Genomic DNA, 57671 nt, shown 5'->3' with positions numbered 1-57671 from the left:
AGGCAAGATCATGACTAATAAATAGATAGCTAAGATGGTGTTTTTCTTGCAATGATTTAAGCAAATTAATTATTTGCTTTTGAATAGTATGATCTAATGAAGAAGTTGGCTCATCTAAAATCAATAATTCTGGTTGTAAGATTAAAGCTCTAGCAATGGCAATTCGTTGTCGTTGTCCGCCAGAAAATTCATTAGGGTAACGAAAACGCATTTCAGGCTCTAATCCAACTTCTTGCATAATATCAATCACGGCTTGTTCACGCTCTGTTTTACTCAATTTCTTATGAGTAATTAAGCCTTCACTAATAATTTGTTCAACGTTTAAGCGAGGATTAAGTGAAGAGTATGGGTCTTGAAATACCACTTGGATTCGGCTGCGAAATGGTAATAATTTTTTAGCGGATAAATTCTGTATAGGATGGCTATCGAATAAAATATCACCTTGTGATTGAATTAAACGCAAAATAGCTAGTGCAGTAGTACTTTTACCTGATCCTGACTCGCCAACTATACCCACAGTTTCACCTTGGTGCACCGTGAAGCCAATATTATCAACAATTTTCTTCTTTTTACTACTAAATAATCGTTTTTGCGCGATAACTTCAACATTCAGATGATTAACACTGAGCAATATACCCGGTGTATCAGGTAAAGGAACGGGTTCACCACTAGGTTGTGAATTTAATAATGTTTGGGTATATTCTTGTTGAGGGCGCAAAAAGATGCGTTGTTTATTATTGAATTCAACAATTTGCCCATTTTGCATTACTGCCACTTTATCTGCCAGTTTTTTTACAATCCCCAAATTATGTGAAATAAATAGCATACTCATATTAAGTTCTTTTTTAAGTTCTTTGAGTAAATCAATAATTTGTGCTTGAACTGAAACATCTAAGGCTGTAGTTGGTTCATCGGCTATTAATAATTTAGGATGCGTTAAAATTGCCATTGCAATCATGACCCGTTGTCTTTCGCCGCCAGACAATTGATGAGGATAAGCAGAAAGTTTAGTTTTAGGCTCTTTGATTCCAACACGATCTAAATATTGTAAAATCTCCCCCCGAGCAACATTACGTCGCATACCACGATGTAATGATAGTACTTCGTAAAGTTGTTTTTCCACTGTATGTAATGGATTAAGTGATACCATTGGTTCTTGGAATATCATACTTATTTCATTACCACGAATTTTGCGTAACTCTTTTTCAGGCGCATGTAATAACGATTTATCCTCAAAAATAATATCGCCAGATGGATAGATCACCTGCTCTTTGGGTAACAATTTTAAGATCGATAGTGCAGTCACACTTTTACCAGAACCAGATTCACCAACTAATGCAACCGTTTCTTGTTCGCCGATATCAAAGCTAATATTTTCGACAATTTGACTTTGCAAGTCTTGACCAGTTTTAAAAGCAATACTTAAATCAACAATCGATAATAAAGGAGAACTCATTTATATACTCCTTTGTTTGGATCAAATGCATCTCTAATTCCTTCACCAATAAAAATTAAAAGTGACAATAATATAGAAATAACTAAAAACGAACTAATACCGAGCCAAGGTGCTTGTAAATTGTTTTTACCTTGTAGAAGTAATCGACCTAAGGATGGTGAATCAATGGGCAAACCAAAACCTAAAAAATCCAATGCAGTTAACGTTGAAATTGAACCACAAAGAATAAATGGTAAATATGTTAATGTGGCAACCATCGCGTTGGGCAACATATGTCGAAACATGATTTTACTATCACTCACTCCCATTGCTTTGGCAGCTCGAATATAATCAAAGTTACGAGTACGTAAAAACTCGGCTCGCACAATACCAACTAAAGCCATCCATCCAAATAATACTGTAATAGCTAATAACCACCAAAAATTGAGTGGTAAGATACTTGCAAGTAGAATAATTACAAATAATTCTGGTAATCCGCTCCAAATTTCAATGAATCGTTGTCCCAATAGGTCGACTTTTCCGCCATAATAACCTTGGATTGCACCGATAAGTACACCAATAATGGAAGTGAAGAAAGTTAAAAATACTGCAAAAAACATCGATATTCTAAATCCGTATAAAATATTGGCTAATACATCAAATCCAGCATCAGTTGTGCCAAGCAAATGCGTTTTAGATGGTGGTGTTGGAAATGTGCTAGCTGTATCATGAATTACAGTATTATAGGTATATCGGAATGGAGGCCAAAATATCCAACCATCTGATTCAATCTTATTTTGTACTGCGGGATCTAAATAATTAGTTTGCGTTTGAAACTGCCCACCAAACTCTGTTTCCGGATAAAAATGAAATATTGGCGAGTAATAGTTATTTTGATACTTTATGAAAATGGGGCGATCATTAAATATAAAATCAGAAAATAGACTTATTATAAATAATATTGAAAATAGCCATAACGAATAATACCCACGTCGATTGCGTTTAAATCGTTGCCAACGTAGCTGATTAATTGAATAGTGCATAGTCATCAGTTGCGAGCCTCAAAGTCAATACGTGGATCAATTAACATATAAGTTAAATCTGATAAAAGTTTAGTGAGTAGGCCAATTAATGTAAATATATATAATGAGCCAAAAATAACAGGATAATCTCGTTGAATAATTGCCTCATACCCTAATAAACCTAATCCTTTAAGTGAAAATATCGCTTCAATAAGTACAGAGCTAGTAAATAAAATTCCGACAAATGAGGTTGGAAAACCCGATACAATAAGTAAGGTTGCATTGCGGAAAACATGTTTATACATAATTTGCCTTTCACTCAAACCTTTAGCTCTAGCAGTCACAACATATTGTTTGCGAATTTCATCTAAGAATGAGTTCTTAGTTAGCATAGTTAATGTTGCAAAACCACTAACCACCATAGCAATAGTTGGTAAGCAAATATGCCAACAATAGTCTTTGACTTTGCCCCAAAAATCTAATTGTTCAAAATTATTTGAGATTAATCCTCGAAGCGGGAAAATATCCCAATAACTCCCCCCAGCGAAAAGGACTATTAGCAACACGGCTAATAAAAAAGCGGGTATTGCATAACCAATAATGATTAAAGTACTTGTCCAAAAATCAAATATTGAACCATCTTTAACTGCTTTACGAATCCCTAATGGAATTGAGATTAAATAAATGATTAATGTACTCCATAACCCCAATGAAATAGAAACAGGTAAACTTTTTGCAATTAAACTTAGCACTGATTCACTTTTGAAAAAGCTGTTACCAAAATCAAACTGAATAAATTGTTTCAATGTATTAATGTAGCGTTCCCAGATCGGTTTATCAAAACCATATTGCTTTTCAATCATTGCCACAATTTCAGGATCAAGACCTCGCCCGCCCTGATAATTTGATTGTTTTTTTTCTTCTTTTAATATTGTTGGGCTAGTTTCACTGCCTGGTAACAAGGTATGCCCTGCTTCTGGTCCATTTTCAATCATAGACAATGCTTGATCAACAGGACCGCCGGGTGCAATTTGTACAATAAAAAAGTTGATCGTCAAAATGATTAGCAATGTTGGAATAATTAGCAATAATCGACGGATAAAATAATTCAGCATATTAGTGTTCTCTATTCTTTGATAAGCTAGCTGCTTTATCTTCATCATACCACCAGCTATCAATTCCTATTGCATAAGTTGGTTGTTGGGTTGGCTGGCCAAATTTATTCCAATATGCATAAAAAGTTTTACTGTTATACCACATTGGAATCATCGGATATTCTTGAGTCAAAATTCGATCTAACGCTCGCCCAAGAGGAATTAATTCCTCTTGGTTTCCAACATTTTTAATTATTTCATTAATAATTGAATCAATTGCCTGATTATGTAAGCCTGAGCCATTATATGTAGAGTTTAAATATTCGGTTCCCCAAAAAATCATTAAACTTGAGGATGGATAATCTATCGAACTATAATTACGTGGCATCATATCATAATCACGTTCACGCATTCTGCGATTGATCTGCGCGTAATCAAGTGAGATTATATTCATTTTAATGCCTAAACGAGCTAAATTTTGCTGGAAAGGAATGGCATATTTGATGTCGTCACCAAGGTAAGTTAACAATTCAAATTCAAAAGGTTGTTGGGTTTTAGGATTAATTAATTTACCGTCTTTAATGATCCAACCTGCTTCTTCCAATAATTTAGCAGCTGTTAATAAGTTATTGCGATTAAAACCTTGCCCATCACTTTTAGGGATAGTAAAAGCTTCATCAAACGCTTGTTCAGGAATAATATTTTTATAAGGAGTTAACCATTTAAGCTCAAGTTCACTCGGTTTACCTTTGGCAGCATAAATAGTATTTTCAAAAAAGCTAGATGGTCTTTTATAACTATCATAATAAAATGCATGATTTAACCATTCAAAATCAAAAGCTAAGGTAATCGCTTTTCGAACTTTTATATCTTTAAAAAAATCTTTCTGCAAATTAAACGCTAACCATTTAGTATCTACAGCTGTTTCAACGATTTTTTCTTTTTTAATGATATCTTTTGAATCAAAGTATTTTCCTTGATATTGAGTAAACCAATTTTTCGGTTGTCCTTCACCTCGAAAATCATACTCCCCAGCTTTAAAAGCCTCTAAAGCTATACTGGTATCCATATAATAATCGATACGTTTTTCATCAAAATTATTTAGACCTCTATTAACTGGTAAATCTTTTGCCCAATAATCAGGATTTCGCTTATAAACGACATACTGTCCCATTTTATAATCACTAATATAATAAGGTCCGCTACCAATCGGAGGCGTACTTACTGGCTCGGAAAAATTACGATCTTTCCAATAATGTTCAGGAATAACATGCATATTACCAACAAAGGATAGTAATTTTTCACGGTCGGCTTCAGGTAAGTCGACACGAACGCGATAATCGTCTATGGCTTTAACATTTATCCCTTTGTTGTAAACCCGATATTGTGAAACACCTTCAGTCATAAATTTTTGAAAAGTAAATTCCACATCATGTGCGGTTATTGGCTTACCATCTTGAAAACGCGCATTAGCATTAATTTCTACCTCTGCCCAACGATAACTATCTGAATAAGTGATTGAGGTGGCAATTAGTGGATAAAAACTCGAAATATCATCAGCTGTTGTTGTAAATAGAGAATCATATAAGGAGCCGGAATAATGTTCAGGTGCGCCACGACTTGCGAAACGATTAAAATTATCAAAAGTCCCTATTTCATACAATTTAATAATTCCACCTTTAGGAGCATTGGGATTGACATAGTTAAGATGTTCAAAATTTTCAGGGTATTTAGGTTCACCTAACAATGAAAATATAGTTTTGTGATAAATATGTTCATTAGGTTGAGAAGGCTCAACATTATCAATTGATTCTATAGTCTCAGTTGAGGAATTAACCTCTTCTACCGTCTCGGTTTGCAACGTGAGATTTGAGTCTTCGGCATAAGCAGTCATTGAACAAAGGAATAATCCACTCAAACAGCTTGAGATGAATAACCTCTTAATAATTTTTTTTCTTTGACTAATCATCCTAATTTAGTTCCTGTTTTATCTTCAACCTATCAATATGAGATTTTACTTTAATTGAAAATTTTAAATTATCTAAAGTACTTAAAATAATACATAGTAAGTTAGCTATTTTGCCAAACTTCAATCAAATGAGCAAAACCTAATTAATAAACTTAATAGCTAATATTAATTATCCCATTAATATTTATCGATATTTGTTTAAGATATATCCTGCTATCGTTAACCGAATATTTTTTAGTACACAAATGTGATAGCCAATTAAAAAAAGTTGAGGAACGGGGTTTTTGAGTATAAAAATTTAGCAATTTAGCCAATATTCTTTTATTATTCTAATATTAATGGTGATACTCAGCTTCACATTTCAAACAATTGGCTGATAAATATAGGGATATCCTTTTTAATGTGCGAATCATTTTATCAATATTGGGGAAAGTGCCAACCAGTCGATCAATCAAGTGATTATCATCTTTTACCTTACCACAATTTAGATGTCGCCGCGTGTGGTTATCAAATAGTTAAACAAAATTTATTTAATTCATCACAATTATTTGAACAAATTGGCTTTTCTGCAAAGGATGTCGATCAAGCAGCGCTTTGGTTTGCTTATTTTTTAGCTTGGCATGATATTGGTAAATTTGCGAATGGATTCCAAGCATTATTTAAGCACAATCATCCACAGCTTGTCAGCGTCGATCCATCTAAAAGCTATTATTCCAGACATGATTCACTTGGTTTTTGGTTATGGAATGAATCACTTAAACACCAACCAAATATTAAGCTTGAACAACATAGTGAAGATATTGATGATTTATTTGACACATGGCTGCTTATTATGACTGGACATCATGGCAAGCCACCAGAACGAGGGGCAGATGGCAATTTATCATTTAATGAACAAGATAAACAAGCGGCTTTAGATTATATTATCGCACTGAATCAATTGTTTATTGTCGATAACAATCTAGCACACTATCCTTTTCATTTTTTTGATATGAATTATCATAAGAAATTAAAACAAATCAGTTGGTTAATTGCGGGTTTAACCGTAATCAGTGATTGGCTGGGCTCAAATGAACAATTTTTTCCGTTTTGTTCACAGCCCATGCCACTTGACGAATATTGGCACAATCATGCGATGTTGAAAGCCGAAAAAGCCATTGCCACTTTACCAACAGCCTCGCCAATCACTTCTTTTAGTGATATTAAAAATTTGTTTCCTTTCATTGAAAAACCAACACCACTACAGCACCAAGCGTTAACCTGTCAACTTTCTGATAATGGCGCAGAGCTTTTTATTATGGAGGATGTGACGGGGGCAGGAAAAACGGAAGCGTCAATGATTTTAGCACATCGGCTTATGACAGCTAAAAAAGCACAGGGTATCTATATCGGCTTACCAACGCAAGCAACAGCTAATGCTATTTATCAGCGTACCGCTCAAGTATACGAACAATTATATCAAGCTGATAGCCATCCTTCGCTGGTACTGGCTCATGGCTCTAGCTATATGAATCCGCATTTTACTCAAACAATTTTAAATCAGGATGATATTAGCCAGCAAAAATATCCCAAGGGTGAACAATCAGTGAGTGGAGAATGTAATGAATGGTTTGTTGATACTCGAAAAAAATCGTTATTAGCTGAAGTTGGGGTTGGCACGTTAGATCAAGCGTTAATGGCAATTATGCCTTTCAAACATCAATCGTTACGTTTATTAGGATTACGACATAAATTACTGATATTAGACGAAGTTCATGCTTATGACAGTTACATGGTAAAATTACTCGAAAACTTATTACATTACCATGCGTTACAAGGTGGCAGTGCTATTATTTTGACAGCAACATTACCTTTTTTTCTGCGTCAAAAACTGCTCAATGCCTTTTATAAAGGCTTAAGTGGCAATAAACAAGCTTTAGAATTAGAACAGTCATTACCTTTTCCACTCATGACACAGCTTAATCATAACGGCTTAGTTGAACAAGCGATTGAAACCCGACAAGAAGTTAAACGCCAAGTAAATATCGAATGGATTAACCATATTGAAGCAGGTATAGACAAAATCAGCAAAGCTATGCAACAAGGTAAAATTATTTGTTGGATCAAAAACAGTGTACAAGATGCGATTAGTCTATATCAACAAGTTCAACTCAATTTACAACTGGATCATACGCAAATCCTACTTTTTCATAGCCGTTTTGCGTATTGTGACCGTTTGGAAATTGAAGAAAAAACATTACAATGGGCAGGAAAAACATCGAATCATGAAATCCGTGCGGGAAAGGTCATTATAGCAACACAAGTGATTGAACAATCCTTGGATCTTGATTTTGATGAAATGATCAGCGATATTGCCCCGATAGATTTATTGATACAACGAGCTGGACGTTTACAGCGACATGTTCGCGATAAACAGGGTAATATCAAGCCATATGATGAAAAAAATCAATCGTTAGATGAACGCCATCCCCCTACCCTAACCGTGCTTGCCCCAGACTGGCAAGCTGAACCTAACGAGAATTGGCTTGACGAACCAGCCTTTCGAAATACCAGTTATGTTTACGCTAATCCGGCTCATTTATGGTATACCCAAAAAATACTATCCGAGCAAGGTTGCATTAAAATGCCGGATGATGCAAGGCAATTAATTGAATCCGTTTATGAACAAGATCTTGAACCACCAGCAGGATTACAAAAAGGTTATTATGGTGCTCAAGGAGCTAATTTAAGTAAATCATCAATCGCCAATCAAAGCGTATTAAATTTGAATGCAGGTTATAAGCGTGATTCAACAAATGGATGGGATAACGAAGTCGAAGTAGCAACTCGTTTATCAGAAGATAGCGTTGATATCTATTTAGCTTATCAACAAAATGGAAAAATTATTCCTTACTGTGGTAATGCCGAATATGCCTGGGAGCAAAGTCGAATTTCGCTAAGACGTGCAAAATGGGAAAAAATCAAAAATCAGATCCCTCAACTTGATCAAACAAGTTTAGAAAAACTCCGACAACAAATACATAGACCGAACGCTATTATTGTTTTAATTGATACAGAAAAAGAATCTTCTTTTTATTCTAAAGAATTGGGTTTTTATTTGAATTGAATTAGTTTGATTTAATTTAAAAGTAAACACTTTTAAATTGGAATGTATTGAATAAAATTTATCAAAAATTAAAAATTTAAATCAATTTGTTATAAAATTAACTTATTTCTTTATACTAGAGATGAACCGCAATGGGGCTGGAAATTAAAGACTGTCTTTAGTGTTCTCTATATACATAGGGATAAACCGTTTTGTTAGAATTGTATAGTATGTTTGACTCAGTGTTCCCTATATACATAGGGATAAACCGCGACTAATATCGCGTTCTTTCCATACAATACGGTGTTCCCTATATACATAGGGATAAACCGTTAACTAACTTTTAATGTTTTACTTCTAGTTTGTGTTCCCTATATACATAGGGATAAACCGTGTAAACCGCAAGTCGCAGTCTGATCGAAGGGGGGGGCTATATACATAGGGATAAATATAATAGCCACATATTAGTGACCGCAAATTAATCACATTGATTGACCAAAGCCAAAATATTTTGGATTGCGGTTTTTGCCTGATGGCTGTTTTTCCAACATGATGATCCGGTTAATAAGGCACCTTTATTCAGTATTTCAACTAAAGTAGTATTACGCAACTTTTCAAATGAATCGAATTCCATCTGTTGTAATCTTTCTATGATTTTATCGCCAACGTATTTTAGTTCTAAAAGGTGTTTCTTTTCTTGTTCTGAAAAAGCCATACAATTCCTTATCTTTTTGGGAATAAATGTTATGATTTTACTGATTTGAATTTAATTTTTTCCATTTTCTAATTTTAGCTCTAAAGGATTTAAATGGTGCAACAGAATTAATATGGATAAATCGTGCAACAGTCCATGCTGGAGGAAAAGGTTTAGTCCAATTACGCGTGTCTTTTATGAAAAGTGTACTATCATCTAATGAGTTAATCCAATTATTCCAGATAACAATTTTCTCATTAAATAATTTAATCAGTTCTTGTAATGAATAATCCTGATAAATCTTATAAAAGTGTTGATATAATGTGCCTAACTGATTCCATTTGTAGCCTTCTGCTGGTAATGTTGGGGTTTGTCCAGCAAGTTCAAGATCATCCCAAGACTTAACAAGATCCAACCATCCTAACTGATAAGCAATCATTTGACTTGGAGTTCGATCTACTCCATCTATTAACTTATCTTTATCTAGTTCGGATAATTCGCTGAATTCATCAATAAATAGCTTAGCAGTTTTATTTATCTCATCCAATAGATGCTGTTTGTTTTCATAATTCATCTTATTTATCTGCCTTATTAAAATGTTTCATTTCTTCATTAATAAAATATTTAACTAAGTTAGCATACAATTGTTTAATCACTTCACCATCAAGTCCCAACTCATTAGCCCAAAGCATACGTTGCTCTAACATACTGTTAAAACGAGCTTGAGCCTGCACATCAGTGACATTTTTTTTGAATTGGCTTGCAGCTTTAACATACTCGAACCGAGCGGCTAATAATTGAATTACCAAATGATCTATTCTGTCGATTTCAGCTCGAATATCATTCATATCACGACATTCATTAGCTAATATTTTTGAATGGTATTGAATCATATAGAGTACTCAATAGTGAATAGTTTTGCTATCTTAGCACTAGATATATGTATTTGAAAGAATTTGATTTAAGAAATGGGGAATTGGTGGAGCCAAGGGGGATCGAACCCCTGACCTCAACGCTGCCAGCGTTGCGCTCTCCCAGCTGAGCTATGGCCCCAAATAGGTAAAACTTTGGCTAATAATATGCAACTAGTTAGAGGGTGTCAAATAGTTTGGTATTATTCGCTTAAAAAACAGTCTAATAAAGCTCTGCCAAACCATGACAGAGCTTAAGTAGTTAATGAATAATTGCGTTTTGATCTGCACCTTCAACTTCAACTTTTGGTGGCATAAAGTGCTCACGTTTAACACCCAACTTAAGTGACATATATGCAGCCACATAGATTGATGATATCGTGCCTAACACAATCCCTACGCCTAATGTTTCAGAAAAACCTTTTAACATTGAACCGCCAAATATATACAAAATAATAACAACAGCTAAGGTTGTACCTGATGTCATTAAGGTTCGATGTAATGTTTGAGTTAATGAGATGTTGATCACATCGTATGGCGACGCACGTCGAATTTTTCTAAAATTCTCACGAATTCGGTCAAATACAACGATGGTATCATTTAGCGAATAACCAATGATAGATAACATCGCTGCGATAATAGTCAAATCTAACTCTCGATTAAATAACGATAAATATCCTGCGGTTATTACAACGTCATGCGCTAATGCGACAACAGCACCTGTACCAAATCGCCATTCAAATCGAAACGCAATGTAGATTAAAATACAGATTAAAGCAGCACAAATCGCTAATATTCCATCTTGAGCTAATTCAGTACCAACTGTTGGGCCAACGAATTCAATTCGTTTAATTTCCGCATTACTATCAATATTTTTATGCACTAAATTTGAAATTTTCATACCTAATGCATTATCAATCGTTGATGATACACTACCTTCACTTTGGTTGGCCGTTGGTAGTCGAATAATGATATCTTTACTGCTACCATAATATTGAACGATTGGTTCATGATAGCCCTCATCACGTAAACTGTTACGTAGGTCATCAAGGTTTATAGCTTTAGTAACGGTTAACTCAACAGTTGTCCCACCAGTAAAATCTTGTCCAAGATTAAATCCTTTAACAAAAATTATTACAAATGACGCCACAACTAATATCATTGAGATGGCAAAAGCAATAAAACCAAATTTTAAAAAGTCGAGGACTCTGCGGCCATGATTTAGCTCTCTAACATCATGATTTTCTTTTTTATCAACAATCACAATAAACCTCTAAATTGATAACTTATCAACACGACGACCACCATAAATAAGATTGGCCAATGCTCGAGTCCCTACGATCGAGGTAAACATCGATGTTACAATACCGATACCTAATGTAATAGCGAAGCCTTTAATTGAGCCAGTACCAACCGCATAAAGAATAACCGCAGTAATCAGTGTGGTGATATTGGCATCAAAAATACTACTCCAAGCACCTGCATAACCTTCGCTAATTGCGTGTTGAACACCTCGTCCGTTACTGAGTTCTTCTTTTATTCGCTCGTTAATCAATACATTAGCATCGACTGCCATACCTACGGTTAAAACTATACCGGCAATACCTGGCATACTCAATGTCGCACCTGGTAATAATGACATGGTACCAACAATCAAAATTAAGTTCGCTACCAGTGCAAGACTTGCAAATACTCCAAATAGGCGATAAACCACCAGCATAAATATGACAGAAATTAATAATCCCCAAACACAAGATTCTAAGCCTTGTGTGATATTTTCTTGCCCCATTGAAGGACCTACTGTTCGTTCTTCAATTATTTGAATCGGAGCAATCAACGCACCGGCTCTAAGTAATAATGATAAATTCTTAGCTTCATCAATACTACTTATGCCTGTTACTTGGAATCGGTCACTAAAAATACCTTGGATAGTTGCGACATTGATAACTCTCTCTTGTTTTTCAAGAATAGGTTTATCATTTTCATCACGTTTTCCAGTATCTTTATACTCGACAAAAAGTGTTGCCATTGCTTTTTTCAGATTTTTTTGCGTGAAACCAAGCATGGTTTTACCACCAGCACTATCAAGAGTGATAGAAACCTCTGGTTGGCTATATTCGTTTACTCTAAATGAAGAATCGGTAATATGATCACCTGTTAATACTACACGTTTATAAAGTAAAACTGGTCGGCCGTTTTCCATATATTTAATTTCAGAACCATATGGAACACGCATATTGCCGTTTAAAATTGCAGCTAAGTCAATTGAGCTATCATCATTCACTTGCCTAAATTCAAGGGTAGCTGTCGCACCTAAAATGCGTTTAGCCAATGCAGTATCTTGGATACCGGGTAATTCAACCACAATACGATCTGAGCCTTGGCGTTGAACAATTGGTTCAGCCACACCTAACTGATTAACTCGATTACGTAAAATGGTAGTATTTTGTTGAACTGCATCATTTTTCGCTTGTTGCAGTCTCTGTTGACTAACACTAATGACAATGCTGTTTTCATCTTGTGAAGTTAACTCATAATCTTGTAATCCATTGATCTTAGTAATAGCTTTATTTCGATCTTCAACATTATCAAATTGCATTGTTATTTGTTGATTAGGATTTTTGCTGATTGTTTTATATACAAGATTGTTTTTATTAAACTCTGCTTTTAAATTTTCAATCGACTGGTCTGTCAATTTACTTAATGCAGTAGTCATATCTACTTCCATTAAGAAATGAACACCGCCGCGCAAATCGAGGCCTAATTTCATTGGCTCGGCGCCAATCACAGCTAACCACGATGGTGTTGCTGGTGCTAGATTTAGCGCAACAGTATAATCTTCACCTAATTCTTGTGATATTAATTCTTTAGCTTTAAGCTGAGTATCATTATCACTTAATCGAATTAAAATAGATTTATTTTCATATACGAGTGATTTAGGTTCAATTTTGTTTTTCACCAAAAGTTGCTTAACTTTATCTTGCATAGCAACATTAATTTCGGTACCGTTTGAACCTGAAATTTGTATAGCAGGATCTTCACCATAAATATTTGGAAGCGCATAAAGCAGGCCGACGCAAATTACGACGACCAACATAATGTACTTCCACAAAGGATAGCGATTTAGCACGACATTTTCTCTTGTGGAATTAGATAATTAATACAATGAAATTTATTATAATGATTTCATTGTTCCTTTTGGTAAAACAGATGTGATAAAGTCACGTTTGATAACAACTTCTGTTGTATCATTTAACTCTAACGCAATATAACCATTGTCGTTAACTTTTGAAACTCGACCAATAAGTCCACCATTAGTTAATACTTCATCACCTTTAGAAATTGATGCCATTAACTCACGATGCGCTTTAGCGCGTTTTTGTTGTGGGCGCATAATCATAAAATAGAAAAATAACCCGAATACCACTAACATAATTGGCATTAAATAATCAGCACCAGGCTGAGCGCCATCGGCTGCATATGCATTAGAAATAAAAAAGTCCATATCGGTCCTCTTAATTATTACAAAAATATTAAAGTTCAGAATTATAACACAATAAATATGTCGATAATTAACTATTTCTTGTCAATGTCTTTTTAATCAATCTCAAGAAAGTAACAAAAATAATTAAGTCGTTAAATATTGAGCCATACTAACTAAGTTAACTAACCATTTTGGATAGACACCACATACAATCGTTAAAACTGCTGCAAGAACAATTAGCAATTCGCTCATTTTTATATCCTGCCATTTTAATCTGATGTTCGAATTCAGCTGCTCATCATTGGATGGTTTGATATAAAGGTTGAGAATAAGTCTTGCATAAAAATAAAGTCCTAGTGTGCTACCAATAACCACTGCCGCAATTAACCACCATAATTCAGCCGTTACACCCAACAATATTAGAAGGAAACGCCCAACAAAACCAGCTGTCAGTGGAGCACCGGCTAAAGAGAGTAAACCTATACCCATTGCTAATGCTAAAACAGGACGACGCCAGAATAATCCTGAAAGATCGACTTCGTTTTCATGATCCTGTAACTCGTTGGAATGTGATTCTAAACTGATCACGCCCAAAATACAGATATTGGCAAGAATGTAACCAATCAAATATACACCAATGGTTTCTAAGGCCAATACTTGATATTGCACCGCAATTAAAGCAAGTAATAAATAACCAAAGTGAGCTACGGATGAATAAGCTAATAAACGCTTTAAGCTACTTTGCATTAAAGCAGATAAATTACCCCATAGTATTGAACAAAAAGCCATAATCACCAAAATAATACGAATTGTTTCATTATTAACAATTGGCGCAAGTAAAAATAATCTGGCAATAGCACAAAATACTGCCACTTTTCCTACTGTTGATAATAATAATGCTACTACAGTCGGCGCACCTTGATAAACGTCAGGCAACCAAAGTTGAAAAGGTACCAGTGAAAGCTTAAAACCAATTCCCACTAATATTAAACAAATGCCAATTAATAATAATGTACTTTGATAATTCATGGTTGAAAGCTGGTAACTTAAACCACTAAATGTAAGCTCTCCAGTTGTTGCATAGTAGAAGGCTATTCCCATTAACAAAAATGAACTAGCTATTGCAGATAGAATCATATATTTGATCGCAGCTTCTAACGCATGTGTTTGTATATATTGATAACCGATCAATCCAATAAATGGTATCGAAAGTAATTCTAAGCCTAGGAAGAATGACATTAAATGACTTGCATAAACTAAAGTTACGCCGCCTAATGCCATAAGTAATAAAATTACATAGAATAAACCATGTACGACCAGTTCTTGTACAAACCATTGATAAGCGAGTGAAGCAACTACAATAGAAATAATCAAAATCAAACTGGTATAAAGTAATCCATAGCCATCACAGGTAAATAACGCTGTAACTTGATGAGCACGCCATTTATTATCAGTATTATCATCAGCTTGTGTAGTATCAATAACATTCTGAGGTGGGCCTACAAAATCTTGTTGAACCATAGGTTCAGAGTTCTGGTCATTTTGAGGGGATGATGTTTCCGTTGGAACTTCATCAACGGCTATAGTTTGCTCACTTGATAAATCAGTATCAGTTGAACCTTGTGAAGTAGGTACAGATATTTGCATATTGTCACTACTAATATCAGTTATTGCGGGTGTGTTATGAGAAATTTTAAAGCCTAGAATTGATGAACAAATTAAAGCGCATATCAACCCTGATATAGCTAAAATAGCGCATTTTTTAGTTCCTACTTTAAAAACAAAAAGCGCTATGAGCAAAACAATTATGGCAAAGCTCAATATGAATATTGGCAATAAAGCTATCATAAATTTTTACTCTCCCACTCGTTCTGCTGTTATATACTGCTGTGTTTGGTTGACAGTAGAATAAGATATATCTAACACTATCTTAGGGTACAACCCGATAAAAATTAGAACAATCAACACACTAGATAATAATAAAATATCTTTTTTACTTAAAAAGTGTTTGGTTACATCTACTTTATCAACTACTCCATAAAAAATAGGTTGCATACGAATAATTAAGGAAATTGACAGTAACAGCAACCCAATTACCAACAAAATTGTATAATATGAATAAGAGGTATAACTACCTAATAACATCATATAATTACCAACAAAATTAGCTGTGCCTGGTATGCCTAATACAGCTAACATAAAAAATAAAGTAAAAGAGGACAGATATCTCACTTGCTCTTTTAATCCAATAAATTGGTTTATATTCCGAGTTAAATAGCATTCAGCCAATAATCCGCTAATCATAAACATGCCAACGATAGCTAGGTTTATGGCTATCATTTGAATAACAACGCCTTGAAATGCTATTACAGATCCACTATAAATAATTGTAGTAACAAACCCCATTAACGCGATATGGATATAAGCAATTAATTTTTTTATATCTGTTTGGTTAAATGCTAGTAAAGCAGCATAAAAAACAGTAAACATAGCTAGTATTGAAATAACAGGCATAATGGCCAAAGACGCGTTTGGAAAAAGGGGAATTACAAAACGTAATAAACCAAATGTTGCCGTATTAAGTAATAAACCACTTATCATCATTGAACCACTTGTTGAAGATTCAATATGTGCTTCAATAAACCAATTGTGAAAAGGAACTAAAGGAATACGAATAAGGAAGGCTGCTAGAAATCCTAACATTAATAAAAATTCAGTATTACTTGAAATTGGTGTTTTAGTTAAAATTTGATAGTCAAAAGTCCATTGACCGGTTAAATTCCAATTAATTAGTGCTAATGAAACAATAGATATTAACATTAATAAACTACTTATTTGTGTGTAGATTAAAAATTTATTAGCACCATTGAAGCGTTGTGAATTTAAATCTCTCCTTCCCCACAATGAAATTAAGAAATAAATCGGAATAGCTACCGCTTCCCAGAAGAAAAACATCAAAAACAGATCAGTAATGACAAATAACATCATAATGGCTGATGTCATAAATAATACACATAAGTAAAACAACCCAAGGTTATTTAGGTTTTCTTTGCTAGAATAAATAATAACTAGTAGTACAATGAAAAGTGTCGAAGTAATTACTACCAACGATAAACCATCCAATAGAAGATGAAAATGGATACCAAGTAATGGGATCCAGTCATAATTAACCTCTTTACTCCAACTTGTATCTGGTTCTACATTTATTGCATTCGCCCATAAAATTATGGCTAATATTAATGTGATTAATATAGTCGTGAAAGCAACCATAATTGGTAAACGTTGCCAACGCAATTGTACATCAGTTGATACTACGATTCTTTGTAAGAATACTTGACATAACCAACCAATGAATCCGCCAATTACAGGTAAGAAGACAAGCCATAACAACATGAAAGTTCACACCTTTATTAAATAAAAATCAATAACATTAATATAATAATGCTACCTATGACCATTGAAACCATATACCATCGTATCTGTCCATTTTCTAGGCTAACAATATATGAGTTTATTTTTTTAATTCCCCACATTATCCAGTTGTCCCATATCGCTAACGGATCTTTTTTCAGGAAATCCGCTAAATAGATATAAGGTTTTACGAAGATATTGTTCAAGACAAAATCAAATCGCCAATTGCTTTTACATAATCTTCCTAAAAATTTGACCATCGGAGTATTAAGTATTTCATGAACCTCACTATTAAGATGCCCATAAAGAATATAAGCAATAACTAAACTCAATATAGTCACTGCACTTAATAATATCCGAAATGGTAACTGTTCCTGAGTATCAAGATGGGCTATTGGAATTATTCCTTGTATCGGCAATGGGAAATAAATAAATAATGCAGTAGTAAATATTAACAATATAAAAATTGGAAAATAATTTATCGTTTTAATTTTTATAATATGATCCATTTTATGGGTATGATGGAAAACTAAAAAGATTATGCGCCAAATGCCCAAACTTGATAATAAAACACCTAATAAACCTATGGTGCCAGCCATCAAGCTATCTTGTGCCATTAATCTCCAAATAATATCGCCTTTAATATAAAAAGATGCAGAAATATAAGGGAATGCACTAAGTGAAAGCATTATAATTAGAAAAATAGCATATAATATTGGGTTAGATTTTAATAAACCACCAATTTTGCTAATGTCTCTTTCACCTTGGCATTGTTTTAATAAAATTGCTGAAGCTAGTATTAATAATGTACTGGTTACAGAATAATTTATCAAACAATTTAATGATAAATTCCAACTTTGAGTTGAAAAGGCAAAAAATAGGTAACTAATTTGAGCTAAATTAATATAGGTTATAATTCGTTTTATATCATTTTGAACCAAAGCAATACTACTAGCAAATATAATAGTTAAAGATGCAAATAAAAGCATTATATAAAGTGTATCACTAGACATCATAAACAGATTGCTTAATCTTAAAACAAGATAAACTCCGGCCAATATGACAGTTGAAGACTGTAATAGAGCAACAGCTGGCATTGGTGCTAATGTGGTTTCTGTGAACCATGTATGCATTGGAAAAAGAGCCGATTTACTCATAGCGCCAAGGAACAACATAATGGTGATCCAAAAGATAATATCTGAATCGATAGCTAAATCGTTATGTGCTTTAAATAAAATCTCGCTGATTTTTAATGTTTCTACTGTTTGATAAAGTAAAAATATACCAATAATTAGAAATATGTCGGTTAAATGCATCATAACAAAAGCTTTAACTGCAGCATAACCATTACGAGCCTGTTTGTAATAAATACCAATAAGTAAGTAAGTGCTTATACTCACACCTTCCCAACCGAGTAGCATCACAAACAAATTATCAACAAGCACAACTGTTAACATGCTAGTTATGAGTAAATTACTATATGCATAGAAAGTATAAATATCTTCCCGTGATTTTAGATAACAGGCAGCAAAGATAGAGATCAATAAACCAAAGAAAGAAATTAGCACTAAAAAAGTTAGCGATAACCCATCCAAAGTTAAGGAAATCGGAACTTCAAAATCACCGACAGAAAACCAAGTCCATAGATTTCTTGTATAAACGAGTGTCATATCTGGGACGGTATTGGTAGAAAAATCAATACATGAAAATATTGTTATTAAACCAACAATAAATATAGTACTAATTCCGATTAACTTAACATTAATGGATTGTATTTGTCGCCCAAAACAAACCTGTATTAGAAAAGATAGTAATGGAACAATGATAGTTAAATAAAGTAAATTCATCCTTTCATTTCGCTCAATGAATCAATATTAAAGTTTTTACGTCGATAAATTAATTTAACAAGTAAAGCAAGCCCGACACATATTTGAGTTAAGACAGTAATTACAGCTAAGATAGCTAAAACGCCACCATCTGATTGCTGCCAATAACTACTCGCGACAAACAAAGCTGCTATTGCTCCATTATTCATGATAATAAGGCTTAATAATAAAAAATAGAGATTTCGTCTAATCATTACACCTAACAGCCCGATTACAAACAAGATAGAAGCAAAAATTAGCCCATGCATAAGTGGTATCACGTTATTTCTCCGAAAACATTCGATGCATAAAATGATAAGATATAACTACTGCACCTAATAACAAAAATGCAGCTAATTCCGTCATCAAAATATAAGCATAGATAGACATTTGATGCATTAATTCATGTGTTTCTTTAAGTTGTGAATAGTCAGTGCTTACTACACCATATATAAGAATAACTAACAATATGAATGCCAAAACTAATGGCCCCAACCAAATCTTAGGACTTATGCCATGTTTATTATTTTCAACATTATCATTACGAATTTTAAGCTTTAAAGAAACACCCCAAAAAAGGATTATGCCACCGCAAATAAAAAAGAGGATATATAAAGCAGCTGAAATATATGTTTGTAACAGAATAAATATTAATGCTGATGCAAAAAGTGAAATAGCGAGATATAAAATTGCCTTCTCTACCCTTCTACAAAAAATCACTTTTAAACTAGCAATAATAGCTATTATCGATGCAATATAAAAAACAACGATCATTAGATAATCCAATACTTATTCATAATGATATTAGTATATACCCAATCGACGACAATATACAGTTTACTAACGTTTCGTTAATACAAAAAATTCTTTCTAAATAATTTATTATCTTTATATAGTCAACAGAATGTTATTTTTACCAAATATAATAAAAACGATGGAAATAATAAAAACTATAAGATTTTATTATTTAAATTCAATACAACATTGTTATAAAGTATATATCCTGAGCAATTAACTTATATTTATACCTTTTTCTTTAATTTTTGGTCATACAGCTTAAAGGCTCTTAGGCAAAATATAAACAAAGTAGAGAATAGAATGAATAGCCAATACTCATCAATGCGAAGCAACGTCAATATGCTAGGTACATTATTGGGCGATGCAATTAAACGAGCAACAGGGAATGAAACTTTCGATTTGGTCGAAAAAATAAGGCAGTTATCAAAATCAGCTCAGCAAGGTAACAAACAAGCACATAATGAATTACTAAAATTGATTGAAAATCTTAATGATCAAGATTTACTCCATGTTGCACGTGCGTTTAATCAATTTTTAAACTTAGTTAATACTGCTGCTGAGTATTATGGAATTTCACCACATGGGGAAGCATCGAGCAGCCCTAAAAAAATGACCGAATTATTTAAAACACTTAAAAATTTAAATTTTGCGCCTAAAACAATTGAACAAGCTATTGATAATTTATCTATTGAGTTAGTGCTTACTGCACATCCAACTGAAATCAATCGCCGAACAATGATTAATACTTATACCGCTATTAATAATTGTTTGTCACAACTTGATCATAACGATTTAGCGGATTATGAAAGAGAACGTATCATGCGTCGCCTTAAACAACTTGTTTGCCAAGCATGGTACACCGACGAAATTCGTAAAAAACGCCCTACTCCTCTTGATGAAGCTAAATGGGGATTCTCTGTAATTGAAGATAGTTTATGGGAAGGTGTCCCGTTATTCTTACGTGAGTTTAATGACCAATTAGTTGATGCATTCAATGCTGAACTATCTGTTGAACATGTTCCAGTGAAATTTACCTCTTGGATGGGGGGAGATCGAGACGGCAACCCAAATGTAACAGCTAAAGTTACAGGAAGGGTGATGTTGCAAGCTAGATTAAAAGCAATTGAACTATTTTTAGCTGATATTCAAATTTTAGTTCGTGAATTATCAATGACTGAATGTAGCCAATCAGTCATTGAATTATTAGATGAACAAAATAAAACAGCATCAGAGCCTTATCGGGCTGTAATGAAACAGTTACGTTCACGTTTAACTAAAACCCATAGCTACATAGTTGCATTATTAAATAATGAACAAGTTTTAGCACCTAATGATCTTTTAATAAAGAATGAACAATTATGGACACCACTTTATACATGTTATGAATCATTAATTGAAAACGGAATGTCAACTATTGCTCATGGCCCACTATTAGATACATTAAGACGTATTAAAAGTTTTGGATTGCAATTAGTTAGATTAGATATACGTCAAGATAGTTCAGTGCATACTGAAGCGTTAGACGCCTTAACTAAAGAGTTAAACTTAGGCAGCTATGCTTCATGGTCAGAAGAAGAAAAACAAGAATTTTTATTAACCGAATTACAATCTAATCGACCATTACTACCCTATAATTGGCAACCAGATGAAATGGTTAAAGAAGTATTAGACACTTGCCGTGTTATCAAAAAAGCAGGTGAAGAATCGATTGCGTCTTATGTCATTTCGATGGCAAAAGCACCTTCTGATGTCCTAGCTGTTTACTTACTTTTAAAAATTGTTGATTGCCAAAAAAATATTCCTGTTGCGCCTTTGTTTGAAACCTTAGAAGATTTAAATAATGCAAAATCTGTTATGCAAAAGCTTTTAGATATTCCTTGGTATCGTGAAAAAATCAATGGCAAGCAGATGGTTATGATTGGCTATTCTGATTCAGCAAAAGATGCAGGAACTCTCGCAGCATCATGGGCACAGTATCGTTCACAAGAAGAATTAGTTAATTTATTTGAACAATATAATGTTAACTTGGTGTTATTTCATGGTCGTGGAGGTTCAATCGGACGGGGAGGCGCTCCTGCTCATGCAGCTTTACTGTCACAACCACCAGGATCATTAAAAGGTGGCTTACGTGTTACAGAACAAGGAGAGATGATTCGGTTCAAACTTGGTTTACCTGAAGTTGCACTTAGTAGCTTAATGCTTTATGCATCAGCTATTTTACAAGCTAATTTATTACCACCTCCTGAACCGAAGCAAGTCTGGCGTGATATTATGGACGAAATGTCTGATTATTCATGCCAATGTTATCGTAGCTACATAAGAGAAAAAGCTGAATTTGTTGATTATTTTAGATCAGTTACACCAGAAACCGAACTTGGAAGATTACCTCTAGGCTCTCGACCACAAAAACGTCGTACCGGTGGAGGAATAGAAAGTTTACGAGCAATTCCGTGGATTTTTGCTTGGACTCAAAATCGCCTAATGGTTCCATCATGGCTAGGTGCAGGAAGCGCACTTAGGCAAGTTATCAATGAGGGCAAAAAAGAACAACTTAAAGATATGTATCATAATTGGCCATTTTTTAATGCCCGATTAGGTATGTTGGAAATGGTTTACGCTAAAGCGGCGCCGAATATTCATGAGTACTATGAACAAAGGCTAGTTTCTCCTACATTATGGCCATTAGGAGAGGAGTTAAGAAATTTATTAACCGAAGATATTAATACCGTATTAACGATTACTGATGATATTAGCTTGATGGCAGACTTACCTTGGATTGCGGAGTCTGTTGCATTACGTAATACATATATTGAACCACTTAATTTATTACAAGCAGAATTATTAAGTCGTTCTCGTAAAAATGATAACGAAAATACTATAGTTGAACAGGGATTAATGATTACCATTTCTGGTATTGCGGCAGGAATGCGAAATTCAGGATAAGAAAAAAGGGCTTATTCGCCCTTTTTATTTTTTTTAGCTATCTCTTCTAAATAAGCTTTAGCGTCGGTATCCCCTTGCTCACTAGCTTTAGTAAACCAATAAACTGCTAGGTTATCATTTTTTTTAACGCCTTCACCTTCTAAATATTTAATACCTAAATTATATTGCGCATCAACACTTCCTTGCTTGGCTGCTTTGGTATACCAATCGATTGCTTTTTGTTCATCTTTAGGAACACCCCCGCCAACATCATACATAACCGCTATATTATATTGCGCATCAGCGTTACCACCTTCAGCGGCTTGAGTAAACCAATATGCGGCTTGAGTGTTATCTGGTCTTGTTCCTGTTCCGGTTGCATACATAATGCCTAAATTGTACATTGCTAGTACATAACCGCGTTCGGCCGCTTGAGTATAAAAATAAAGGGCAGCAACATTATCCTGGGTTAAACCGTCACCAGTTTGGGACATTAATCCTAAATAGTATTGTGCTTCTGGATTGTTATCTTTTGCGGCTTTACTAAACCAATCGGCCGCTACCAGGCGATCTTTATCAACGCCATCACCCGCAAAGTACATAATGCCTAAATTTAAATAAGCATCATAAATACCTTGATCGCCAGCTTGGGTAAAATAATCAATTGCGGTAGACGTTTTTTTTTCTACGCCTTCACCATTTTTATACATCAAAGCTAAATTATATTTAGCTAAAGCATAATTTTGATCGGCAGCCAATTTAAACAATTTGAATGCCTCAGATAAATTAGCTTTAGTCCCTAAACCATTTTGGTACATATAAGCTAAATTATTTTGAGCTTTAGCTAAACCTTGATCAGCGGCTTTCTTAAACCAGAAAAAAGCCTTTAGATCATTAACCTCAACCCCTAACCCCTGCTTATAAATTGTTCCTAGCATATATTGTGATTGCATATCACCCTTTTCAGCAGCAATTAACAACGAAGGAATTAATGAACTAGGGTCACTTACTTTTAACTCAGTATCCGATTGTGTTTTAGCTTCGCTTGCAACTGCTCCACAAGAGATAGATAACACCAAAGCCAATATAATTTGAAGTTTTTTCATAATTTTTTAAATGTCATAATATTAGCAATAATTATACATAATTGATTAAAAGGGGAATAGTTTTGTTTTTTTAAATATACTTTTTTTTATTATTTAATTGAAAGTTAAAGTTATTCTAATATTGTAAATATTATTAAATCGCTTAATCGGACTCATTATAAAAAAATATAATTAATTATTTAACAAAAGCTATCACAATCCAAGTTCGTCCCAAATTTCATCAATATGAGCGACTACTTTAGCATCTTTAGTAATAATTTTACCCCACTCACGATTAGTTTCACCCGGCCACTTGTTAGTTGCATCAAGTCCCATTTTAGAGCCTAAACCGGAAATAGGTGAAGCAAAATCCAGGTAATCAATTGGCGTATTATCAACAAATGTTGTATCTCGATGTGGATCCATTCTTGTCGAAATAGCCCACATAACATCTTTCCAATCTCTAGCATTAATATCGTCATCACAAACAATAATAAATTTAGTATACATAAATTGTCTTAAATAAGACCATACACCCATCATCACTCTTTTAGCATGTCCCGGGTATTGTTTTTTGATTGTCACAATGGCAATACGATAAGAGCAACCTTCAGGAGGTAGATAAAAATCAACAATTTCAGGAAATTGTTTCTGTAATATCGGGATAAATACTTCATTTAATGCTAATCCCATTACAGCCGGCTCATCTGGAGGTCTACCTGTATATGTAGAATGATAAATTGCATCTTTACGTCTGGTTAAATGTGTAACTGTGAAGACAGCAAATTTTTCTACTTCATTGTAATAACCAGTATGGTCACCATAAGGCCCTTCAACAGCTTGCTCATGGGGATCAATATAACCTTCTAAAATAATTTCGGCGGTTGCAGGAACTTCTAACTCATTTGATAATGATTTGACCACTTCTGTTCGGCTATTACGCAATAATCCAGCAAAAGCATATTCAGATAAGGTATCAGGTACTGGTGTTACTGCACTTAATATTGTTGCAGGATCAGCCCCAATAGCTACACTAATAGGAAATTTTTCATTTGGATAAGATTGTTGCCATTCAGCAAAATCAAGTGCCCCACCTCGATGGGACAACCAACGCATGATTAATTTATTTTTACCTAGTAGCTGTAATCGGTAAACACCTACATTTTGACGATCTTTATGTGGTCCTTTAGTTATAGTTAGTCCCCAAGTTACAAGTGGAGCTACATCATCTGGCCAACAATGCATAATAGGCAATTGAGTTAAATCGACCTCATCATTTTTAAATATTAATTCCTGACAAGGCGCTGAGGAACGCCGTTTTACCGGCATATTTAGAACTTGTTTATATTTAGGTAATATATTAAAAAATTGTCGAATACCTTTGGGTGGCTCTGGTTCTCGCAAAAAAGCTAGTAATTCACCAATTTCTCTTAATTCTGTAGTCTTTTCTCGCCCCATCCCCATAGCAACTCGTTTAGCTGTACCAAAAAGATTGCAAAGTACAGGAATGTCATAGCCAATTGGGTTTTCAAATAATAGAGCTGGTCCCTGAGAGCGTAAAACTCTATCAGCAATCTCGGTCATTTCAAGATGAGGGTTAATTGGATAAGTAATGCGTTTTAATTCACCTTGCTGCTCAAGGTAATCTAAAAAATCACGAAAATTAGACAACGACATTATTACTCCTTTTAACTCTCGCTATTGAAATACTAATTGATGAAGATTAACTAATCTTCATCAAAGTTCTCACTATATATGGGAAGTTGTTTTGTTTGATTACATTCAACGATTTTAGGTAATAATGCTTCAAATTGTTTTTGGTCAACTTCAATAATTTCGTTTTTATCAACTTGATAAAATAGATAAAATTCTGATTTGTCATCAGTTTGTATCGATGCTAACCAATAATTACGATCTTCACTATTTTCATTTGTAAAAATTTTAATAATGCTATTTTCTCTTTTTTCAGGTTGATTATGTAACTTGTAATCAATAATTTTTTCAGCGATTTGTGAATCATATTCATCAAAAATTAAAGCTTCTTCTTTAGTTACTTTGCATTTTTTTATATTCATTTCTGCATGACTGATAGATATTACAAAAAACAAGCTGAATAACGAAATAACATAATGGCTAAGTTTCATTTTGGATCTCTTGTATTAATTTTTATCAATTGAGCCAATTTTACTAATAGCCTCACAATTATTTGGCGATATAGTAAGATTGGCTGCACTATTTATAGTTAACCATTGATAAGATAAATGTTCAGTAAGCAATGGCGTTATTTCATCATTAAGAGCTAAATAAAACCAATGTTCTTTATTTATCTTTACTTCTGGTGCGTACCGATATCTAAACTGTGGAAAAATTTCAAACTCAACCGTATGTTTTGCATCAATTAATTTAAGATTTTCTTCGCTAATATCTATACCGGTTTCTTCAAAAACTTCACGAATTGCCGTATCTCTAGGTAATTCATTATCTTCCATACTACCTGTAACTGATTGCCAAAAATTAGGATCATCCTTACGTTGCAACATAAGAACACGCAAAGTCCGTTTACAATAAATAACAACTAATACTGACTCAGGGTTCTTATATTTTTGCATATAAATATCGCTATTTTTTGCTCACTTCTATACCTAATTCCATTAAAGCTGTAGGATTTGCAGGACTAGGCGCATCAGTTAATAAACATGTTGCTGCAGTCGTTTTCGGGAAGGCAATAACATCTCGAATATTATCTGTTCCAGTTAACAGCATAGTTAATCTATCTAGGCCAAATGCTAAACCCGCATGAGGTGGCGTACCATATTTTAATGCATCAAGTAAAAAGCCGAACTTTTCACGCTGATCATGTTCATCAATTCCTAAAATAGAAAAGACAGCCTGCTGCATTTCACTGCGATGAATACGTACAGAACCACCGCCAACTTCATAACCATTGATTACCATATCATATGCATTAGCTACTGCATTTTCAGGATTGCTAATTAATTGCTCTGGGGTAAAATCTTTTGGTGATGTAAATGGATGATGCATTGCACTTAAGCCTTCGTCAGTTTCCTCAAACATAGGGAAATCAACAACCCAAAGTACCGCCCACTTACTCTCATCGGTAATACCTAAATCTTTACCAACTTTCAAACGCAATGCACCTAATGCATCACTCACTACTTTATAACTATCCGCACCAAATAATAAAATATCACCATCTTTAGCATTGGCACGATTAAGTAATGCTTCCATTTGAGGTTCATTAAAAAATTTAGCTACTGGGCTTTGCACACCTTCAAGGCCTTTACTACGATCATTAACTTTGATCCAAGCCATACCTTTAGCACCATAAACTGAGATAAATTGCGTATAATCATCTAATTGTTTACGTGTTAGTTCGGCTCCATTTGGAACGCATAATAAAGCCACTCTTCCTTTAGGATCATTTGCTGGTGTTGAAAATACTTTAAAATCGATATCTTTAACCAAATCCGCCACATCAATAATTTCAAGCGGATTACGTAAATCAGGTTTATCACTCCCATAACGACGCATTGCCTCAGCAAAAGTCATAATTGGGAATTTGCCTAAATCAACATTTTTAACATGCAACCAAAGTTCACGTATCATTTTTTCCATGATTTCGCGCACTTGTTCAGCTGTCATAAACGAGGTTTCAACATCTATTTGTGTAAATTCTGGTTGGCGATCGGCTCGTAAATCTTCATCACGAAAACATTTAACAATTTGATAATAACGATCAAATCCAGACATCATCAGTAACTGTTTAAACAGTTGTGGAGATTGAGGAAGCGCATAAAACTCACCATTATGAACTCGACTTGGAACAAGATAATCTCGAGCACCTTCTGGTGTTGCTTTGGTTAACATTGGTGTTTCGATATCTAAAAAACCATGCTCATTCATAAATGAACGGACAAATGCCGTAATTTTTGCGCGAGTTTTAAATATAGTCGCCATTTCTGGACGGCGTAAATCTATATAGCGGTATTTTAAACGCTGTTCTTCACTATTATTTTGGTTGAAATCAAGCGGTAAAACATCACTACGATTAAAAATCACAAGCTCAGTCGCCAGTATTTCAACCTCACCAGTTACCATATCTTTATTAATTTGGCCCTCTGGTCGTGCTCTTACTTTTCCTTTAATTTGAATACAAAATTCATTACGTAATTCGCCAGCTAATTGATATGCTTGTTGATAATCAGGATCAAAAAAAACTTGCACAATTCCTTCACGATCACGCATATCAATAAAAATCATCCCACCTAAATCTCGGCGTTTATTGACCCATCCACATAGTGTGACTTCTTGATTAATATAGCTTGCGTTTAGCTGTCCGCAATAAATTGTTCTCATTAAAAATATCCTGTGTACAGTTATCAAAAATAATAATTATTATAGAGCAATTTATCAGGGTATAAAGACTATGTTTGAAAATAATCACTATTTAATTTATTTATACTCGATTTATTATAATAATTTTACTTTATACATTTTTTTACAAACTATTTTAAATTCAATTAGATAATAAATATAAAATCGTTTTATCTTGATAAGCTTTTAAAATGATTTATTTAATAGCTTGTCTTATCAGATATTTATTACTAAGCTTTAGTATTATTTGGATATTACTCATATGATATGAAAGCTTTAATTTCAATTGACTATACTAATGATTTCATCGCTGACGATGGCGCTTTGACTACAGGTTCTGCTGGGCAACAAATTGAGTCAGAAATATTAAATTTAACTAAATCATTCATCCAAAATAATCAATTTATCGTTTTTGCGATTGATTCTCATGACCCTTCAGATAAATATCATCCAGAAAATAAACTCTTTCCCCCTCACAATATTATTGGAACTTTTGGGCAACAGTTATTTGGTAATTTACATCCTCTTTATCAAAAACATCAGAATTCAGATAATATTTATTGGATGAATAAACGACACTACTCGGCATTTTGTGGTACGGATCTCGATCTACGCTTACGCGAAAGACATATTACTGAAATCCATTTAGTTGGTGTCTGCACAGATATTTGCATATTACACACAGCGATTGATGCCTATAATTTAGGCTACAAATTGATTATTCATCAAAATGCAGTTGCTAGCTTTGATCCAATCGGTCATCAATGGGCTTTAAAACACTTTCAAAACACTTTAGGGGCAACAGTAATATAAAATATAGATAAAAATTAAAATAAGGAGCAGGAATGGAAGTTTTACGAGACTATAAATTGCATATAATTGCACTGTTAGTAGTAATTATTTGCGAACTAATCGGTAAACAATCAATATGGATTATCGCCGTTTATCCAATGTTATATGCAATGATCTTCGGCGGTGTAATCAGCCTACCAAAGCTAAAAATATTAACTAATAAAAATATGCAGCATGCCAGTTTAGTGATGATGGTTACATTAATATTACTTATTGCAAAGCTTGGTGTGGCTGTAGGTCCTAAAATTGACATGATTTTAAACGATGCCAAGTTAGCCCTAATTTTTCAAGAATTAGGCCATTTCGCAGGAACAATTTTACTAGGATTACCATTAGCTATGTTATTAGGTATGAAAAGAGAGGCAGTTGGTGCAACCTACTCTGTTGCTCGCGAACCTAATATAGCTATTGTTGCAGATAAATATGGGCTAGATTCACCTGAAGGACGAGGTGTTATGGCTATGTATGTATGTGGGACTCTTTATGGTGCAATTTGGATGAGTATCCTTGCAAGCATAATAGCACAATTGAATATTCTTCACCCTTATGCTTTAGCAATGGGAGCTGGAGTAGGTAGTGGGAGCATGATGGCTGCTTCATTGGCACCGATAAGTGATTTATATCCTGACTTATCAGAAAATATCAATGCTTATGCAACAACAGCGAACTTAATGTCTGGTATTGTAGGCATATATATTTATACACTATTTTCTTTGCCTTTCGCTTCTTTCATGTATAACACTTTAGCTCGCCTTCGTCGCAATAAATAAGGAATCGAATATGAAAATTTTAGAAACAATTTTTGTACTTATTTTAGTAGCCGTTATCATGGCAGCAGGTAACACTGTAGGATATAAAATTGATTTTATGCTATCGCTTCAAGCATTAGCTGTGTTAGTTGTCATATCTATTGCAGGATTATTAATAAGTAAATTACCTGTATTAAATAAACTTCCTGTAATTCTATGGGTATCCGTTGTTGCTGCTATTGTATCAGCACCGATATTCCCATATCATCAAGAAGTGGTTGCAATTACAGATCAAGTCTCATTACTTGCTGTTTGTACACCAGTACTTGCTTATGCGGGACTAGCGATTGGTAAAGATCTTGCGCTATTTAAAAATATATCTTGGCGTATCATTCCCGTATCTTTAGCTGTTTTTTCTGGTACGTTTATTTTTGCTGCCCTAATTGCTCAAATTACTTTACATTGGGAAGGCGTTATCTAATTTGGATAAGGATTTTATTTATGACTAAAGAAGAACTAAAGAAAAAAGTCTGCGATGCAATTGCAAATCGAAAAGCAGATATCAAGTCGATTGCTGAAGCAATTTGGTCAGAGCCAGAACTTGGTTACAAAGAACATAAAACAGCTAAAAAAGTAGAAGACGCTTTAGAGAAATTAGGTGTTCCATTTAAAAATAAATTAGCCTTAACTGGTGTTAAAGGTCGATTAAAAGGTGGGAAAGGAAGTAAATATAGCATTGCCATTATTGGCGAGCTCGATGCAATTATTTGTGCCGACCACCCTGCCGCAGACGAAACTTCAGGAGCGGCTCACTGTTGTGGCCATAATGCGCAAATCGCTAATATGATGGCTGTCACTATGGGGCTAATTGACTCAGGTGCAATGCAATTTTTAGCCGGGGATGTGGTACCATTTGCTGTCCCTGCAGAAGAATATGTTGAAATTACCTATCGAAACCGATTAATTGAAGAAGGCAAAATCAAATACATTGGCGGAAAACCAGAATTGATTTCACGAGGTGATTTTGATGATGTTGATATGGCATTACAAATACATTTAACAAGCGTCCCAAATGAACGTCAGGATGGTTTTATTGAAATCTCAACCACAAGTAATGGTTTTATCGGAAAATTAATTAAGTATAAGGGAGAGGCAGCTCATGCGGCAGCAGCCCCTCATGCTGGCGTAAATGCTTTAAATGCAGCTATGATGGGGATGATGGGTGTTCATGCTATTCGCGAAACCTTTCAAGAAAAAGATTATATTCGCTTCCATCCAATTATTACCCAAGGTGGTGACTTAGTAAATGTTGTACCAAGCGATGTAAGAATGGAAAGCTATGTACGAGCAGGTAATGTTCCTGCAATGATTGATGCGAATGAAAGAATCAATCAAGCATTAAAAGCTGGTGCAATGGCTGTTGGTGCAACTTGTGAAATTAAAGATTTACCAGGCTACCTACCATTACATAATAACCCAACACTTAATGACCTTTTAAAGCAAAATGCTGAAAATTTAATTGGTGAAGAAAACGTTTCAATCGCACCACATATGACTGGAAGTACAGATACTGGCGACCTATCTCATATTATGCCAGTAAGTCACCCTTGGATTGGTTCGGTTAGAGGGATTTTACATGGAAAAGACTATACCGTATTTGATGAAGATATGGCCTATATTCGCCCTGCTCAAATGATGGCTTGTACCATTATTGATTTGCTCTATGATGATGCGAAACCAGCCGAAACATTAATGGCGAATTACAAACCGTTAATGTCTAAGGAAGAATATTTAAAATTCCTATCGGGTTTTGACAAATAAAGTTAAAAACTTGGCACAATCTTGTGCCAAGTTTTTGTTATACTATCCACTTCATCATCAACCTTTATAACTTCATATGTTAATGCTTACCGACCAAGAATTGTTTCGTTATGACAGGCAAATAGCTTTGCATGGTTTTGATATTGATAAGCAGCAAGTTTTAAAAAACAGTACAGTTTTAATTATTGGATTAGGCGGATTAGGTTGTGCTGCATCCCTCTATTTAGCTGCATCTGGCATAGGCAAAGTGACTTTAATTGATTTTGATACCATATCCGAATCAAATTTGAATCGACAAATTTTATACACGCCAAAATCCATAAATCAATATAAGGTTGATATAGCTAAGCAAAAATTAAGCCAAATCAATCCAAATATGATTATTGACACCATTAATCAGAAGCTGGTTGATAGTGAATTAATGACAGTAATCAAACAGCATGATATCGTCATTGATTGCACTGATAATTTAACGAGTCGTGAACAAATTAATCGTTGCTGTTTTCAAGAAAAAAAACCTTTAGTTTCAGGCGCTGCAATTCGAATGGAAGGTTTACTGACTGTATTTAATTATGAAGATGATCAACCATGTTATCATTGCTTAAGTCAATTATTTGGTCAAAACCAGCTTACTTGTATTGAAGCAGGCATAATGGCGCCATTAGTCGGTATGTTTGGTTCAATTCAAGCACTAGAGTCCATCAAAGTACTTACCAAGTATGGGAAACCTCTAGTTGGGAGAGTATTGATGGTTGATGGTATGACGATGGAGTTTAACCAAGTTACATTTGCTAAACAAAGTAATTGTATTATTTGTGGAAATCAACATACTACACAGGCCATAAAATGCAAATAAATCGAATTATTTTAGCACCAATGGAGGGAGTGCTTGATTATCATGTTCGAGAAATCTTAACTGAAATTAATAAGTTTGATTATTGTGTAACTGAATTTGTAAGAGTGACCAACCATAAATTATCTAATCGAACTTTCTTCCGACTATGCCCAGAACTTCATAATGATGGCAAAACAATATCAGGAACGCCTGTACGTATTCAGCTACTGGGACAATCACCAGAATGGATAGCAGAAAATGCCGTTAAAGCTATCGAGTTAGGCTCTTATGGTGTAGATATTAATTTTGGCTGTCCGGCTAAAACAGTAGTAGGCAACCATGGCGGTGCTTATTTATTACAATATCCGAATCAGATATATAACATTGTGAATCAAGTTAGAACAGCAATAGGTTCTAATCCCGTATTATCAGTTAAAATTCGATTAGGATGGGAAGATAAATCCCGCTGTTACGAAATTGCAAAAGCAATTGAAAATGCAGGAGCAAATGAAATTGTCATTCATGGTAGAACAAAAATAGATGGATATAAAGCTGATAAAATTGATTGGTCAACAATTGGAAAGATAAAACAAAAACTAACCATTCCAGTTATTGCTAATGGCGAAATTTTTTCTATTGAAGATGCCTACAACTGCATAAAACATAGCCAAACAAATGACATCATGCTTGGCCGTGGGATACTAAATATTCCTAATTTAGCTAATATAATTCGTTATAAACATTCATCATTAATCTGGCAAGAAGTCATAAAAATACTACTTAGTTATGCGATGACGGCTATTGACGATGTAAAGCCACTTTATCATTCTGCTCGAATTAAACAATGGTTAGCTTATTTAAAACAGCATTATCCAGAAGCATCGGTATTACTGCCTGAAATAAGACAATTAAAATCACAAATTGAAATCTGTGATTTTTTGAAAACTAAATTAAATAATTAATCTAACTGGTTTTGGCACTCTTAAAATTTGTCTTACCAAAATAATATTTAGTTATTTTATTAAGTACTAGGCAAATCCATAAAATAAGAAATATCAATAAAAATAATATACGAATATACTTAAATAATATATCAAACAAATCAATATAGTATTTGGTTGGATTGTCATAAATAATGGTAAAGATAATATAAACAACGGCTAAAATTAAAATATTTGATATTGATACACTTTTAAAAAGTTTTATATAGATAACTTTATTAGAAAAAATATGAAACCATCGTTTGCTCAATACAAGACCCAATAATAAAGCACCCAGATAAATAGCAGTAAAAAAATTAGAAATATCAAATTTTTTTGAAAGAGGCTCATAAAGAAGGTTAAAACCTTTAATCAATATAAAGCCACTAAAAATAGAAAAAAGAATAAAGTGAATTTCAGAGGAATTTTTTTTAGTCAAAATAAATTCATTTTGATCTTTAACAAAATAAATTTTAGAAAAGTCAATTAAATAATACAAAAGCAAGACTTCGAGTGAATAACGAATAATAGCAAATGCTAAACTAAATAATATTGAATAAAGGTGATAATTTTGGGGTTTAACGTTTGTATTAATTGCAATGAAAGATGCAATAATTGAATAAATCAACATTAAAATGATTAGTGAAACTATATTAGCTTTATTAACAATATGAATATGGAAAGAATAAAAGAAGACCGCTAAAAGACCAAAAACCCATAATGCTTCTATAAAACTTTTTTCAAATAAAAACCGAAATAAAAAATCTGATTCAAAAAAGAAATACCAAAACATATTATCTGGAATTGAAGCATTGTGTTGCAAATATAAAAAAGATGTATTCAAAATTGTGCTAAATAAAAAATAAACTAAACATCCTGTTAACGGCAATTTAAAAAAAGATACTTTTTGCATTTAACTTCCTTGTTATCAATACCACAACTTATTCAATTCTTTTAATAAAATGTTTTATTTTAAAGCCCATCAAGGCCAACGAGCCAAAATAGATACAAATACCAACAATAACTAGCAAGAATAAATATCCAATTCTAGTTAGCATTGAGCCTGTAGACCAATCGGGTAATAACTGAGCTCCAAACCACAACGCTACTGACATCAATAAAACAGCAATAATAACCTTGAGTAAAAATCGATACCAACCTGGTTGTGGTTGGTAGAGTTTCTTCTTACGAAGTTGCCAAAACAATAAACCAGCATTAAAACATGCTGCAAGTCCAATTGATAATGAAAGGCCTGCATGTTGTAAAGGTCCAATAAAAGCCAGATTCATCAATTGCGTTAAAATAAGGGTTATTATTGCAATTTTCACCGGTGTTTTAATATCTTGTCTGGAATAAAATGCGGGGGCTAATACTTTAATCAAAATTAATCCAAGCAAACCAATTGAATAAGCGACTAATGCACGTTGAGTCATCAAAGTATCATTTAAAGTAAATTGACCATACTCGAAAAGGGTTGATATTAATGGTTTAGAAATAACACCTAATGCCACAGTACTTGGCAAAGCTAATAAAAAACAGAGGCGAAGTCCCCAATCTAACAACTCTGAATATTGTTTGTGGTCACCTTTGGCAAAACTTTTGGCTAAAGATGGTAACAAAATAGTTCCTAATGCAACACCTAGTACACCTGCAGGAAATTCCATTAATCTATCAGCATAATACATCCATGAAACAGAACCTGAAATCAAAAATGATGCAAATATTGTATTAATAATTAACGATATTTGACCGACTGATACACCTAAGATAGCGGGACCCATCTGCTTTAACACTCGCCAAACACCACTATCTTTAAAACTAATACGAGGCAAAACCAACATACCAATCTTTTTCAAATAAGGTAGCTGATATAGCAATTGTAAAATTCCCCCCACCACAACAGAAACAGCTAACGCAAGCACTGGTGGATTAAAATAAGGGGTTAAGAATAAGGTAAAAGCAATCATGCTAATATTTAACAACGTTGGCACAAATGCAGGTACAGAAAAACGATTCCAAGTATTAAGTATAGCGCCCACTAATGATGCAAGTGAGATAAAAAAGATATAAGGAAAAGTAATTCGTAGCATAATTGTTGCAAGTTCAAATTTATCTGATGATTCTTGCATAAAACCTGGTGCAGTTATCATTATAATAAATGGTGCAGTTACAACACCAATTAAAGTAACGATAGCTAATACCAGTGTTAATAAACCTGCGATATAAGCCACAAAAGTACGTGAAGCCTCAATGCCTTGCTGATTTTTATATTCAGCTAAAATCGGTACGAAAGCTTGGGAAAAAGCCCCTTCAGCAAAAATTCGTCGAAGTAAATTGGGCAGTTTAAAAGCAACAAAAAATGCATCCGTAGCCATTCCCGCTCCAAAAAAACGGGCAATAATAGCATCACGAACAAACCCCAAAACGCGTGAAACCATTGTCATTGAGCTAACTGTAGCTAAAGATTTTAAAAGATTCATATACGATTTATGTACCAAGTACATAGTCAAAAACGATTAATGAAGCATAGTCTACAAACTATTGTTCTAAATCACCATGATTTTTTAATAAACAGCCATTTTAATATCACCGTCAGAATGATACTGACGGTATATGTATCAACGATCTTTCAAAGGAATAAAAGGCATAAGTTCGCCAATGTTTTTATAGGCAGGACGTATAATTCGACGATCATCAAAATTAAGTTCTTCAATGCGATGAGCACACCATCCAACGATTCGCGACATAGCAAATAATGGCGTGTAAACTTCTTTTGGTAACCCAATCATGTCATAAACAAAACCTGAATAAAAATCGACATTAGCACAGACTTGTTTTTTAGTTCTGGCATTTTTACGATTAACTATTGCATGAATCGCACGTTCCTCAAGTAAGTTTAGAAAGTTAAATTCTTTTTCTCGGCCTTTTTCTTGAGCAAGTTTATGGGCCATCTCTTTTAGCAACATGGCTCTTGGGTCTGATACGGTATAAACAGCATGACCAATACCATAAATTAACCCTTTTCGATCAAACACTTCTTTATCTAAAATACGTTGTAGATATGCATCAATTTCATCTGCATCAGTCCAATTTTTAATCTCTTCGGCAAGATGTTTAAGCATTTTTCCTACTTGCAAATTAGCCCCACCATGCAATGGACCTTTCAATGATCCTATACCTGCAGCAATAGATGAGTAAGTATCGGTACCCGTAGAACTCGTTACGCGAACGGTAAAAGTTGAATTATTCCCGCCACCATGTTCAGCATGAATAATCATGGCTAAATCAAGTACTCTTACATCAAGTTCTGTGTATCGACCGGATCCTTTCATCATATAGAGAAAATTTTCTGCAATTGAAAAATCTTCGTGTGGATGGCGGATATGCAGTGATTTACCTTTAGCACTATGACTTAACATATTGTAAGCATAAGCAATAATTGCTGGGAATTTAGCAATTAAATCGATGGATTGACGCATTAAATTATCACGTGAGGTATCATCAGGTTCAGGATCATAAGTATACATTTCAAGAACAGTTCTAGCCAAAATGTTCATCACATCATGGCCTTCAAGTTCCATTATGGCAATCTTAGTTTGTTTTTCTAACGCCATCGACTCACAGAGTAAACGTGAAAAATCTCGTAATTCTTCTTTATCGGGTAAGTAACCAGATAATAATAAATAGATAGTTTCTTCAAACCCTGTTCGTCGCTCTTGTTGAGCATTATGAACCAGCTCTTCAATATCAATTCCTCGGTATAATAATTTACCGGCAATTGGTTTTAGAGAACCATTTTCTAAGCGTTCATAGCCTAATACATCACCAATTTTGGTTAATCCAACTAATACACCAGTATGATCTGCATTACGTAATCCACGTTTTACATTAAATTGTTCGAATAACTGCGATTCAATTTTACTAGTATTTTTAATGGTTTCCGATAATTTATAAACCAAGAACTTTTCTTTCATTAACCATCCCCTTTGAATTATAAATTATCGATAACTGCTTGAGTAAATTCAGTTGTTGATAATGATTGTCCATTTTGCATAAAGCGTGCTAAATCAGTTGTTGCTTTACCTAATTGAAACAAATTTTCCATCGCATTAGTGATTAATTGTCCTACTTCATGCCAACCTAAGTATTCAAACATCATCACTCCTGACAATATAAGTGATGATGGATTGGCTTGATTTTGACCTGCTATATCAGGTGCGGTACCATGTGTTGCTTCAAATATAGCATGTCCGGTTAAATAATTAATATTAGCACCTGGCGCAATACCAATACCACCAACCATGGCAGCCAGCTGATCCGATACATAATCACCATTGAGATTTAATGTTGCAACAACAGAATAGTCCTCAGGTTTTAATAATGTATTTTGTAAAAATGCATCACAAATAACATCTTTAATAATTAATTTAGAGTTTGCTTTAGCGGTTTGTAATGCTTGTTCTGCTGCTGCTTTACTTTGGGCCTTCTGAATTTTTGCATATTGATTCATGGTGAAAACTACGTCAGCAAATTCTCTTTCCGCAAGTTCATAACCCCATTGCTTAAATCCACCTTCGGTAAATTTCATAATATTACCTTTATGAACAAGGGTCACAGACGGTAATTTATGTTGTAATGCATACTTGATTGCTGAGCGTATTAGGCGTTCAGATCCCTCAATTGAGACAGGTTTCACTCCAAAAGCTGAGGTTTTAGGGAACCTAACTTTAGTTACTTTCATTTGTTCAGATAAAAAATGATAAAACTTTTCAGCATCATCAGAACCTTGTTGCCATTCAATACCGGCGTATATATCTTCGGTATTTTCACGAAAAATGGTCATGTTTACTTTTTCAGGATGCTTTATTGGTGATTCAACACCTTTGAACCAACGGACAGGGCGCAAACAAACATAAAGATCTAATTCTTGTCGCAATGCAACATTTAGTGAGCGAATCCCTCCGCCAACAGGTGTCATTAATGGTCCTTTGATACCGATAAGATAATTTTTGAAGGCACTCATGGTCTCTTCAGGTAGCCATGATCCATTTAAATTAAACGACTTCTCACCAGCAAGTACTTCTTTCCATTGAATACTACGCTTACCTTGATAAGCTTTTTCAACTGCTTTATCAAAAATAGCTCGAGCAGCGTGCCAAATCTCTTTACCCACACCATCACCTTCAATAAAAGGAATCGTTGGATGATTTGGTACAACTAATTGTCCATTTTCAATTGAAACTTGCTGATTCATATTGTCTATTCCTCTTATTTTACTTAACTTCTTCTTTTAACTTATTCAATGCACTACCTGCCTTGAACCATTCAATTTGTGCTTGATTGTAAGTATGCGAAACGGCGAAAGACTCTTTACTACCATCACGATGATGAAGGGTTAATGTTAGATTTTTTCCCGGAGCAAAATTACTGAGTCCTGTAATGCTAATTTGATCATCTTCACGAATTTTGTCATAGTCATCTTTATTGACAAAGGTTAAAGCAAGCATACCTTGTTTTTTTAGATTGGTTTCATGAATACGAGCAAACGATTTAACCACAATGGCTTTAACGTTTAAAAAACGTGGTTCCATTGCAGCATGTTCTCTTGATGAACCTTCACCATAATTCTCTTCAGCAACAACTATTGACCCGATTCCTTGTGATTTTAATTTACGTGCTAATGCAGGTACCTCAACATAATCTCCCGTTTGAGCATCCAACACACAGTTCGTTTTTTGATTAAAGGCATTAACCGCACCTATTAGCATATTATTTGAAATATTATCTAGATGACCACGAAATTTTAGCCACTTACCAGCCATTGAAATATGGTCTGTGGTACATTTACCAGTTGCTTTAATCAATAGTGGTTGCGAAATAATATCTTTACCATCCCAAGGAGTGAAAGGTAAAAGCTGTTGTAGTCGATCTGAATGAGGATCGATACGAACTTCAACTGCACTACCATCAGCTATTGGCCCAATATACCCAGCATCATCAACCGCAAATCCTTGTTTTGGCAACTCATCACCGAGTGGCTCAGGAAGTTTCACTTTTTCACCTTTAACATTAATGAGATGGTCAGTAAGTGGGTTAAAGCTTAATTTACCTGCAATTGATAATGCCACTACAATTTCTGGGGAACAAACAAACGCATAAGTGTTTGGGCTACCATCATTACGTTTAGCAAAATTACGATTGAACGAGGTGACAATCGAATTTTTGTGTTCATCGGCAACTTCATCACGACGCCATTGCCCAATGCAAGGGCCACATGCGTTAGCCATAATAGCAGCACCTGCTTGTTCAAAACGACTTAAAATGCCATCACGTTTAGAAGTATATTTAACTTGCTCTGAGCCAGGATTGATAATTAATTTTGCATTTACTTTTAAGCCTAATTTATTAGCACTATCAATAACTGAAGCTGCGCGCATCATATCTTCATAAGAAGAATTAGTACATGATCCAATAAGTCCAACTTCCATATTGTCTGGATAATCGTGTTCTTTAACGGCAGAAGCAAGCTCTGAAATAGGATAAGCTAAGTCAGGTGTGAATGGACCATTCACATAAGGTTCTAAGGTCGATAAATTAATTTCAATAACTTGGTCATAATAATTTTCAGGTTGCTTTAAAATTTCTTTATCAGGATTGAAACAATCTGCCAATGTATTAGCTAAATCCACTACTTCTTGACGACCAGTCATGGCAAGATAATCAGCAGATTTTTTACTGTAAGGGAAGATTGAGGTTGTTGCGCCAACTTCAGCTCCCATATTACAAATTGTTGCTTTACCAGTGGCTGATAACGACTCAGTACCTTCTCCAAAATATTCAATAATTGAATTAGTACCACCTTTAACGGTTAAAATACCAGCTAGTTTTAAAATGACATCTTTTGGTGATGACCAGCCAGATAATTTTCCAATTAGCTTTACACCAATAATTTTTGGCATTTTTAGTTCCCATGGCATACCCGCCATCACGTCAACAGCATCAGCGCCACCAACACCAATGGCAATCATGGATAGGCCACCTGCATTAGGGGTGTGCGAATCGGTACCGATCATCATACCACCAGGAAAGGCATAATTTTCAAGCACTACTTGGTGAATGATTCCTGCATCAGGTTTCCAAAATCCGATGCCATATTTGTTCGAAACATCACGTAAAAATTGATAAACTTCATGGTTATTACTTTCAGCAATGATGAGATCATCATGGGCATTTTTATAAGCTTGAATAAGGTGATCACAATGGACTGTTGAAGGTACCGCAACTCGTTTACGACCAGAATTCATTAATTGTAATAGTGCCATTTGTGCCGTTGCATCTTGCATAGCGACACGATCTGGGGAAAAATTTACATAATCTTCCCCTCTTTTATAAGCTTTAAGCTCTTCACCTTCAGCAAGATGGGCATAAAGGATTTTTTCCGTCAAGGTTAATGGTTTTCCAATTTTCTGGCGAATAAGATCAATTTTTTGCGGGTAATGTTGATAAATATCTTTTATTAAATCAATATCGAAAACCATAATTAAGCTCCCATTGCTTATATTATAATATCCTTTAGAGCCTTACTCACAATCAGGATGATTGAATATTTATTCTTTTTTTATGATTAAATATTCAGACAATATAGCATTATTTTTGTTTTATGCAATCTTGCAGCAATACTTATTGTTAACTTTGATTAAAAACAATAAATTTAGATGTCATCGTTAACAGGAATTCTATACTAGCGAAATATTAAATATTATGCACATTAAAGAAAATTCAAAATTAGTAAATCCCATAAGTAAAAATAATGTAAAAAAAGTTGAGGAACGGGGTTTTTTAAGTCATTAAAATCGCGCCAACGCATTGTTTACTTACATTATTAAACTATGTTACATTGTTTTCCCGAATAATATTTACACTTTTTTTCATGAATCAAATAAAAAATACGTCACCATTAAAAACTGGTGGATTTTTAAATACAATAGAACGAATTGGAAACAAAATTCCTGATGTTACAACTCTTTTCTTTTATGCATTAATAATTTGTCTGGTTGCTTCATTATTACTTTCTTTTGTCAGCTTTAATTATATTAATCCAGTAACGCAAGAAAAACTGGCAGTAGTGAATATGTTAGCACCCAACCAATTAGTTACCTTTTTTACAAAACTTGTATCAAATTTTGTCTCATTTCCACCTCTTGGAATTACCATTGTAGCTACATTGGGTATTGGTATTGCTGAAAGCAGTGGCTATATTCATGTTCTGCTCAAAAAGTTATTAGCTATCACACCTAAAAAACTGGTTACTCCTTCAGTCATTTTTGTCAGTATGGTTTGTCATATCGCGTCAGACTCTGCTTATGTAATTTTAATGCCTGTGTCAGCAATGATGTTTTATGCAACAGGGCGTCACCCATTAGCGGGGATTGCTGCTGCATTTGCAGGATTAGCTGGAGGTTTTAGTTCAAGCTATACCCCGTCAATTATTGATCCAATAATGCAAGGCTTTACACAAAGCGCCGCTCAAATTATTGACCCAACATATCAAGTCAATGTTCTTTGTAATTACTTTTTAAGTTTTGGTGGTACTTTCTTTGTATTGATAGCCTGCTGGTTTGTTACAGATAAGATTGTTGAGCCTCGCTTAAATGCCACGATGCCTTTAAACAATGATATTCAATTAGATAACATTGCTGATTCTCCTGAGATTTCACCAATTGAAAATAAAGCATTTAAAATTGCATCAGCTGTTTTTTTAATTATTGCTGTCGGCTTAGTATTGGTTTTATTACCAGAAGATTCTTTATTACGCGCACCCGACGGTAGTATGACGAGTAACAAAGCACCAATCATGCAAATTATTGTGCCGTTGTTATTTGTATTTTTTGCAATACCAGGCTTAATTCATGGCTTTATCACTGGCGCATTTAAATCATCGCGAGATATCGTCAAATCAATGGAAAATATTACTAAGTCACTTATTCCATTTATTGTTTTTGCTTTCTTTTGTGCGCAATTTTTATATGTATTTTCAAACTCACAAATTGGTACCTTAATTGCTATTGGTGGAGCTGAGTTTTTAAAAGCATTACATTTGCCATCAGTTGTTACTATTTTTGGCGTAATAATTCTAACTAGTCTGCTTAATGTGTTAATCACTTCAGCCTCTTCCAAATGGGCTATTTTAGCGCCGATTTTTGTTCCGATGCTTATGTCTGTGGGGATCTCGCCAGAATTAACCCAAGCAGCTTATCGTATCAGTTCAGCAGTTAATGTTAGCACGCCTATGTTTGCTTTTTATCCTTTGATCATTGCTTATTGTCAGCAGTATTGTAAAAACACTGGTGTGGGTACTTTGAGTTCGATGATGATCCCATATACGGCTGCTCTCTTAATTGCTTTGACAATAAATTTATTACTGTTTTGGTTTTTAGGTCTTCCTATCGGTTTTGATAGTGGTTATGTCTATCCTCCAATAACTAGTTAATCGCAGATAAGGATTTTAATCATGAATATTACCGAACAATTAGTTAAACGATTTTTACGTTATGTAAGTATTCCAAGCCAAAGCAAAGCTGGCTCGGCAGTTGTGCCCTCTACTCCAGGACAAACTAATTTAGCAAAACAACTTGAACAAGAGTTAATTGATTTGAAGTTACAAGATGTTCACCTTGATGAACATAGTATTGTGACAGCCAAATTAACCGGTAACCAACCTAATGCGCCAAAAATTGGCTTTGTTGCGCATCTTGATACTGTAGATGTCGCACTGTCAGAGAAGATTAATCCACAAAGGGTGACTTTTACTGGTGAAGATATCTTATTAAATAAAGACAAAGATATTTGGTTTAAGGTGGCAGAACATCCAGAGTTGAAGAAGTATCTCAATGAAGAGCTGCTCGTTACAGATGGTACCAGTGTTTTAGGCGCTGATAATAAAGCAGCAATTGCAATTGTCATGACCATGTTAGATCAGTTGCAACAGCAAAATTGCCTACATGGTGATATTTATGTTGCTTTCGTGCCAGATGAAGAAGTTGGGTTAAATGGCGCCAAAAAACTGGATCTGCAACGTTTTAAACCTGATTTTGCTTATACCATTGACTGCTGTGAATTGGGTGAAGTCGTTTATGAAACATTCAATGCTGGCTCGGTTACGTTTGAAATTGAGGGTGTATCTGCTCATCCTATGTCAGCAAAAAATGTCTTAATCAATCCAATTCGCATAGCGAATGATATTATTAACTGTTTTGATAGCTTTGAAACACCTGAACATACCGAAGGTAAAGAAGGATATTTTTGGTTTAATGATATTATTGGTAACCAAAGCACAACTACATTAAAAATGAGCATTCGTGATTTTGATTTAACTCGATATGAAGCTCGTAAAACTTACATTCAAGATGTGGTTAGTTTTATCAGTCGTAAATATCCTAAAGCAAAAATTGAATGTCAAATTACTGATATCTATAGCAATATTGCTAATTATTTAGGTGATGATCGTCGTTGTATTGATTTGATTTACCAATCATTTGAATTATTGGGTATTAAACCAAATACTATTGCCATGCGTGGAGGAACAGATGGTTCAGCACTATCAGCAAGAGGACTCACCACGCCAAACTATTTTACTGGCGCACATAACTTCCATTCTTGTTTTGAGTTTTTACCATTATCATCATTCTTGAAATCATTCGAAGTCACGATGAAAATTATTGAATTAGCGGCGAAAGTTTAGATTAATAAAAGAGGGAATACTATTCCCTCTTAAAAGTATTCATTGAGGAGTATAATTTATAACTTGCAGTTAATAAAAGGCCCTCAAGTACCATACATACTACTTGAGCGCCAATACTCTTTATCAAATAAATTAGTGTTCGACTTAGATTGAATAGCGCTAATTTGTTTAAGAATCTATCTTATTTTAACTACGGTCTATTAAAATTGGCTAAGCTGATTAATCGATAAATTTATTAGCTTTCTAAGTTTGATTAAGTGAATTTAAAATTTGAGAGGAAATGGTGGGTCGTGAGCGATTCGAACGCTCGACAAACGGATTAAAAGTCCGCTGCTCTACCGACTGAGCTAACAACCCATTTTGATAGAATTACTTTCTGCTTTATTACTTATCGCTTCAAGCAATTTCGGGTTGCTATAATACTTATAATTATAAGGCGGTGCAACCCTTTTATTGCTATTTTTATTCAATAGCTGGTTATTTATACACTTTATTATAACGATGCTATTTTTTTATTTGCTAGATCAACTGTCTTTTTATCTTTAGGGTATTTATTTACGACTTGTTGAAATACAGTTTTGGCATTCTTTTTATCACCTTTATCAAGTAAAATTAAACCCACTTTGTAAAGGCTATCTGCTGCTTTTGGAGAAGATGGAAAATCTTTTACTACTGTTGCATAATAAAATGATGCATTATCTTTTTTTCCTTTTTTATAACAAAGTTGACCAAGCCAATAATTGACATTTGCACGGTAACTTGTCTTTGGGTAGGCTTTTAGATAATTTTGAAAGGCTATAATTACGTCATCACTCTGTTTGTCATCATTAATATATTGCATGACGTAATTATAATCCGCTTTATCATCACCTGAAGTAGACCATCCAGATAAACCTGAAGATGATGATGGCGATGCCCCAGCATCAGTGCTTGATGTTGAATCAGAACTGTCACCTTGGGTTTCATCATTTGGATTTGATGAAAATCCTGTCCCATTAGTCATTTGCTGTAATATCATTTTTTGGCGTTCAATTGTTTGGTTAAGTTGATGCTTAGTTTCTTCCAATTGACCACGAAGTGTATCTACATCAGATTGTAGATCATTAATTTTTTGTTGATTCTGGATTATCAACTGTCCTTGTGCTTGTATTGTTCTATCCACATCAGAACTACCAGCAGCACAACCATATCCAGCAAATAATAAAAATAAGGACAATGTGAGTATTTTTTTATACATATTATATAAACTCGACGTGAACTTAAACATAAAAAACGGCTGATAAATCAGCCGTCATAAGATGGGATTAATATCCAGCGTAAGTAATTACTGCACGACGGTTTTTAGCATAAGCTGCTTCGTTGTGACCTAATACTGCTGGTTTTTCTTTACCATAAGAAACGATTGAAAGTTGTTCACCAGAAACACCGTTACTTTGTAAGTAAGATTTAACTGCTGCTGCACGACGTTCACCTAACGCGATATTGTATTCTGGAGTACCACGTTCATCGGCATGACCTTCAATAACAACATTTAAGAATGAATTTGCACGCATAAAGATTGAATGTGCATTTAATAATGTTGAATATTCTGATTTAACATTGTATTTATCATAATCAAAATAAACTGTATTGATTTGTTGTAATTTTTGTAATTGAGCTAGAGCTTCTTTAGATAAAGAACCGTTACCTGCTTTGCTGCTGCTGTTTGAAGAACATGCTGTCACAGCAATTAATGGTAAAGCAACTGCAGCTACCTTAAGAAATTTAGAAAATTGCATTGAATTAACTCCTTTGTGTTTAAATAAATTATTATTTATATTTTGTATACTTCTAACCAACTTCAAAGTAACACCTGTTACCAACTAGAAAGATTAGAAGTATATATTATAACGACCTTCACATTTACACAATTTTAATAATTATATTATTGCTTAAAATTTAGTCGTTCCTCATAAATAAGGTGACCACGATGGGAATTTTACTTGTCCATCAGTCGCTGGTAACCTTGCTTTAAAATTACCATCAGTTGAAACAAGATTTAAAATTGTACCTAAACCTTGCGATGAACTGTAGATAATCATAGTGCCATTTGGAGCAATACTCGGTGTTTCATCTAAAAACGTATCAGTTAATCGTTGATAAGTATTCGTTTCTAGATCATATCGAGTAATATGTTGCTCACCATTATTAGTAGAAATCACAGCAATAAACTTACCATCAGGAGATACGCGAGCATTTTGATTCTGCGTATTATCCCAAGTTATACGTTGTGATGCTCCACTATTAATGTTAATTGAATATAGTTGAGGACGTCCCGCCTGATCAGATGTATAAACTATAGTTTCATTATCAGGCATCCATGAAGGTTCAGTGTCATTACTGCGGCTAGAGGTAATTTGTGTAATTTTCTTAGTTCTTAAATTCATCATATATAAATTTAAGCTACCCCCTTTTGATAAGGCAAAAGCTAATTTGCTACCATCTGGTGAAAATGCTGGTGCACCATTATGCTGTGGAAAAGATGCAATAGTTTCAACTGCACCACTTTCTAATGTTTTTAACACTAATGCAGAACGACCACTTTCAAAAGTTACATAGGCTATTTTTTTGCCATCAGGTGACCATGTTGGTGACATTAATGGTTCTTTTGAACGGTGTACGGTGACTTGATCAAATCCGTCATAGTCAGATACACGTAATTCATGTGTGTAAGGACCCTTACTATTTTTAACGACGTAGGCAATACGTGTTCTAAAAGCACCCTTGATACCAGTTAACGCTTCAAAGATTTCATCACTTGCAGTATGGGCTGCATAACGCAACCAACGTTGTTCAATAGGAAACTGATTTTCAACTAAGACAGCGCCAGGACGTTCAACTGTATCAACTAATTGATAGGTGATAAGATATTTTCCTGATGCATCAGGTTGGATTGTTCCGACGACAACGGCAGAAATACCAATATTGCTCCAAACACTAGGATTGACTTCAGAAGCGGTAGTTGGTTTTTGCGGCATTGCTGCCACATCAATCGGATTAAATTTACCACTATTGCGTAAATCAGAAGCAATAATATTATCCACAACTTGTGGAGGTTCACCACTACCTGTCCATTTAAATGGTATGACCGCAATTGGTTTAGCAGAACTTACGCCATCAGTGATTATAATTCTAACTTCAGCAGTAGCTATCATTGTATATAAAAAAACAAAACAAGCTATCAAAAAGCGAGAAGCAAATTTGATCATCTTAAATTCCTTAATCAAAAAGAAATATATTTAAGTTAAAATAAGTATAACAACCGTATTTAAATACAAAAAGATAAAACCTTTTAACAATTAATAAAATGTTATTAAATGGTATCACTCTTTACAAAATATAAATATCAGCGTGAAAGATAGCCGAAATTGCGTAACAAGTCCATAGCTATTTGAGTAAAAAAGATTTTTCTATATAAATTATTTATTATTCTTATATTCGCAATTACTGTCGCTTATTTACTATACTATTCTGATTTGGGTGGAGTTAAAAGTAGTCACCAAAGATTTTTATTTAAATCAAATATAATCAGGCTAAAGATATTAAAGAATGATCAATAAGAATAAATTTTCAAATTTGCTATTTTTGGCATTTTTCACAATAGAATGTATTGCGTTGGCCTATTCGATGAGACTTTATGTCAGATTTACAAATTAAACACTTTTCGCCTTCTCTACCATATACTTGGAGCTTTTGTACAAAATAACCAGGTTTACCATCAGATTGAACAAAGTCTTTAAGTGTAGTACCACCTTGTTCTATAGATTTGGTGAGCACTTGTTTAATTGCTGTGACTAATCGTTCAAATTCTTCTAAAGTTAAACTATTTACTTTCCGGTGCGGATTAATTTTTGCCATAAACAATGATTCTGAAGCATAAATATTACCAACACCAACCACAATATGGTTGTCCATGATCCAGCTTTTTATAGGAATATTTCGATTAGTCGCTTTTTCGAAAAGATAGTTTGCTGAAAACTCCTCGCTTAGAGGTTCTAATCCTAAATGCTTCAATTGTTTAAGATCATCAATAGAATTAGTCCAAAGCCACGACCCAAAACGCCTTGGGTCGGTATAACGTAATGTCACACCATTTTCTAATACCAAATCAACATGATCATGTTTATCTGGTTTTTGGTTTGATTTTACTATGCGTAAGCTACCAGACATACCTAAATGAATTACAATCCAATTTTGCGTCAACTGTAATAATAAATATTTAGCACGTCTTTTGATATCTATGATTATTTGACCTTGAGCATCGGAAATAGCCACATCAATAGGCCAACGAAGCTTGGGTTGTCGAACAACAACTTGTTTGATAATTTGGCCTTTTAAATAAGGTAAAATACCACGCCGACTAGTTTCTACTTCTGGTAATTCAGGCATTTAATAATCTCATTTAATTATTGAACATGTCAGTAACCCAGCTAGGAGCCGATTGATTTGTCTCAGTTTGAGAACTAACAGCACATAAACTTTGCGGATTGACCGTCCATGCAGGTAAAGTCCTTACTCCTCCTCCATCGCACTGCCATTGGCCACTACTATCAATAGGTACCATAAAGATATTTTGTGGTACTGAAAGTTGTAATTTTTTCGGTGGATTATTTTGTAAGTATTCACTATATATTTTTAATGCACCTGTAGCGCCTGTTAATTTCATAGGTGAATGATCATCAAGCCCTATCCAAATGACTGCAACATTTTTTCCATCAATACCAGTAAACCAACTATCACGCGAATCATTACTTGTTCCAGTCTTGGCAGCTAAATTGAATGATCCATATTTAGCTTTCAATGAACGTGATGTTCCTGATTCAACGACTTGTTGCATAGCGTAAGTGGTTAAATAAGCCGATTGCTGAGAAACCGCTTGAATTTGTTGCGGGTAATTTTGATAAACTAGTTCACCTTTATCAGTTAATACATACCGTAGTATTGTGAGCGGTGCACGTTGGCCATTATTGGAAATAGTTTGGAACATTTGTGCTGTTTCTAATGGTGTTAACTCTAGAGCACCTAATAAGCGAGAAGGCAAATTAGGGATACGATCTTCAGGTACCCCCAATGCTTGTAAAGTCGTTTTAGTTGCGTCTAAACCTAATGACATACCTAAGTTAACTGTAGGTACGTTAAGTGAAAGAGCTAATGCATCAATTAACATCACTTTATCGCGAAATTTCCGATCAAAATTCTTCGGTTGCCAATAACCGCCGTTATCAAGTTTGATTGATAGTGGGTTGTCGTTTAACCAAGTATTAAGCTGATAACGTTCTGGCTGACCTAATGCAGTTAAGTAGGTTGACGGTTTTGCCAGTGAACCAATTGCTCGTCTAGTTAACCACGCTCTGTTATAACCAGGGTAACGTGGCTCAGCGCTACCAATAATAGAACGGATTTCACCTGTCTCACGGCTAACAATAACCATTGCTGTTTGTAATTCTTTATTAGTCGATTTACGTAATGTTTCTATTTCATCCGTAACCGATTGTTCTGCTGCAGCCTGAGCAACTGGGTCGAATGTGGTGAAAATTTTCATTCCTGACAGATGGTCTGCTTTATCACCCAACTGTTTTCTCAGCTCACTACGGACAACTTGCATAAATGCTGGTTGCGGTGATATCACACCACCTTTTGGTAAGACTGAAAGTGGGCGTTGGCTGAGTAAATTATATAATTCCTCATCAATAATTCCTTGTTGCTCAGCAAGTTTTAATACAACATTACGACGTTCAATTACTTGTTGTGGTTGAGTCCAAGGATTATAGTACGAAGCACCTTTTACCATACCTACTAATACAGCTTGCTGATCTAATGTCAATTCATTAACTGGTCGACCAAAATAGTAAAGGCTTGCTAATGGGAAGCCATGAATTTCTTCACTACCAGCTTGACCTAAATAAACTTCATTTAAGTAAAGTTCTAAAATACGTTCTTTACTATATCGAGCATCTAAAATGATAGCCATATAGGCTTCACGTATTTTACGACTGATACTTCTCTCATTCGTTAAAAAGAGGTTTTTAACCGTTTGTTGTGTTAGTGTGCTTCCACCTTCAGTACGACCTGTTGTTAAATTAACATATATAGCTCGACCAATGGAATATAAACTTACACCATGGTGGTCATAAAAACGTTTATCTTCAGTTGCAACTAAGGTTTTTATTAACGAGTCAGAAAATTCTCTTAAAGGCACAAAAAGCCGTTGTTCACCATTTGGGGAATGCATCATCGTTATTAATTTAGGATCAATCTTAAGTAAGCCAAAATCACGACCTGTGTCTAAATTAGATATGCGATCTATCCTGTTTTCATAGAAAGTAATTTTGACACGAAAAGCTTTTTCTTCACCATCAGGAAATGTAAATGGACGACGGTAAATTTCAACAGCACCATTTTGAACAATAAATTCACCTGGTCGAGTAGCTTTACTATCTTGCTGACGATATTGTGCACCTTTTAGCAAAGTAACAACATCACTAAGACTATAATCACTATCTGGTTCAAGGTCGACTATCTGTCCATAGACAGCCGCAGGTAATTCCCAAACATTACCATCTATACGTTCTTTAATTTGTTGATCTAAATAAATCCCATAAACGACAGTTACAGCAACAAAGATAAGACATAATTTGAAAAGCAACGACCAAAGTCGACGCCACAATGATTTCTTATTTTTTTTTGAAGCCTTTTTAGTCGATTTCTTTTTAGTTGGTCTGTTCAAACTGCACCCAATATTAAGATTAAATAAAATTAACTTATAATAACATAACTTTTTAATGAAGCATTGAGCTTCTTATCAATAAGATATTTTAGTTTAAATAATATAGTTGAATATATAAAATCAATTAAAAACTAAGTTGTGGCTGAATATTTTTAACTTTTTCTATAAATGCTTTTTTAGACTTACCGGTTAAACCTTCATTAATCGGTAAACTTGCTGTTAATGGATTAACAGGTTTATTATTGATATGTAATTCAAAATGCAAATGTGGTCCAGTAGAACGCCCAGTATTACCAGATAAACCAATTTTGTCACCCTGTTTAACTTGTTGGCCTGGTTTCACTAAAATTTTGTCTAAATGCATGTATGCCGTCATATATTGCCTACCATGGCGTATAGCGACATAGTTACCTGCTGAGCCGCTGTATTTCGCAATAACAACTTCTCCATTTCCTACAGATAATACTGGCGTTCCTCTAGATACTGCAAAATCAACACCATTATGTGGTGTAACAACGCCTGTAACTGGATGTAACCGACGCGGATTAAAACCTGATGATACGCGAGCTTTTTTAGCTAAAGGATATCGGAAAAAACTTTGAGATAAACTACCTGCATTAATATCATAGTATTTACCATCATCAGCTAGAATCGCATAATAATCTTTAGACCCATTTTTAATGCGAACACCAAGTAATTTACTATTTGATAAACGATTTCCATGCATTTCACGAGATAAGTATACCACGAATTTATCGCCTACTTTTAAACGTCGAAAATCCAAACGCCACTGCAATGCACGTGTAATAATTCCAATCTCATTACTCGTTAAACCAGCTTTACGCGCATCAGCTACAAAACTGGATTTCAGCTCACCTTTAATAACATTATTTTGTGAGACACCTTCTACTGTTTCAGTACTTTCTATAAATTGATTGCCTGACTTTTCAAAAATTCGGACATTATTAGTTGATATTGTCCAGTTAAAAGTGAGCAAATTGTGATTATCATCGGTCGTCCAACTAACCTGCTGTCCAATTCTCAAATTGGCTAGTTGTTTATACTTACCTGTTAACTGTGCAATATCATTTTTATTTACATTATAACGATTCAAAATATCGTGTAATGTATCACCACGTGATATGGTATATTGCACTGTGTTATCTTTTTCTTCAGCAAGATCATCTAATTCGTCTTTAGCTATATCATCTTCAGGCACATCAGACGACTCTGTAACATTGTCAGTTTTAGACTTATCACTAAGCATATCAATTCGCCCATCGCCAATAACAACTGAAGACGAAGGCGTATCTGTAACTGTAGTTTGAGCTTGAGAATTTAGAGGGACGTACACTGTGCGATCTAAATTTAAAGGTCGCCACAATATAGTTACAAAAATAACAACAACAAGGGCTCCTAATACTGAAAAATAGGGAATTTTGAATTTATTTTTTGCAATATTAGGGGATTTAATCTGCTGTGCCAAAATTAACCTTAACTATCTTATAATCTAAACTATTTTTTATCTAAACAATCCAACAGCTCCTGAGTTAATGTTAATAAAAAGTGTGAATAGGCACCTTTTTCGACAATGATACCTGTCCCTAATGGATTTAATTCACCAATTTTAACATTTGTACCATTTACTAACTTCTTTATAACTGCAGGGCTAAACTGTGGCTCTCTAAAAACACAGACTGCTTGATGTTCCGCTAGCTTTTTTTGAATTGCATAGACAGTTTGAACGCCAGGCTGTACTGCTGGGTTTATGGTAAAACTTCCTAGATTTTTTAATCCGAACTGTGATTCAAAGTACCCATATGCATCATGAAACACAAAATACCCTCTATTTTGTACGCTAATTAGTTTTTTTGCAATGTTTTGTTCTGTTTCTGATAGATTTGTAATGAATTCGTTCAGATTTGCATCAAGCAATTGCACTTTATTAGGATACAGTTCTATAAGCTTATCATGGATTGATTTTGCAATAATTTTAGCAATTTTTGGCGAAAGCCATATATGTTCATCATATTCACCATGATGATGGTCATTATCATCATGAGGTATTTCTTCATCGTGATGATTGGTTCTAAGCAAACTCTTAATTTCGGGAACATCCATTAATTCTATCTGCTTGTGTTCATCAACATTTTTTAAAACAGTTGGCATAAAAACTTCCATATCTTCACCAACCCAAATTATTAAATCAGCATTCTTAATTTTAGCCAAATCGGAGGGTTTCAATGAATAAGTATGAGGAGATGCGCCATCCGGCAATAATATATCTGTATTTGTTACACCTGATGCAATTGCTTCAGTAATAAAACCTATCGGCCTTACTGAGGAAATTACAGTGGCATTAACACTATTTGTTAATCCAATAACGATTAGCGTAAGTTGAGCAAGAAAACGTAGAACTTGTCTGATGTTTTTAGTTAAATTTTTCACTTTGTCATCCAATATTTATAAAATATGATGGAATAAAACCACATTATTGTTATAATATAACATAACATATTGATCGGCAAGGACTATCGATATCATGACACAATTAATGGCTCTAAATAATATTTCGGTTAAAATAAATCAACAAAAAATATTATATGATGTTTCATTGACGATTAACTTAAGCCAAATTATTACGATTCTAGGTCCAAATGGTGCAGGAAAATCAACACTCGTCAAAGTTATTTTAGGATTAATTTCACCTACAACAGGCACCATTGAACGTGCTTCTGATTTGACTATCGGTTATGTTCCTCAATCAATAAATTTGAATCCAACTTTACCTATAACCGTCAAACGGTTTATGCAGCTAAATAAACAATTAAGTTATGATGATATCATCCAAACATTATCTTTAGTAAAAGCTCAATACCTGATTGATCGATCTATGCATCAATTATCAGGCGGGGAGTTACAGCGAGTGCTACTTGCTCAAGCATTAGCAAAACGCCCAAAACTACTTATTTTAGATGAGCCTACACAAGGTGTAGATGTAAATGGGCAAGTGCTATTGTATGATTTAATTATTGATGCTAAAACGAAGTTTAGTTGTGGTGTTGTAATGGTTTCACATGATTTACATTTAGTTATGGCAAAAACAGATGAAGTAATTTGTTTAAACCATCATATCTGTTGTTCAGGAACACCAGCTAGTGTCTCAAACGATCCAGAATTTGTTTCTTTATTTGGACCTCACGGCGCATCACAAATCGCTTTATATAAGCACCATCACAATAATGATTGTTGCCAGCATCACAATGATCATAATCGAAAAATTATATTACCTGATTCAAGAGGAACAAAATAATGATTGAGTTACTCTTACCCTCTTTACTTGCAGGTTTATGCTTATCGTGTTTAACAGGTCCATTGGGTACATTTGTTGTTTGGCGAAGAATGTCTTATTTTGGAGATACGTTATCCCATGCAGCATTATTAGGTGTTGCCTTTGGCTTCCTTTTTGATATCAATCTATTCTATGCCATCGTTTTAGTGACACTGATATTAGCTATCGGGCTGTTATGGTTAGAATCTCAAAAACAACTACCTGTTGATACATTACTGGGTATTTTAGCTCATAGCGCTCTTTCACTTGGTTTAGTTGTGATAAGTTTAATGAATAGTATACGCATTGATTTGATGGGTTATCTATTTGGTGATCTTTTATCTATAACAATGTTTGATGTTTATCAGATTTTAATTTGTGTAGTAATAATTGGAATTCTGTTGATATGGCGTTGGAATCAATTTTTATTTATCACTGTTAGTGAGGAACTAGCATTTAGCCATGGTATTAATGTTCCACTAACAAAATTTATGCTTACAATACTTTTAGCATTAACAATTGGTATTGCTATGAAATTTGTTGGAGCTTTAATTATTACTGCACTATTAATCATTCCTGCTGCTACAGCTAAATATTATGCTAAAAACCCAGAATCAATGGCATTTTTTGCAATATTAATTGGGATGCTATCTATTTTGGGTGGGATTCTGTTTTCATCAATTTATGATACTCCAACAGGTCCTTCTGTTGTATTAAGTAATACTTGTTTATTTTTTATATCATTATTTATTTCTAAATTCTTTTTAAGAACTAAAAATTAAAATATCAGTAAAATTAGAAAATTTATTGCGAGAGAACACGCATTTTTAGTTCTCTATTTGTTCACATTATTTAATTACTAATAAAGTGCTAAAAATCAGAAACTAATGAAGACAAAACTATGTCTCTCGCAATTATTTATACAAGAGCCTCTATTGGAATACAAGCACCTCAAATTAATGTTGAAGTACATATTAGTAATGGATTACCAGGTTTCGTTCTGGTTGGTCTTCCAGAAGCAACGGTTAAAGAATCTAAAGACCGAGTTAGAAGCGCTATTATTAATAGTGGCTTTACATTTCCAGCAAAAAAAATAACTGTTAATTTATCTCCAGCAGATCTTCCTAAAGAAGGTAGTCGCTTTGATTTGCCTATAGCTATCGCTATTCTTGCAGCAACCGAACAAATACCTAACGATAATCTAACTAAATATGAATTTTTAGGTGAATTAGCCTTATCTGGGGAGATTAAGGCAGTAAAAGGTGCTATTCCTGCTGCTATATCATCTAAAAAAAATAATCGTACATTGATTATTTCTAGAGAAAATCAATCTGAAATATCATTAATCCATCATAATAATACGTTAATTACGCATAATTTATTAGAACTATGCCAATATCTATACAATGAAATTAATTTACCTACTGTTGAATACAGAGAATACAAAGATGATGATGAGCAAATAATTAACCTACAAGATATAATTGGTCAAGAACATGCTAAAAGAGCCTTAGAAATTGCCGCTGCAGGTGGACATAATCTATTGTTAATTGGTCCACCAGGTACCGGTAAAACGATGCTAGCCACTCGGTTAACTTCATTATTACCATCATTATCAGATGATGAAGCACTTGAAAGTGCAGCAATCACCAGTCTTGTTAGCACTAATGGTTCTATTCGAAATTGGCGTAAAAGGCCATTTAGAGCCCCGCATCATAGTGCATCAGCAGCAGCTTTAGTTGGTGGCGGCTCAATTCCTAAACCAGGAGAAATTTCATTAGCCCATAATGGAGTGTTATTTTTAGATGAATTACCAGAATTTAACCGTAAAGTATTAGATGCCTTAAGAGAACCCATTGAGTCAGGAGAAATAGTTATATCTAGGGCAAATGCAAAAATAAAATTTCCAGCAAAGTTTCAACTCATTGCCGCCATGAACCCTAGCCCTACGGGTCATTATCATGGAACTCATAATAGGACAACACCACAACAAATTATACGTTACTTAAATCGACTTTCTGGCCCATTTTTAGATCGTTTTGATATATCAATTGAAGTACCATTACTACCTAAAGGTACACTAAGTCAAAAAGTTAGTGTAACTGAACCAACTGATAAAGTGAAAAAAAGAGTTATGGATGCTAGAAAAATTCAAATGATAAGAAATAAAAAGTTAAATAGTCAATTATCACCAAAAGAAATTCAAATTCATTGTTTGTTAACTGATGAAGATAATGAGTACTTAGAACAGGCTTTAATTAAATTAGGACTTTCTGCTCGAGCTTGGCATAGAATATTAAAAGTATCTCGGACTATCGCCGACTTAGATTGTTCAAAGAACATAGAACGAAAACATATTTCAGAAGCACTGAGTTATCGTTCTATGGATAGATTATTAATTCAAATGCACAAAAATATTGGCTAATAAATTAATCATCACTATCGACAAAGTCATCACTCACGTCAACTTGAGGTTTTCCACCTGATAACGTGTGAAAACGTTTTGGTTTGTTAATTTTAGAAAGGTACTTTATCCATGTTTTTTCATAATCTGTAACTGGTTCCTTTTTCCCTTTACAAACTGCAACAAAAGATTTCTCTTCTGATGTAGTTGGCTTTTTAGTTTCTGCATCGAGATCTCTAAAAGCACAACCATATTTTTCTAAGATCTGTGCTTCTTTGATAGTAAAATCGCCATGACGAGAAAATCCTCTTGGATAATTCTTATTATCAAAAAAACGTTGTTGACTTACAAAACTTTCAGCCATGTTATATCCTCTAGATTATAAAAGTTGTTGGGCGGGAATTATAATTGACAAAGTTAATCTGTAAACAAAATTTTTTTATTTATATAAATAAAATTGAATGAATGACTAAAATTAGAACAAATCTATTATTTTTATGGCAGGGGCGGAGAGTCTCGAACTCCCAACACCCGGTTTTGGAGACCGGTGCTCTACCAATTGAACTACGCCCCTAGATAAGGTGGCGGAACGGACGGGGCTCGAACCCGCGACCCCCTGCGTGACAGGCAGGTATTCTAACCAACTGAACTACCGCTCCACCGTATTTTTTGGTGTGTTTATAAATTAAAAGTCTGGCGGCACCCTACTCTCACATGGGTAATACCCACACTACCATCGGCACTACGGCGTTTCACTTCTGAGTTCGGCATGGGGTCAGGTGGGACCACCGCGCTATTACCGCCAGACATATTCTGTCTTCTCTTTTTCAACTGATGATGATTATCACATATCTTCACCAATCGCTCAATCCGGAACAAACTGTTTTATTAATCTTTAACCATCTTTCGATGATTTCTTACTCTCAACTTCGCGTATCCAAAACAACTCCGAGTTGTAAGGTTAAGACTCTCGGTTCATTAGTATCAGTTAGCTCAATGTATCACTACACTTACACACCTGA

The 57671-nt window shown here is 34.3% G+C and carries 46 protein-coding genes, 4 tRNA genes and 1 rRNA gene (1 of these 51 running past the window's edge); 13 read left to right on the top strand and 38 right to left on the bottom strand.

From position 1 onward, the window contains the following. The 4 genes in view from yejF to J3U27_RS00240 are tightly spaced (at most 1 nt apart) and all read right to left on the bottom strand, a layout consistent with a single transcriptional unit that may run on beyond the window. A protein-coding gene (gene yejF / locus J3U27_RS00255; RefSeq protein ID WP_065735186.1) for a microcin C ABC transporter ATP-binding protein YejF crosses the window boundary here: on the bottom strand, window positions 1-1456 show its 5' portion. The gene continues 290 nt to the left of window position 1, outside the view; 1456 of the gene's 1746 nt are visible here — the first part of the coding sequence; its start codon is at window positions 1454-1456; the stop codon falls past the left edge of the window. Continuing rightward, on the bottom strand, window positions 1453-2484 hold the full coding sequence (locus J3U27_RS00250; protein ID WP_267330009.1) for a microcin C ABC transporter permease: 1032 nt from the start codon (window positions 2482-2484) through the stop codon (window positions 1453-1455). Before J3U27_RS00250 ends, yejF begins: the two co-directional genes overlap by 4 nt. Then, entirely contained in the window at window positions 2484-3572 is a 1089-nt protein-coding gene (locus J3U27_RS00245) for a microcin C ABC transporter permease YejB (protein ID WP_324169996.1), read from the bottom strand. The genes J3U27_RS00250 and J3U27_RS00245 overlap by 1 nt, the downstream gene beginning before the upstream one ends. Window position 3573: 1 nt before the next feature. Then, on the bottom strand, window positions 3574-5520 hold the full coding sequence (locus J3U27_RS00240) for an extracellular solute-binding protein (RefSeq protein ID WP_267376505.1): 1947 nt from the start codon (window positions 5518-5520) through the stop codon (window positions 3574-3576). Between the two features lie 400 nt (window positions 5521-5920). On the opposite strand from J3U27_RS00240, the gene cas3 reads away from it, so the two are divergent. Continuing rightward, entirely contained in the window at window positions 5921-8626 is a 2706-nt protein-coding gene (gene cas3, locus J3U27_RS00235; RefSeq protein WP_267376502.1) for a CRISPR-associated helicase Cas3', read from the top strand. Between the two features lie 457 nt (window positions 8627-9083). On the opposite strand, the gene J3U27_RS00230 is transcribed toward cas3, so the two are convergent. The 12 genes from J3U27_RS00230 to J3U27_RS00175 all read right to left on the bottom strand — a co-directional run bounded on the left by J3U27_RS00230 (window position 9084) and on the right by J3U27_RS00175 (window position 19744). After that, window positions 9084-9320 (bottom strand): hypothetical protein, encoded by a 237-nt coding sequence (locus J3U27_RS00230; RefSeq protein WP_267338159.1) that lies wholly within the window; start codon window positions 9318-9320, stop codon window positions 9084-9086. 37 nt (window positions 9321-9357) lie between these two features. Further along, the gene (locus tag J3U27_RS00225; protein WP_065735182.1) at window positions 9358-9873 is read right to left on the bottom strand and encodes a ClbS/DfsB family four-helix bundle protein; all 516 of its coding nucleotides are present in this window, start codon (window positions 9871-9873) and stop codon (window positions 9358-9360) included. Between the two features lies 1 nt (window position 9874). Further along, window positions 9875-10192: a chorismate mutase gene (locus J3U27_RS00220; RefSeq protein WP_065735181.1), complete on the bottom strand. Its 318-nt coding sequence runs from the start codon at window positions 10190-10192 to the stop codon at window positions 9875-9877. An 84-nt stretch (window positions 10193-10276) separates the two neighbouring features. Continuing rightward, window positions 10277-10352 (bottom strand) — tRNA-Ala (locus tag J3U27_RS00215). 120 nt (window positions 10353-10472) lie between these two features. Beyond that, window positions 10473-11471, bottom strand: a complete 999-nt coding sequence (gene secF / locus J3U27_RS00210) for a protein translocase subunit SecF (protein ID WP_065562478.1) — start codon at window positions 11469-11471, stop codon at window positions 10473-10475. 12 nt (window positions 11472-11483) lie between these two features. Then, window positions 11484-13340 carry a protein translocase subunit SecD gene (gene secD, locus J3U27_RS00205; protein WP_081303426.1) on the bottom strand — a complete coding sequence of 619 codons (1857 nt, stop codon included), beginning with the start codon at window positions 13338-13340 and terminating at the stop codon, window positions 11484-11486. 45 nt (window positions 13341-13385) lie between these two features. Beyond that, on the bottom strand, window positions 13386-13715 hold the full coding sequence (gene yajC, locus J3U27_RS00200) for a preprotein translocase subunit YajC (RefSeq protein WP_065562420.1): 330 nt from the start codon (window positions 13713-13715) through the stop codon (window positions 13386-13388). 123 nt (window positions 13716-13838) lie between these two features. Further along, on the bottom strand, window positions 13839-15341 hold the full coding sequence (locus tag J3U27_RS00195; protein WP_176713976.1) for an NADH-quinone oxidoreductase subunit N: 1503 nt from the start codon (window positions 15339-15341) through the stop codon (window positions 13839-13841). A gap of 207 nt (window positions 15342-15548) precedes the next feature. Then, window positions 15549-17087, bottom strand: a complete 1539-nt coding sequence (locus J3U27_RS00190) for a complex I subunit 4 family protein (protein WP_065735177.1) — start codon at window positions 17085-17087, stop codon at window positions 15549-15551. A gap of 17 nt (window positions 17088-17104) precedes the next feature. Beyond that, window positions 17105-18952, bottom strand: a complete 1848-nt coding sequence (locus J3U27_RS00185; RefSeq protein WP_267330001.1) for an NADH-quinone oxidoreductase subunit L — start codon at window positions 18950-18952, stop codon at window positions 17105-17107. Then, window positions 18949-19251: an NADH-quinone oxidoreductase subunit NuoK gene (gene nuoK / locus J3U27_RS00180; protein WP_065562424.1), complete on the bottom strand. Its 303-nt coding sequence runs from the start codon at window positions 19249-19251 to the stop codon at window positions 18949-18951. Before nuoK ends, J3U27_RS00185 begins: the two co-directional genes overlap by 4 nt. A 1-nt stretch (window position 19252) precedes the next feature. Then, a complete protein-coding gene (locus J3U27_RS00175) occupies window positions 19253-19744 on the bottom strand; it encodes an NADH-quinone oxidoreductase subunit J (protein ID WP_065562425.1) in 492 nt (163 codons plus the stop codon). Window positions 19745-20068: 324 nt separating this feature from the next. Here J3U27_RS00175 and ppc point away from each other — a divergent pair, with 324 nt between their 5' ends. Next, complete coding sequence (ppc, locus tag J3U27_RS00170; RefSeq protein ID WP_267376499.1) at window positions 20069-22711, top strand: phosphoenolpyruvate carboxylase; 2643 nt, start codon at window positions 20069-20071, stop codon at window positions 22709-22711. A gap of 11 nt (window positions 22712-22722) precedes the next feature. On the opposite strand, the gene J3U27_RS00165 is transcribed toward ppc, so the two are convergent. From J3U27_RS00165 to aspS, 5 genes are all read right to left on the bottom strand, one after another. Beyond that, a complete protein-coding gene (locus tag J3U27_RS00165; RefSeq protein WP_267336670.1) occupies window positions 22723-23796 on the bottom strand; it encodes an SEL1-like repeat protein in 1074 nt (357 codons plus the stop codon). Between the two features lie 192 nt (window positions 23797-23988). Then, window positions 23989-25452, bottom strand: coding sequence for a 4-hydroxy-3-polyprenylbenzoate decarboxylase (ubiD, locus tag J3U27_RS00160; RefSeq protein ID WP_267338156.1), 1464 nt, complete (start codon window positions 25450-25452; stop codon window positions 23989-23991). A 50-nt stretch (window positions 25453-25502) separates the two neighbouring features. Continuing rightward, complete coding sequence (locus J3U27_RS00155; protein WP_065735172.1) at window positions 25503-25919, bottom strand: hypothetical protein; 417 nt, start codon at window positions 25917-25919, stop codon at window positions 25503-25505. Between the two features lie 15 nt (window positions 25920-25934). After that, on the bottom strand, window positions 25935-26384 hold the full coding sequence (nudB, locus tag J3U27_RS00150) for a dihydroneopterin triphosphate diphosphatase (RefSeq protein WP_267329998.1): 450 nt from the start codon (window positions 26382-26384) through the stop codon (window positions 25935-25937). A 10-nt stretch (window positions 26385-26394) separates the two neighbouring features. Beyond that, the gene (gene aspS / locus J3U27_RS00145) at window positions 26395-28152 is read right to left on the bottom strand and encodes an aspartate--tRNA ligase (protein ID WP_065735170.1); all 1758 of its coding nucleotides are present in this window, start codon (window positions 28150-28152) and stop codon (window positions 26395-26397) included. A 285-nt stretch (window positions 28153-28437) separates the two neighbouring features. Between aspS and J3U27_RS00140 the strand changes: the two genes are divergently transcribed. The 6 genes from J3U27_RS00140 (at window position 28438) to dusC (ending at window position 33389) form a co-directional block, all read left to right on the top strand. Next, the gene (locus tag J3U27_RS00140; RefSeq protein ID WP_267329996.1) at window positions 28438-28983 is read left to right on the top strand and encodes a cysteine hydrolase family protein; all 546 of its coding nucleotides are present in this window, start codon (window positions 28438-28440) and stop codon (window positions 28981-28983) included. A gap of 32 nt (window positions 28984-29015) precedes the next feature. Next, a complete protein-coding gene (locus J3U27_RS00135; RefSeq protein WP_065562433.1) occupies window positions 29016-29792 on the top strand; it encodes a DUF3100 domain-containing protein in 777 nt (258 codons plus the stop codon). 10 nt (window positions 29793-29802) lie between these two features. After that, window positions 29803-30252 (top strand): hypothetical protein, encoded by a 450-nt coding sequence (locus J3U27_RS00130; RefSeq protein WP_065562434.1) that lies wholly within the window; start codon window positions 29803-29805, stop codon window positions 30250-30252. Window positions 30253-30272: 20 nt separating this feature from the next. Next, entirely contained in the window at window positions 30273-31592 is a 1320-nt protein-coding gene (locus J3U27_RS00125) for an amidohydrolase (RefSeq protein WP_065562435.1), read from the top strand. A gap of 76 nt (window positions 31593-31668) precedes the next feature. Further along, window positions 31669-32448 (top strand): molybdopterin-synthase adenylyltransferase MoeB, encoded by a 780-nt coding sequence (locus J3U27_RS00120; RefSeq protein WP_267376496.1) that lies wholly within the window; start codon window positions 31669-31671, stop codon window positions 32446-32448. Then, the gene (gene dusC / locus J3U27_RS00115; protein ID WP_267338155.1) at window positions 32439-33389 is read left to right on the top strand and encodes a tRNA dihydrouridine(16) synthase DusC; all 951 of its coding nucleotides are present in this window, start codon (window positions 32439-32441) and stop codon (window positions 33387-33389) included. Before J3U27_RS00120 ends, dusC begins: the two co-directional genes overlap by 10 nt. A gap of 1 nt (window position 33390) precedes the next feature. Here the strand turns inward: dusC and J3U27_RS00110 are convergent, their stop codons facing one another. From J3U27_RS00110 to J3U27_RS00090, 5 genes are all read right to left on the bottom strand, one after another. Then, window positions 33391-34320 (bottom strand): hypothetical protein, encoded by a 930-nt coding sequence (locus J3U27_RS00110; protein WP_267376493.1) that lies wholly within the window; start codon window positions 34318-34320, stop codon window positions 33391-33393. A gap of 28 nt (window positions 34321-34348) precedes the next feature. Further along, a complete protein-coding gene (murJ, locus tag J3U27_RS00105; protein ID WP_267376491.1) occupies window positions 34349-35887 on the bottom strand; it encodes a murein biosynthesis integral membrane protein MurJ in 1539 nt (512 codons plus the stop codon). A gap of 138 nt (window positions 35888-36025) precedes the next feature. Next, the gene (locus J3U27_RS00100; protein WP_267376489.1) at window positions 36026-37381 is read right to left on the bottom strand and encodes a citrate/2-methylcitrate synthase; all 1356 of its coding nucleotides are present in this window, start codon (window positions 37379-37381) and stop codon (window positions 36026-36028) included. 17 nt (window positions 37382-37398) lie between these two features. Next, the gene (gene icd, locus J3U27_RS00095; RefSeq protein WP_267376487.1) at window positions 37399-38661 is read right to left on the bottom strand and encodes an NADP-dependent isocitrate dehydrogenase; all 1263 of its coding nucleotides are present in this window, start codon (window positions 38659-38661) and stop codon (window positions 37399-37401) included. Between the two features lie 19 nt (window positions 38662-38680). After that, window positions 38681-40945, bottom strand: coding sequence for an aconitate hydratase (locus tag J3U27_RS00090; protein ID WP_267376484.1), 2265 nt, complete (start codon window positions 40943-40945; stop codon window positions 38681-38683). A gap of 392 nt (window positions 40946-41337) precedes the next feature. On the opposite strand from J3U27_RS00090, the gene J3U27_RS00085 reads away from it, so the two are divergent. After that, window positions 41338-42897 carry an AbgT family transporter gene (locus J3U27_RS00085; protein WP_065735161.1) on the top strand — a complete coding sequence of 520 codons (1560 nt, stop codon included), beginning with the start codon at window positions 41338-41340 and terminating at the stop codon, window positions 42895-42897. 21 nt (window positions 42898-42918) lie between these two features. Beyond that, window positions 42919-44148 (top strand): peptidase T, encoded by a 1230-nt coding sequence (pepT, locus tag J3U27_RS00080; protein WP_267376481.1) that lies wholly within the window; start codon window positions 42919-42921, stop codon window positions 44146-44148. Between the two features lie 281 nt (window positions 44149-44429). On the opposite strand, the gene J3U27_RS00075 is transcribed toward pepT, so the two are convergent. The 8 genes from J3U27_RS00075 to znuA all read right to left on the bottom strand — a co-directional run bounded on the left by J3U27_RS00075 (window position 44430) and on the right by znuA (window position 53362). Further along, window positions 44430-44505, bottom strand: a tRNA-Lys gene (locus J3U27_RS00075). A gap of 136 nt (window positions 44506-44641) precedes the next feature. After that, the gene (gene ybgF, locus J3U27_RS00070) at window positions 44642-45385 is read right to left on the bottom strand and encodes a tol-pal system protein YbgF (protein ID WP_065735159.1); all 744 of its coding nucleotides are present in this window, start codon (window positions 45383-45385) and stop codon (window positions 44642-44644) included. A gap of 67 nt (window positions 45386-45452) precedes the next feature. Then, a complete protein-coding gene (pal, locus tag J3U27_RS00065; protein WP_065562447.1) occupies window positions 45453-45926 on the bottom strand; it encodes a peptidoglycan-associated lipoprotein Pal in 474 nt (157 codons plus the stop codon). Window positions 45927-46097: 171 nt separating this feature from the next. Beyond that, window positions 46098-47393, bottom strand: a complete 1296-nt coding sequence (gene tolB / locus J3U27_RS00060) for a Tol-Pal system beta propeller repeat protein TolB (protein ID WP_065735188.1) — start codon at window positions 47391-47393, stop codon at window positions 46098-46100. Window positions 47394-47766: 373 nt separating this feature from the next. After that, on the bottom strand, window positions 47767-48576 hold the full coding sequence (gene mutM / locus J3U27_RS00055; RefSeq protein ID WP_267338147.1) for a bifunctional DNA-formamidopyrimidine glycosylase/DNA-(apurinic or apyrimidinic site) lyase: 810 nt from the start codon (window positions 48574-48576) through the stop codon (window positions 47767-47769). 13 nt (window positions 48577-48589) lie between these two features. After that, window positions 48590-50914 carry a bifunctional glycosyl transferase/transpeptidase gene (gene mrcB / locus J3U27_RS00050; protein ID WP_065735157.1) on the bottom strand — a complete coding sequence of 775 codons (2325 nt, stop codon included), beginning with the start codon at window positions 50912-50914 and terminating at the stop codon, window positions 48590-48592. Between the two features lie 124 nt (window positions 50915-51038). Beyond that, entirely contained in the window at window positions 51039-52400 is a 1362-nt protein-coding gene (mepM, locus tag J3U27_RS00045) for a murein DD-endopeptidase MepM (RefSeq protein ID WP_267329985.1), read from the bottom strand. A 29-nt stretch (window positions 52401-52429) separates the two neighbouring features. Continuing rightward, window positions 52430-53362: a zinc ABC transporter substrate-binding protein ZnuA gene (znuA, locus tag J3U27_RS00040; RefSeq protein WP_267376477.1), complete on the bottom strand. Its 933-nt coding sequence runs from the start codon at window positions 53360-53362 to the stop codon at window positions 52430-52432. Between the two features lie 94 nt (window positions 53363-53456). On the opposite strand from znuA, the gene znuC reads away from it, so the two are divergent. The 3 genes from znuC (at window position 53457) to J3U27_RS00025 (ending at window position 56670) form a co-directional block, all read left to right on the top strand. Then, the gene (gene znuC / locus J3U27_RS00035; RefSeq protein ID WP_267376475.1) at window positions 53457-54227 is read left to right on the top strand and encodes a zinc ABC transporter ATP-binding protein ZnuC; all 771 of its coding nucleotides are present in this window, start codon (window positions 53457-53459) and stop codon (window positions 54225-54227) included. After that, window positions 54227-55027: a zinc ABC transporter permease subunit ZnuB gene (gene znuB / locus J3U27_RS00030; RefSeq protein ID WP_267336655.1), complete on the top strand. Its 801-nt coding sequence runs from the start codon at window positions 54227-54229 to the stop codon at window positions 55025-55027. Before znuC ends, znuB begins: the two co-directional genes overlap by 1 nt. A 119-nt stretch (window positions 55028-55146) precedes the next feature. Further along, window positions 55147-56670 (top strand): YifB family Mg chelatase-like AAA ATPase, encoded by a 1524-nt coding sequence (locus tag J3U27_RS00025; protein WP_267376473.1) that lies wholly within the window; start codon window positions 55147-55149, stop codon window positions 56668-56670. A gap of 4 nt (window positions 56671-56674) precedes the next feature. Here J3U27_RS00025 and J3U27_RS00020 read toward each other — a convergent pair whose 3' ends face one another. The 4 genes from J3U27_RS00020 to rrf all read right to left on the bottom strand — a co-directional run bounded on the left by J3U27_RS00020 (window position 56675) and on the right by rrf (window position 57456). Next, window positions 56675-57013 (bottom strand): DUF413 domain-containing protein, encoded by a 339-nt coding sequence (locus J3U27_RS00020; protein ID WP_065562455.1) that lies wholly within the window; start codon window positions 57011-57013, stop codon window positions 56675-56677. A 134-nt stretch (window positions 57014-57147) separates the two neighbouring features. Next, a tRNA-Trp gene (locus J3U27_RS00015) sits at window positions 57148-57223 on the bottom strand. Between the two features lie 8 nt (window positions 57224-57231). Further along, window positions 57232-57308: transfer RNA gene (locus tag J3U27_RS00010), tRNA-Asp, on the bottom strand. Between the two features lie 32 nt (window positions 57309-57340). Continuing rightward, a 5S ribosomal RNA gene (gene rrf / locus J3U27_RS00005) occupies window positions 57341-57456 on the bottom strand. Window positions 57457-57671 lie beyond the last annotated feature (215 nt).

The organism is Gilliamella sp. B2911 (genome assembly GCF_026536965.1).
In the GTDB taxonomy this organism is placed as follows: Bacteria; Pseudomonadota; Gammaproteobacteria; order Enterobacterales; family Orbaceae; genus Gilliamella; species Gilliamella apicola_E.
The sequence above is the reverse complement of the archived record's forward strand: the minus strand, read 5'-3'. Positions and strand labels throughout refer to the sequence as shown.

What these genes read in the sequence shown, in the direction of transcription:
- J3U27_RS00250 (WP_267330009.1), bottom strand. Translation starts at nt 2,484, where the DNA reads ATGACTATGCACTATTCAATTAATCAGCTACGTTGGCAACGATTTAAA.
- J3U27_RS00245 (WP_324169996.1), bottom strand. Translation starts at nt 3,572, where the DNA reads ATGCTGAATTATTTTATCCGTCGATTATTGCTAATTATTCCAACATTG.
- J3U27_RS00240 (WP_267376505.1), bottom strand. Translation starts at nt 5,520, where the DNA reads ATGATTAGTCAAAGAAAAAAAATTATTAAGAGGTTATTCATCTCAAGC.
- cas3 (WP_267376502.1), top strand. Translation starts at nt 5,921, where the DNA reads ATGTGCGAATCATTTTATCAATATTGGGGAAAGTGCCAACCAGTCGAT.
- J3U27_RS00230 (WP_267338159.1), bottom strand. Translation starts at nt 9,320, where the DNA reads ATGGCTTTTTCAGAACAAGAAAAGAAACACCTTTTAGAACTAAAATAC.
- J3U27_RS00225 (WP_065735182.1), bottom strand. Translation starts at nt 9,873, where the DNA reads ATGAATTATGAAAACAAACAGCATCTATTGGATGAGATAAATAAAACT.
- J3U27_RS00220 (WP_065735181.1), bottom strand. Translation starts at nt 10,192, where the DNA reads ATGATTCAATACCATTCAAAAATATTAGCTAATGAATGTCGTGATATG.
- yajC (WP_065562420.1), bottom strand. Translation starts at nt 13,715, where the DNA reads ATGGACTTTTTTATTTCTAATGCATATGCAGCCGATGGCGCTCAGCCT.
- J3U27_RS00195 (WP_176713976.1), bottom strand. Translation starts at nt 15,341, where the DNA reads ATGCAAATATCTGTACCTACTTCACAAGGTTCAACTGATACTGATTTA.
- J3U27_RS00190 (WP_065735177.1), bottom strand. Translation starts at nt 17,087, where the DNA reads ATGTTGTTATGGCTTGTCTTCTTACCTGTAATTGGCGGATTCATTGGT.
- J3U27_RS00185 (WP_267330001.1), bottom strand. Translation starts at nt 18,952, where the DNA reads ATGAATTTACTTTATTTAACTATCATTGTTCCATTACTATCTTTTCTA.
- J3U27_RS00175 (WP_065562425.1), bottom strand. Translation starts at nt 19,744, where the DNA reads ATGATCGTTGTTTTTTATATTGCATCGATAATAGCTATTATTGCTAGT.
- ppc (WP_267376499.1), top strand. Translation starts at nt 20,069, where the DNA reads ATGAATAGCCAATACTCATCAATGCGAAGCAACGTCAATATGCTAGGT.
- J3U27_RS00165 (WP_267336670.1), bottom strand. Translation starts at nt 23,796, where the DNA reads ATGAAAAAACTTCAAATTATATTGGCTTTGGTGTTATCTATCTCTTGT.
- ubiD (WP_267338156.1), bottom strand. Translation starts at nt 25,452, where the DNA reads ATGTCGTTGTCTAATTTTCGTGATTTTTTAGATTACCTTGAGCAGCAA.
- J3U27_RS00155 (WP_065735172.1), bottom strand. Translation starts at nt 25,919, where the DNA reads ATGAAACTTAGCCATTATGTTATTTCGTTATTCAGCTTGTTTTTTGTA.
- nudB (WP_267329998.1), bottom strand. Translation starts at nt 26,384, where the DNA reads ATGCAAAAATATAAGAACCCTGAGTCAGTATTAGTTGTTATTTATTGT.
- aspS (WP_065735170.1), bottom strand. Translation starts at nt 28,152, where the DNA reads ATGAGAACAATTTATTGCGGACAGCTAAACGCAAGCTATATTAATCAA.
- J3U27_RS00140 (WP_267329996.1), top strand. Translation starts at nt 28,438, where the DNA reads ATGAAAGCTTTAATTTCAATTGACTATACTAATGATTTCATCGCTGAC.
- J3U27_RS00135 (WP_065562433.1), top strand. Translation starts at nt 29,016, where the DNA reads ATGGAAGTTTTACGAGACTATAAATTGCATATAATTGCACTGTTAGTA.
- J3U27_RS00130 (WP_065562434.1), top strand. Translation starts at nt 29,803, where the DNA reads ATGAAAATTTTAGAAACAATTTTTGTACTTATTTTAGTAGCCGTTATC.
- J3U27_RS00125 (WP_065562435.1), top strand. Translation starts at nt 30,273, where the DNA reads ATGACTAAAGAAGAACTAAAGAAAAAAGTCTGCGATGCAATTGCAAAT.
- J3U27_RS00120 (WP_267376496.1), top strand. Translation starts at nt 31,669, where the DNA reads ATGTTAATGCTTACCGACCAAGAATTGTTTCGTTATGACAGGCAAATA.
- dusC (WP_267338155.1), top strand. Translation starts at nt 32,439, where the DNA reads ATGCAAATAAATCGAATTATTTTAGCACCAATGGAGGGAGTGCTTGAT.
- J3U27_RS00110 (WP_267376493.1), bottom strand. Translation starts at nt 34,320, where the DNA reads ATGCAAAAAGTATCTTTTTTTAAATTGCCGTTAACAGGATGTTTAGTT.
- murJ (WP_267376491.1), bottom strand. Translation starts at nt 35,887, where the DNA reads ATGAATCTTTTAAAATCTTTAGCTACAGTTAGCTCAATGACAATGGTT.
- J3U27_RS00100 (WP_267376489.1), bottom strand. Translation starts at nt 37,381, where the DNA reads ATGAAAGAAAAGTTCTTGGTTTATAAATTATCGGAAACCATTAAAAAT.
- icd (WP_267376487.1), bottom strand. Translation starts at nt 38,661, where the DNA reads ATGAATCAGCAAGTTTCAATTGAAAATGGACAATTAGTTGTACCAAAT.
- J3U27_RS00090 (WP_267376484.1), bottom strand. Translation starts at nt 40,945, where the DNA reads ATGGTTTTCGATATTGATTTAATAAAAGATATTTATCAACATTACCCG.
- J3U27_RS00085 (WP_065735161.1), top strand. Translation starts at nt 41,338, where the DNA reads ATGAATCAAATAAAAAATACGTCACCATTAAAAACTGGTGGATTTTTA.
- pepT (WP_267376481.1), top strand. Translation starts at nt 42,919, where the DNA reads ATGAATATTACCGAACAATTAGTTAAACGATTTTTACGTTATGTAAGT.
- ybgF (WP_065735159.1), bottom strand. Translation starts at nt 45,385, where the DNA reads ATGTATAAAAAAATACTCACATTGTCCTTATTTTTATTATTTGCTGGA.
- pal (WP_065562447.1), bottom strand. Translation starts at nt 45,926, where the DNA reads ATGCAATTTTCTAAATTTCTTAAGGTAGCTGCAGTTGCTTTACCATTA.
- mutM (WP_267338147.1), bottom strand. Translation starts at nt 48,576, where the DNA reads ATGCCTGAATTACCAGAAGTAGAAACTAGTCGGCGTGGTATTTTACCT.
- znuC (WP_267376475.1), top strand. Translation starts at nt 53,457, where the DNA reads ATGACACAATTAATGGCTCTAAATAATATTTCGGTTAAAATAAATCAA.
- znuB (WP_267336655.1), top strand. Translation starts at nt 54,227, where the DNA reads ATGATTGAGTTACTCTTACCCTCTTTACTTGCAGGTTTATGCTTATCG.
- J3U27_RS00025 (WP_267376473.1), top strand. Translation starts at nt 55,147, where the DNA reads ATGTCTCTCGCAATTATTTATACAAGAGCCTCTATTGGAATACAAGCA.
- J3U27_RS00020 (WP_065562455.1), bottom strand. Translation starts at nt 57,013, where the DNA reads ATGGCTGAAAGTTTTGTAAGTCAACAACGTTTTTTTGATAATAAGAAT.